Annotated in this window: 60 protein-coding genes and 4 tRNA genes (1 of these 64 only partly in view); 32 read left to right on the plus strand and 32 right to left on the minus strand. The window is 71.3% G+C overall.

What is annotated here, in order from left to right; genetic code table 11:
- Nucleotides 1–38 precede the first annotated feature (38 nt).
- Both ABD286_RS13135 and ABD286_RS13140 read right to left on the minus strand, forming a co-directional pair.
- Entirely contained in the window at nt 39–686 is a 648-nt protein-coding gene (locus ABD286_RS13135) for a hypothetical protein (protein ID WP_344194176.1), read from the minus strand.
- Nucleotides 687–780: 94 nt separating this feature from the next.
- Nucleotides 781–1167 (minus strand): TFIIB-type zinc ribbon-containing protein, encoded by a 387-nt coding sequence (locus ABD286_RS13140; RefSeq protein WP_344194178.1) that lies wholly within the window; start codon nt 1165–1167, stop codon nt 781–783.
- Nucleotides 1168–1287: 120 nt separating this feature from the next.
- Here ABD286_RS13140 and ABD286_RS13145 point away from each other — a divergent pair, with 120 nt between their 5' ends.
- The gene (locus ABD286_RS13145; RefSeq protein ID WP_344194180.1) at nt 1288–1701 is read left to right on the plus strand and encodes a hypothetical protein; all 414 of its coding nucleotides are present in this window, start codon (nt 1288–1290) and stop codon (nt 1699–1701) included.
- 45 nt (nt 1702–1746) lie between these two features.
- Here ABD286_RS13145 and ABD286_RS13150 read toward each other — a convergent pair whose 3' ends face one another.
- Nucleotides 1747–2418 carry a TetR/AcrR family transcriptional regulator gene (locus ABD286_RS13150; protein WP_344194182.1) on the minus strand — a complete coding sequence of 224 codons (672 nt, stop codon included), beginning with the start codon at nt 2416–2418 and terminating at the stop codon, nt 1747–1749.
- A 48-nt stretch (nt 2419–2466) separates the two neighbouring features.
- On the opposite strand from ABD286_RS13150, the gene ABD286_RS13155 reads away from it, so the two are divergent.
- From ABD286_RS13155 to ABD286_RS13170, 4 genes are all read left to right on the plus strand, one after another.
- Nucleotides 2467–3417 (plus strand): AurF N-oxygenase family protein, encoded by a 951-nt coding sequence (locus ABD286_RS13155; RefSeq protein ID WP_344194184.1) that lies wholly within the window; start codon nt 2467–2469, stop codon nt 3415–3417.
- Nucleotides 3418–3614: 197 nt separating this feature from the next.
- Nucleotides 3615–3998, plus strand: coding sequence for a response regulator transcription factor (locus tag ABD286_RS13160; RefSeq protein WP_344194186.1), 384 nt, complete (start codon nt 3615–3617; stop codon nt 3996–3998).
- A gap of 94 nt (nt 3999–4092) precedes the next feature.
- A complete protein-coding gene (locus tag ABD286_RS13165) occupies nt 4093–5412 on the plus strand; it encodes a fibronectin type III domain-containing protein (protein ID WP_344194188.1) in 1320 nt (439 codons plus the stop codon).
- Nucleotides 5413–5468: 56 nt separating this feature from the next.
- Nucleotides 5469–5541: transfer RNA gene (locus ABD286_RS13170), tRNA-Lys, on the plus strand.
- A 65-nt stretch (nt 5542–5606) separates the two neighbouring features.
- On the opposite strand, the gene ABD286_RS13175 is transcribed toward ABD286_RS13170, so the two are convergent.
- Together ABD286_RS13175 and ABD286_RS13180 are read right to left on the minus strand one after the other, a co-directional pair.
- Nucleotides 5607–5993, minus strand: a complete 387-nt coding sequence (locus ABD286_RS13175; protein WP_344194190.1) for a hypothetical protein — start codon at nt 5991–5993, stop codon at nt 5607–5609.
- A 95-nt stretch (nt 5994–6088) separates the two neighbouring features.
- Entirely contained in the window at nt 6089–6424 is a 336-nt protein-coding gene (locus ABD286_RS13180) for a YnfA family protein (RefSeq protein WP_344194192.1), read from the minus strand.
- Nucleotides 6425–6499: 75 nt separating this feature from the next.
- Here ABD286_RS13180 and ABD286_RS13185 point away from each other — a divergent pair, with 75 nt between their 5' ends.
- On the plus strand, nt 6500–7066 hold the full coding sequence (locus tag ABD286_RS13185) for an AAA family ATPase (protein WP_344194194.1): 567 nt from the start codon (nt 6500–6502) through the stop codon (nt 7064–7066).
- Nucleotides 7067–7118: 52 nt separating this feature from the next.
- Here ABD286_RS13185 and ABD286_RS13190 read toward each other — a convergent pair whose 3' ends face one another.
- Together ABD286_RS13190 and ABD286_RS13195 are read right to left on the minus strand one after the other, a co-directional pair.
- Nucleotides 7119–7862, minus strand: coding sequence for a class F sortase (locus ABD286_RS13190; RefSeq protein WP_344194196.1), 744 nt, complete (start codon nt 7860–7862; stop codon nt 7119–7121).
- Nucleotides 7863–7870: 8 nt separating this feature from the next.
- Entirely contained in the window at nt 7871–8668 is a 798-nt protein-coding gene (locus tag ABD286_RS13195; RefSeq protein ID WP_344194198.1) for a hypothetical protein, read from the minus strand.
- 228 nt (nt 8669–8896) lie between these two features.
- Between ABD286_RS13195 and ABD286_RS13200 the strand changes: the two genes are divergently transcribed.
- Both ABD286_RS13200 and ABD286_RS13205 read left to right on the plus strand, forming a co-directional pair.
- A complete protein-coding gene (locus tag ABD286_RS13200) occupies nt 8897–9340 on the plus strand; it encodes a YciI family protein (RefSeq protein ID WP_344194200.1) in 444 nt (147 codons plus the stop codon).
- Between the two features lie 11 nt (nt 9341–9351).
- Nucleotides 9352–10575, plus strand: coding sequence for an RNA polymerase sigma factor (locus ABD286_RS13205; RefSeq protein WP_344194202.1), 1224 nt, complete (start codon nt 9352–9354; stop codon nt 10573–10575).
- Nucleotides 10576–10577: 2 nt separating this feature from the next.
- Here the strand turns inward: ABD286_RS13205 and ABD286_RS13210 are convergent, their stop codons facing one another.
- Entirely contained in the window at nt 10578–11375 is a 798-nt protein-coding gene (locus ABD286_RS13210) for an alpha/beta hydrolase (protein ID WP_344194204.1), read from the minus strand.
- A 57-nt stretch (nt 11376–11432) separates the two neighbouring features.
- On the opposite strand from ABD286_RS13210, the gene ABD286_RS13215 reads away from it, so the two are divergent.
- The 9 genes from ABD286_RS13215 (at nt 11433) to ABD286_RS13255 (ending at nt 17882) form a co-directional block, all read left to right on the plus strand.
- Nucleotides 11433–12422 (plus strand): pirin family protein, encoded by a 990-nt coding sequence (locus tag ABD286_RS13215; RefSeq protein ID WP_344194206.1) that lies wholly within the window; start codon nt 11433–11435, stop codon nt 12420–12422.
- A 41-nt stretch (nt 12423–12463) separates the two neighbouring features.
- Nucleotides 12464–13507 (plus strand): hypothetical protein, encoded by a 1044-nt coding sequence (locus tag ABD286_RS13220; RefSeq protein ID WP_344194208.1) that lies wholly within the window; start codon nt 12464–12466, stop codon nt 13505–13507.
- Between the two features lie 34 nt (nt 13508–13541).
- Complete coding sequence (locus ABD286_RS13225) at nt 13542–13772, plus strand: hypothetical protein (protein ID WP_344194210.1); 231 nt, start codon at nt 13542–13544, stop codon at nt 13770–13772.
- Nucleotides 13769–14620: an SDR family NAD(P)-dependent oxidoreductase gene (locus ABD286_RS13230; RefSeq protein ID WP_344194212.1), complete on the plus strand. Its 852-nt coding sequence runs from the start codon at nt 13769–13771 to the stop codon at nt 14618–14620. Before ABD286_RS13225 ends, ABD286_RS13230 begins: the two co-directional genes overlap by 4 nt.
- A gap of 49 nt (nt 14621–14669) precedes the next feature.
- Nucleotides 14670–16112 carry a GuaB1 family IMP dehydrogenase-related protein gene (locus ABD286_RS13235; protein WP_344194214.1) on the plus strand — a complete coding sequence of 481 codons (1443 nt, stop codon included), beginning with the start codon at nt 14670–14672 and terminating at the stop codon, nt 16110–16112.
- 15 nt (nt 16113–16127) lie between these two features.
- The gene (locus tag ABD286_RS13240; RefSeq protein WP_344194216.1) at nt 16128–17180 is read left to right on the plus strand and encodes a PHP domain-containing protein; all 1053 of its coding nucleotides are present in this window, start codon (nt 16128–16130) and stop codon (nt 17178–17180) included.
- Nucleotides 17177–17551, plus strand: a complete 375-nt coding sequence (locus ABD286_RS13245) for a GntR family transcriptional regulator (RefSeq protein WP_344194218.1) — start codon at nt 17177–17179, stop codon at nt 17549–17551. Before ABD286_RS13240 ends, ABD286_RS13245 begins: the two co-directional genes overlap by 4 nt.
- Nucleotides 17552–17715: 164 nt before the next feature.
- A tRNA-Glu gene (locus ABD286_RS13250) sits at nt 17716–17788 on the plus strand.
- A gap of 20 nt (nt 17789–17808) precedes the next feature.
- Nucleotides 17809–17882 (plus strand) — tRNA-Asp (locus ABD286_RS13255).
- A 56-nt stretch (nt 17883–17938) separates the two neighbouring features.
- On the opposite strand, the gene ABD286_RS13260 is transcribed toward ABD286_RS13255, so the two are convergent.
- Entirely contained in the window at nt 17939–18862 is a 924-nt protein-coding gene (locus ABD286_RS13260) for an NADP-dependent oxidoreductase (protein WP_344194220.1), read from the minus strand.
- A gap of 166 nt (nt 18863–19028) precedes the next feature.
- On the opposite strand from ABD286_RS13260, the gene ABD286_RS13265 reads away from it, so the two are divergent.
- A tRNA-Phe gene (locus ABD286_RS13265) sits at nt 19029–19105 on the plus strand.
- 60 nt (nt 19106–19165) lie between these two features.
- Here ABD286_RS13265 and ABD286_RS13270 read toward each other — a convergent pair.
- From ABD286_RS13270 to ABD286_RS13285, 4 genes are all read right to left on the minus strand, one after another.
- A complete protein-coding gene (locus ABD286_RS13270) occupies nt 19166–19447 on the minus strand; it encodes a hypothetical protein (RefSeq protein WP_344194222.1) in 282 nt (93 codons plus the stop codon).
- A 7-nt stretch (nt 19448–19454) separates the two neighbouring features.
- A complete protein-coding gene (locus ABD286_RS13275) occupies nt 19455–19577 on the minus strand; it encodes a hypothetical protein (protein WP_344194224.1) in 123 nt (40 codons plus the stop codon).
- A 148-nt stretch (nt 19578–19725) separates the two neighbouring features.
- Entirely contained in the window at nt 19726–20031 is a 306-nt protein-coding gene (locus ABD286_RS13280) for an Hpt domain-containing protein (protein ID WP_344194226.1), read from the minus strand.
- Nucleotides 20028–20429, minus strand: a complete 402-nt coding sequence (locus ABD286_RS13285; protein ID WP_344194228.1) for a response regulator — start codon at nt 20427–20429, stop codon at nt 20028–20030. Before ABD286_RS13285 ends, ABD286_RS13280 begins: the two co-directional genes overlap by 4 nt.
- Nucleotides 20430–20675: 246 nt before the next feature.
- Between ABD286_RS13285 and ABD286_RS13290 the strand changes: the two genes are divergently transcribed.
- Together ABD286_RS13290 and ABD286_RS13295 are read left to right on the plus strand one after the other, a co-directional pair.
- Nucleotides 20676–23918, plus strand: a complete 3243-nt coding sequence (locus ABD286_RS13290) for a PAS domain S-box protein (RefSeq protein ID WP_344194230.1) — start codon at nt 20676–20678, stop codon at nt 23916–23918.
- 37 nt (nt 23919–23955) lie between these two features.
- Nucleotides 23956–27198 carry a response regulator gene (locus tag ABD286_RS13295; RefSeq protein ID WP_344194232.1) on the plus strand — a complete coding sequence of 1081 codons (3243 nt, stop codon included), beginning with the start codon at nt 23956–23958 and terminating at the stop codon, nt 27196–27198.
- 158 nt (nt 27199–27356) lie between these two features.
- On the opposite strand, the gene ABD286_RS13300 is transcribed toward ABD286_RS13295, so the two are convergent.
- The 3 genes from ABD286_RS13300 to ABD286_RS13310 all read right to left on the minus strand — a co-directional run bounded on the left by ABD286_RS13300 (nt 27357) and on the right by ABD286_RS13310 (nt 29390).
- Complete coding sequence (locus ABD286_RS13300) at nt 27357–27737, minus strand: hypothetical protein (protein ID WP_344194234.1); 381 nt, start codon at nt 27735–27737, stop codon at nt 27357–27359.
- Between the two features lie 120 nt (nt 27738–27857).
- Nucleotides 27858–29012 (minus strand): CaiB/BaiF CoA transferase family protein, encoded by a 1155-nt coding sequence (locus tag ABD286_RS13305; protein WP_344194236.1) that lies wholly within the window; start codon nt 29010–29012, stop codon nt 27858–27860.
- 189 nt (nt 29013–29201) lie between these two features.
- Nucleotides 29202–29390 (minus strand): BldC family transcriptional regulator, encoded by a 189-nt coding sequence (locus ABD286_RS13310; protein WP_056884367.1) that lies wholly within the window; start codon nt 29388–29390, stop codon nt 29202–29204.
- A 200-nt stretch (nt 29391–29590) separates the two neighbouring features.
- Here ABD286_RS13310 and ABD286_RS13315 point away from each other — a divergent pair, with 200 nt between their 5' ends.
- The 4 genes from ABD286_RS13315 to ABD286_RS13330 all read left to right on the plus strand — a co-directional run bounded on the left by ABD286_RS13315 (nt 29591) and on the right by ABD286_RS13330 (nt 33418).
- Nucleotides 29591–30724, plus strand: coding sequence for a Glu/Leu/Phe/Val dehydrogenase dimerization domain-containing protein (locus ABD286_RS13315; protein ID WP_344194241.1), 1134 nt, complete (start codon nt 29591–29593; stop codon nt 30722–30724).
- Nucleotides 30725–30962: 238 nt separating this feature from the next.
- Nucleotides 30963–31160, plus strand: a complete 198-nt coding sequence (locus tag ABD286_RS13320; protein ID WP_344194243.1) for a DUF3073 domain-containing protein — start codon at nt 30963–30965, stop codon at nt 31158–31160.
- 138 nt (nt 31161–31298) lie between these two features.
- Nucleotides 31299–32849 carry a purine-cytosine permease family protein gene (locus ABD286_RS13325; protein ID WP_344194245.1) on the plus strand — a complete coding sequence of 517 codons (1551 nt, stop codon included), beginning with the start codon at nt 31299–31301 and terminating at the stop codon, nt 32847–32849.
- Nucleotides 32846–33418 (plus strand): cysteine hydrolase family protein, encoded by a 573-nt coding sequence (locus tag ABD286_RS13330; protein ID WP_344194246.1) that lies wholly within the window; start codon nt 32846–32848, stop codon nt 33416–33418. The genes ABD286_RS13325 and ABD286_RS13330 overlap by 4 nt, the downstream gene beginning before the upstream one ends.
- Here ABD286_RS13330 and ABD286_RS13335 read toward each other — a convergent pair.
- The 6 genes from ABD286_RS13335 to ABD286_RS13360 all read right to left on the minus strand — a co-directional run bounded on the left by ABD286_RS13335 (nt 33415) and on the right by ABD286_RS13360 (nt 38790).
- Nucleotides 33415–33948 carry a hypothetical protein gene (locus tag ABD286_RS13335; RefSeq protein WP_344194248.1) on the minus strand — a complete coding sequence of 178 codons (534 nt, stop codon included), beginning with the start codon at nt 33946–33948 and terminating at the stop codon, nt 33415–33417. The genes ABD286_RS13330 and ABD286_RS13335 overlap by 4 nt on opposite strands.
- Before the next feature lie 49 nt (nt 33949–33997).
- Nucleotides 33998–34441, minus strand: a complete 444-nt coding sequence (locus ABD286_RS13340; protein ID WP_344194250.1) for a hypothetical protein — start codon at nt 34439–34441, stop codon at nt 33998–34000.
- Nucleotides 34442–34663: 222 nt separating this feature from the next.
- Nucleotides 34664–35779, minus strand: coding sequence for a phosphoribosylformylglycinamidine cyclo-ligase (gene purM, locus ABD286_RS13345; protein WP_425565378.1), 1116 nt, complete (start codon nt 35777–35779; stop codon nt 34664–34666).
- Between the two features lie 129 nt (nt 35780–35908).
- On the minus strand, nt 35909–36835 hold the full coding sequence (locus tag ABD286_RS13350) for a hypothetical protein (protein WP_344194252.1): 927 nt from the start codon (nt 36833–36835) through the stop codon (nt 35909–35911).
- 158 nt (nt 36836–36993) lie between these two features.
- Nucleotides 36994–38532: an amidophosphoribosyltransferase gene (gene purF / locus ABD286_RS13355; RefSeq protein WP_344194254.1), complete on the minus strand. Its 1539-nt coding sequence runs from the start codon at nt 38530–38532 to the stop codon at nt 36994–36996.
- A gap of 30 nt (nt 38533–38562) precedes the next feature.
- Entirely contained in the window at nt 38563–38790 is a 228-nt protein-coding gene (locus tag ABD286_RS13360) for a hypothetical protein (RefSeq protein ID WP_344194256.1), read from the minus strand.
- A 100-nt stretch (nt 38791–38890) separates the two neighbouring features.
- Here ABD286_RS13360 and ABD286_RS13365 point away from each other — a divergent pair, with 100 nt between their 5' ends.
- The 4 genes from ABD286_RS13365 (at nt 38891) to ABD286_RS13380 (ending at nt 42870) form a co-directional block, all read left to right on the plus strand.
- Complete coding sequence (locus ABD286_RS13365; protein ID WP_344194258.1) at nt 38891–40501, plus strand: molybdopterin-dependent oxidoreductase; 1611 nt, start codon at nt 38891–38893, stop codon at nt 40499–40501.
- Between the two features lie 236 nt (nt 40502–40737).
- Complete coding sequence (locus ABD286_RS13370; protein ID WP_344194260.1) at nt 40738–41376, plus strand: fasciclin domain-containing protein; 639 nt, start codon at nt 40738–40740, stop codon at nt 41374–41376.
- Between the two features lie 73 nt (nt 41377–41449).
- On the plus strand, nt 41450–41998 hold the full coding sequence (gene sigK / locus ABD286_RS13375; protein ID WP_344194262.1) for an ECF RNA polymerase sigma factor SigK: 549 nt from the start codon (nt 41450–41452) through the stop codon (nt 41996–41998).
- A complete protein-coding gene (locus ABD286_RS13380) occupies nt 41995–42870 on the plus strand; it encodes an anti-sigma factor (protein ID WP_344194264.1) in 876 nt (291 codons plus the stop codon). Before sigK ends, ABD286_RS13380 begins: the two co-directional genes overlap by 4 nt.
- A gap of 40 nt (nt 42871–42910) precedes the next feature.
- Here ABD286_RS13380 and ABD286_RS13385 read toward each other — a convergent pair whose 3' ends face one another.
- The gene (locus tag ABD286_RS13385) at nt 42911–43783 is read right to left on the minus strand and encodes an LLM class flavin-dependent oxidoreductase (protein ID WP_344194266.1); all 873 of its coding nucleotides are present in this window, start codon (nt 43781–43783) and stop codon (nt 42911–42913) included.
- A gap of 54 nt (nt 43784–43837) precedes the next feature.
- On the opposite strand from ABD286_RS13385, the gene ABD286_RS13390 reads away from it, so the two are divergent.
- From ABD286_RS13390 to ABD286_RS13400, 3 genes are all read left to right on the plus strand, one after another.
- Nucleotides 43838–44884 (plus strand): zinc-dependent alcohol dehydrogenase family protein, encoded by a 1047-nt coding sequence (locus tag ABD286_RS13390; protein WP_344194268.1) that lies wholly within the window; start codon nt 43838–43840, stop codon nt 44882–44884.
- 2 nt (nt 44885–44886) lie between these two features.
- Nucleotides 44887–45756 carry a spermidine synthase gene (locus ABD286_RS13395; RefSeq protein ID WP_344194270.1) on the plus strand — a complete coding sequence of 290 codons (870 nt, stop codon included), beginning with the start codon at nt 44887–44889 and terminating at the stop codon, nt 45754–45756.
- Nucleotides 45757–45841: 85 nt separating this feature from the next.
- A complete protein-coding gene (locus ABD286_RS13400) occupies nt 45842–46876 on the plus strand; it encodes a Gfo/Idh/MocA family protein (RefSeq protein ID WP_344194272.1) in 1035 nt (344 codons plus the stop codon).
- 9 nt (nt 46877–46885) lie between these two features.
- On the opposite strand, the gene ABD286_RS13405 is transcribed toward ABD286_RS13400, so the two are convergent.
- From ABD286_RS13405 to ABD286_RS13445, 9 genes are all read right to left on the minus strand, one after another.
- The gene (locus ABD286_RS13405) at nt 46886–47248 is read right to left on the minus strand and encodes a sterol carrier family protein (protein ID WP_344194274.1); all 363 of its coding nucleotides are present in this window, start codon (nt 47246–47248) and stop codon (nt 46886–46888) included.
- A gap of 199 nt (nt 47249–47447) precedes the next feature.
- The gene (locus tag ABD286_RS13410) at nt 47448–48200 is read right to left on the minus strand and encodes a histidine kinase dimerization/phospho-acceptor domain-containing protein (RefSeq protein WP_344194276.1); all 753 of its coding nucleotides are present in this window, start codon (nt 48198–48200) and stop codon (nt 47448–47450) included.
- Nucleotides 48201–48214: 14 nt separating this feature from the next.
- On the minus strand, nt 48215–49390 hold the full coding sequence (locus tag ABD286_RS13415; protein WP_344194736.1) for a sensor histidine kinase: 1176 nt from the start codon (nt 49388–49390) through the stop codon (nt 48215–48217).
- A 63-nt stretch (nt 49391–49453) separates the two neighbouring features.
- Nucleotides 49454–51754 (minus strand): phosphoribosylformylglycinamidine synthase subunit PurL, encoded by a 2301-nt coding sequence (purL, locus tag ABD286_RS13420; RefSeq protein ID WP_344194278.1) that lies wholly within the window; start codon nt 51752–51754, stop codon nt 49454–49456.
- Nucleotides 51751–52422 carry a phosphoribosylformylglycinamidine synthase subunit PurQ gene (gene purQ / locus ABD286_RS13425; RefSeq protein ID WP_344194280.1) on the minus strand — a complete coding sequence of 224 codons (672 nt, stop codon included), beginning with the start codon at nt 52420–52422 and terminating at the stop codon, nt 51751–51753. Before purQ ends, purL begins: the two co-directional genes overlap by 4 nt.
- Nucleotides 52419–52700, minus strand: coding sequence for a phosphoribosylformylglycinamidine synthase subunit PurS (gene purS / locus ABD286_RS13430; protein WP_344194282.1), 282 nt, complete (start codon nt 52698–52700; stop codon nt 52419–52421). The genes purQ and purS overlap by 4 nt, the downstream gene beginning before the upstream one ends.
- A gap of 87 nt (nt 52701–52787) precedes the next feature.
- Nucleotides 52788–53045, minus strand: a complete 258-nt coding sequence (locus ABD286_RS13435; RefSeq protein ID WP_344194284.1) for a hypothetical protein — start codon at nt 53043–53045, stop codon at nt 52788–52790.
- A 194-nt stretch (nt 53046–53239) separates the two neighbouring features.
- A complete protein-coding gene (locus tag ABD286_RS13440) occupies nt 53240–54631 on the minus strand; it encodes a pyridoxal phosphate-dependent decarboxylase family protein (RefSeq protein ID WP_344194286.1) in 1392 nt (463 codons plus the stop codon).
- Nucleotides 54632–54658: 27 nt separating this feature from the next.
- The gene (locus ABD286_RS13445) at nt 54659–55564 is read right to left on the minus strand and encodes a phosphoribosylaminoimidazolesuccinocarboxamide synthase (RefSeq protein ID WP_425565381.1); all 906 of its coding nucleotides are present in this window, start codon (nt 55562–55564) and stop codon (nt 54659–54661) included.
- 96 nt (nt 55565–55660) lie between these two features.
- Here ABD286_RS13445 and ABD286_RS13450 point away from each other — a divergent pair, with 96 nt between their 5' ends.
- Nucleotides 55661–55899: the beginning of an MFS transporter gene (locus ABD286_RS13450; protein ID WP_344194290.1), read on the plus strand. 1162 nt of this gene lie beyond the right edge of the window; 239 of the gene's 1401 nt are visible here — the first part of the coding sequence; the start codon lies at nt 55661–55663; its stop codon lies beyond the right edge, outside the window.

The raw sequence follows: 55899 nt of genomic DNA on the forward strand, positions 1-55899 counted from the left end.
GTATGCAGCGTGCGCCGCACGGTGCCGCGCGGAACCTCTCAGCGCAGCTCGCCGGCCCGCCACAGGCGGGCGCACGCCTCGAGGTCGCCGGCGGTCGAGAGCATCGACGCCGCCCGCTGGGTCTGCACCCCGGCAGCCTCGCGGTCCTGCGCGTCGGTGGTGTGGGCACGATCGGCACGGCCGGCGGCGACGACCCGGCAGAATGCCGCTGCCCGTTGCAGCGCAACGGCAAAGTCGCCTTCGAACACTCCGCGCAGGATGGCATCGGTGAGCTCTCGCAGCTCTGTCGGACCGGGCGGCTCGGCCACTCCGGCGACCACGTGGTTGACGTCCGTGAACCGGATCCCGGCGGCGTAGTCGGACGCGGCGTCCTCAGGGCTCCGACGCACCCACTCGCGCAACGCGTAGAGCCGCCACAGCGCGCCGGGCAGGCTGCGCGGCGGGCGGTCGGCCCACAGCTCGGCGACCGTCGAGAGGCCAAGGTCGTCGACGAGCGCGACGAGGCGCGCGGTCACGGCCGGGTCGTCCGATGCCCGGCCGGTCCCGACGAGGACGGCCGCGGTCTCGTGGGCGACCTCGGTCACCTGCGCGGGGTCGGGGACGGTGCCGCCCTGCGACTCCATGGCCGCAGGGCTGAAGAAGGCGGGACGACGGGGGCCGGGACGACCGCTGGGCTCGTTGTTCATCGACACCAGTGTCCCAGCAGCCCCCGACGTGCGCTCAGTTCGCGCTCAGTTCGTGCACCCAGACCCCCACGGCCCAGCGGTCGGGGCGGACCGCTCAGCCGAAGAGGTCGTCGAGGAACGACTTCTTGCGCTTGCCGTGCCCGTACCCCTGGTTGTGCCCGCCGTAGCCGTACCCCGGCACCTTCGAGGTCTGGCGGTAGGGAGCCTGCTGGCTGTGCACCGGCGGCTGCTGCCACCCGCCCTGCTGCGGCGGCTGCTGCGCGTACTGCTGGCCCTGGGCCGGCGCCTGTCCGGGCGGGCCAGCGGGCGGGCCTTGGGGCGGACCGGGCTGATGCCAGGCGTTCTCCGCGGCAACGAGCGCCTCGAGCTCGCCCCGGTCGAGGAACAGACCACCACAACCGGTGCACTGGTCGACGTGGACACGGTTGCGCTCGTAGGAACGCATGTCGGAGCCGCACTTGGGGCAGGTCAGGGTGCTCATGACGAGCCAACGGACCGCCCGGCGACGGGGTTCCGCGCGAGCCGTCGACAAGCGGCTTGAGTGGCGCCGACGGGCCCACGCTCCCCCGCCCACCGCGCGGCATACGCCATGGTGGGAACCATGACCGACGTGCAGCCGAGCCCGTCCACCCCACCGTCACCGGAGCCCCATCGCGGGCGACGCGTCGCTGTCACCGTCGTCTCCGCGGTCGTCGTGGTGCTGGGGGTGGCCGGGTTCGCGTTCTTCGGGTTCCTCGCGTGGCTCGGGCTGTGCGGGGTGTCCGGGTGCTCGGGCGGCGGGTTCGGGCTGTCGACCGATCCGGGAGGGACCCAGCTGATGCTGGCCCTCGCCGGAGCCTGCCTGCTGGTGGGCCTGATGGTGCGAGCAGCGTTGCGCCGCAACGTTCGCAGCGCCGCGTATGGAGTGCTGCTGGCCCTCGTGGCCACCGTCACCCTGGGCGCCGCCATCGGTGCGGACTGGCGCGGATGCCCGCGCTCGATCTCCCACGCGACGTGCATGGCGGAGAGCCGCTGACTCGGCGCGGCCGGCGCCGACGCACGCCGGCGACGCCGGTCACCGTCAGGCCCGGGTGCCCGTGACGCGAGGGGACAGACCCATCCAGGCGAGGTCGGTGAGCGTGGCGACGAAGGCCTCCTCGCTCACCGTCGGGCGGTCGAGCCAACGGTTCGTCGCGAGCTGGACCATGCCGACGATGGCGTAGGCGACGGTCTCCGCGTCGTCGCTCTGCTCCTCCTGACGGGTCGCGACGAGGACGCCTACTGCGCCGGCGATGGCCGCCTCGACACTGCCGACGAAGTCGCCACCCTCGCCGAGGTCGTTGTGGGCCATGGCGTACCGGTAGAGGTCGCGCTCCTCCCGGACCAGCGCGACATACGCCCCGATCGCGGCGCGCAACAGGTCGCGGTCGTCACCATGCACGCGGGCGAGCTCGGTGGTGATGCGCGGGATGAGGAGGTCGGCTGCCACCTGCTCGAGCACCGCGCGGTGCAGGTCGTCCTTGTCGCGGAAGTGGCGGTAGAGGACGGGCTTGGTGACCTTCGCCTGGCGGCAGACGTCGTCGAGGCTGATGTGGGGGCCGACCTGACGGATGGCGGCGATGGCGGCGTCGACGAACTCGCGTCGACGCTCTTCGCGGTGCGCCTTCCACCGCTCGCGGCGCCCGTCGGGGCGGTTCGCCTCATCGGCCCCACCGTCGTCGACCGACGACCCCTTGACTTCTCCAGACTTCATGCTAAGCATGGTAACTGTTACTGACGGTTACACCTCTGGAGTCACCCCATGACCACCGTGAACACCGCACCCCCCAGCTCTCACCCGGACGCCGCCGAGCGGCTGGCGCGCATCCAGCCCCGGCACGACCGCGACACCACCGCCCGCCGCCTGCTCGCCTCGGCCGCGAAGCACTCGTACGACCCGCAGGTCGACATCGACTGGTCCGAGCCGCTCGAGGCGGGGCTGTACGGCCTGAGTCCTGAGTGGTCCCCGCTCTACGGGACGCCGCTGTGGGACTCGCTCGACCAGGAGCACCGCATCCGGCTCACGGAGCACGAGTTCTGCTCCGTGTCGGGAGTGGGGATCTGGTTCGAGATAATCCTCATGCAGATGATCCTGCGCGACGTCTACGACCAGGACCCGGCCACTCCGCACGTGCAGTTCGCGCTCACCGAGATCGCTGACGAGTGCCGCCACTCGGTGATGTTCGCCAAGACGGCGGAGAAGTACGGGGCCCCTTCCTACCGACCCACCCACGTCTCCCACCAGCTCGGCCGGCTCTTCAAGACGTTGGCCCACGGCCCGAACCTGTTCGCCTCGATCCTCGTCGCGGAGGAGGTGCTCGACATCTTCCAGCGCGAGCTCATCGCGGACGAGCGGGTGCAGCCACTGACCCGTGCCGTGAGCCGGATCCACGTCATCGAGGAGGCGCGGCACATGCGGTTCGCCCGCGAGGAGATCGCGCGGCGGGCGGCGGAGATGTCGCGGGCCCAGCGCGGCCAGCAGCGGGTGGTCCTCGGCATCGTCGCCAACATCATCATCGACAACCTCGTCCACAAGGACGTGTATGCCGCCGCCGGTCTCGACCCCGACGCAGCCGCTGCGGCTGCGCGGGCCAACGACCACTACGCCGACAAGCTGCGGACGAGCGCGGAGAATCTGACGACGTTCCTCGCCGATGCCGGCCTGATCGGCGGCCCGTCGCAGCGGCTCTGGAGGCGCGCCCGCCTGGTGTGACCGCCGGTCGGGCGGCTGGGTAGGTTCTCCCGGAAAGCCGGCCGGGCTGCATACTTTTTGCCTTGTTTTGTCCTCGTCCGAACAGGTCGTTCTCCCCGCTAACTCCTCAGCGGGCGCGCCGGGTCGGCCGATGTGGCGACAACGTTGTCACCATGGCATGAGCCAGCCCGGCACCGGACCATCACGAGAGGCAGGTCATGGCGGTAGCTCTGGTCGTCGAGCACGACGACGACATCAGGACCCTGGTGTCCCTGTCCGCGGCGAAGGCCGGCCTCGAGCCGGTGGCGGCGGACTGCGGCGAAGCGGCCATGACCCTCATCGCCGACGGGCTCAAGCCCGATGTCGTCGTGCTGGACGTGCGTATGCCGGGGCTGAGCGGGCTCGACGTCGTGCGCGCCATGCGGGCGCACACGTACCTCGAGACCACTCCCGTGGTCATGCTCAGTGCCATGGCGCGCCCCGAGGACCGGCAGGACGGCCTGGAGGCGGGGGCGGACGAGTACGTGCTGAAGCCGTTCAGCCCCCGCGCCCTCGCCACGGTGCTGCGCGACCTCGTGGCTCGCACCCGCCCCTCGACGTGATCGGCGGCGGGACCACTCCCCGCCGCCTCCACCGAACGGTCCGGATTCGGGCATTTCGCACCAACCCGGCCTGACCGGCCGATACCTTCCGGGCATGCGCGCGCGACGACGGCTCCCCTTTCCCCTGGTTGCGGGAATCACCCTGCTCGCCTCGGCCGCGGCCCTGAGCGCCGGCGCCGCCTCGGCTGCTCCGCTGGTGATCGGCGACACCACCCCGCCCAAGGTCTACACGCAGAACTTCGGTCCGCGCGGCGTCGACCTGGCCGCCGGCACCAAGGACGTCGTCATCACCCTGACGACCACGGACGAGACCGGTGCCAGGACGCCGACGGCTGGGTTCAGGGCCGTCAACACGGACGAGAGCTTCGGCTTCGGTCCGATGACCCGCGTGTCGGGGACGGCGCAGCAGACGAACTGGCAGCGCCGGATCACCGTCCCGACCTCGGCCCTGCGCACCTGGTACGTCGTGGTCAACCCGCTCGTCGACACCCTCGGCAACGCCGAGACGCAGTCGCACCCCGACTTCTCAACCATGACCGGCTACAACAGCTCGATCCCGTCGGCGCCCACAGCCCCGTCCGCGCTGTCCGGCTTCCCCGGGAACACGATGGCCAACATCTACTGCATGGGCGGGCCGGAGTGGAACGGCGGTTCGCCCATCACGGGTTATCGGGTCACTGCCACCCCCGGCGGCATGACGATGACTGGCACGTCGTGCAACTTCCTCATGAAGGGGCTGACGAACGGGGTCACGTACACGTTCACCGTGGCTGCGATCAATGCCCGTGGCGCCAGCGAGGAGTCCCGTCCCACTGCGCCCATGACCGCGCGGCCGGCCTTCCGCAGGACCCCTCCCCCTGTCGTCACCGGCGTCGCCAAGGTCGCCTACACCCTCACCGCTGCGCCCGGCACGTGGGAGCCCACCCCGGATCAGCTCACGTATCGCTGGGGCCACCTCAAGGACGACGGGTCTGGCACGGCCACGCCCATCGCGGGCGCGACCTCCCTGACCTACAAGGTGAAGGAGTCCGACCGCGGACACCGGCTCGCGTTCGAGGTGACGGCGTCGAAGGTCGGCGGATACCCCACGGTGACCCGCGCCTTCTGGACCACGCGGGTGCCGCTGGGACTCACGGTCAAGCCCACGCCGGTCGTGACCGGGACCGCGAAGGTCGGATCCACCCTGACCGCGACGGCGGGGACCTGGGAGCCGGCGCCGGTCACCCTCACCTACCGCTGGTACCGCGTCGCCTCGACGGGCAGCACCTCACCGATCTCCGGGGCGACTGCTCGGACCTACACCCCCGTCGCGACCGACGGCGGCTACCGGCTGCAGGTCGTGGTCACGGGGTCGAAGGCGGAGTACCAGACGGTCCTGCGGCCCTCGGCCGTGACGGCGGCCGTCGCCCGATAGCCTGTCGCCCGCCGGTATGGCGCGCGGCCGCTTGCAGGGGGACGCGTCCGGACCGAGGGCCTCTAGCTCAATTGGCAGAGCTGCGGACTTTTAATCCGTAGGTTGTGGGTTCGAGCCCCACGGGGCCCACTCATCTCGCTACGACTTCGCCTGATGCGCGACACCTGCTTCGGCTGAAGGGCAACGCGCACGCGCTACGCGCAGCCGGGTGGTTCCGCGTCGCCAGCCGTGCGAAGGAAGACCACTTCGTCGCCTTCGGCTTCGAAGACCGCCCGCTGCTCCGAGTCGAGCGTGAGGCGACCTTCTTGGTAGGGGTTATCCCACCCGGGCGGAGCCGACCCTCCGCCGTCACTCGCCAACGGTTTCTCGGCCCGCCACCAGTGGTCGCCGATCCGGGCGTACTCGACACCGCAGTGGGTGAGGACGAAGAACGTGACCGCTTCACCCTGGGGCGGCATGACCTGCGTGTAGGCCGTGAGCTCCTCGCGACTGGGCTGCCGATCGCTGCACCCCGAAACCAGCACAGCGAGCCCGACTGCAACCGCCACCCGCGACCCGGCAACTCTGCGCATCAGCGTCACCCCCTGCCGTCAGGATCGCAGCAGGGCGTGCCGAAGAGGTGCCGAGCAGCGCGAACCGAGCACGAATCGTGATGCCCGACGAAGCACCTCAACCATCAGGCGCTGCGTGGCGCGTACATGATCACGGCGACGCCGACCAGGCACACCAGGGCACCGACGACGTCATACCGGTCCGGCCGGAACCCGTCCACGACCATGCCCCAGAGCAGCGACCCGGCGACGAACACCCCTCCGTATGCCGCGAGGATGCGGCCGAACTGTGCGTCTGGTTGGAGGGTGGCGACGAACCCGTACAGCCCCAGGGCAATCACCCCGGATCCGATCCAGAGCCACCCGCGGTGCTCACGAACTCCCTGCCACACCAGCCAGGCTCCACCGATCTCCGCCACGGCGGCGAGCACGAACAGCAGGACCGATCGGAGCATCGTCATCCCGCGATCCTCGCAGTCCCCCCAGCTGTCCACGAGCATGGACCCATGGGCGCAGACACCGGGCAGCCACATTCCATGACACGCAAGGACCAGACATCGCGGGCGCTGTTCGTCACGGGAGCAGTGGGTTCGGGCAAGAGCACGGTGCTCGACCACCTCGGCGACCTGCTCGAGGAGGCAGGCGCGCCGTTCACCCTCGTCGACCTCGACTGGCTCCACCGGACGTGGCCGCCTCCCCCGGACGACCCCCAGCAGTCACGGCTGGAGCTGGCCAACCTCCAAAGTCTCGTGACGAATGTGCTTGCTGCACAGGGCGACCGGCCTGCACCCAGCGGCTCGGAGCACAGCTTCGTGCTGGCTGGCGTGCTGGTGGACGACGACCAACGGGCAGCCGTCACCCACGCCTTGGCGCGCCCGATGACCGTCGTGCGGCTCGAGGTGGAGCCTGACCAGCTCGAGCGGCAGCTTCGCACGCGGTACACCGACCCCGATCGTCGCCGCCACCTCGGGTGGCACCTCGGCGTGGCCGCGGCGATGGAGGAGCGGCTGCGCGCGTCCTCCGTGGCAGACCACGTCGTGCCGGTGGCCGGCCGGTCACCCCGGCAGGTGGCGAGCGCAGTACTCGCCACCGCCGGCTGGTGAGCGACCCCACGACGGCGAGGCCGCGACATACGAGGTCAGCGGCATTGAGTGGTTACTTCGTGCCGACGAGGTCGGCGTAGACCACGACGTTGTCGACGTGGTGGCCGGTCTCGCCGTTGAACACACCACCGCAGGTAATGAGTCGCAACGCAGCCCGGTCGACGGTGCCGTAGACCTTGTCGGTCGGAAAGTCCTTCTTCGGGTACTGGCCGACATCGGTGACCTTGAAGACGGCGGTCGTCCCGTCCTTGCGGTCGACCTCGATCTGCTGCCCCTTCTTCAGGGCACCGAGCTCGAAGAACACGGCCGGCTTCTTCTGCCACGTCACGTGGGCCGCGATGACCGACGGACCGAGCTCACCCGGGGTGGGGCTGCCGTCGTACCACCCGGCGGAGGTCCCGTCCTGGGGCACCTCCATGGTGTTGTCCTTCTGCAGCCCCAACGTGATCATCGAGGCAGACACACCGAGGCCGAGGATGCGGACCTTCGTCGGCGTCGACCGGTCGAGGATCGTCCCCTTCGGCTCGGCGTATGCAGCGCCGCCGGCGGCCTTGGGCTTCGCGGTCGCCGTGGTCGACGGGGTCGGGTTCAACGCCTCCACGGGCGGCTGCTCCCACTGCTCACCACCACCGTGGTCGTGCGTGCCGCTCGCGAGCGCCGGTGAGGGCGGCGTGCGTGACTCCTGCTGGGAGAGCCCGAACCCGAGCAGCCCGATGCCCGCGACGGCCAGGGCCACGACCGCAGCCGGCGCGGTGAGGCGCCGTCCGCGGCCGTGATCGTCCTGTGCTGTCTGCACGAGTTCGGTCAGCCCTCGACGTTCACGGTCGAACGGCGACGGAAGGCCAGCAGTCCACCCGCACCAGCAAGGGCCAGCGCACCCAGGCCCAGCGAGCCCTTGGCCTCGATGCCCTCGGACGAGCCACCACCGGTCTCGACACCACCGGTCGGAGCAGCACCGGCGGAGGCGCCGGAGATCGTGCCGCAGGTGGCCGGGTTGGTGGCCTCCTCCGGGATCCCGTTGACGCCCAAGGACTTGGCGAACGTCGACTCGCCCAGCGCGTCCATGTCGTACTTGTCGTTGCCGTTGGCGTCCAGGCCGTGCTGCACGACGTGCAGGTTCCTCAGCTTCGCTCCGGCACCCTCGGGCAGCTCGATGGTGCGGCTGTAGGACAGGTTGCCGTCGGCGTCGGCGACCGGCATGCGGTCGACGGCCAGACCACTCTTGGGGCTGGTGTCGCCCTTGGTGGTCAGCGAGATCATGACGTCGCCGTACATGGGCAGCCCCTCCTCGACGTTGACCTGGCCGTCGCCGTCCGCGTCAGCGGCCGAGGTCGGGCAGGTGAAGTCCTTGTCGTCGCTGAAGGACCCGTGGAAGTGCTGGGCATGCGGCGAGTTCGGCGTGAAGCCGGTGCCGTTGATCTTGATCGTCATGCTGTCCCCGTTGAGGGTGACCTGGGCGGTGGACTTCGAGCCGCTGTTGTTGCCCATGGTGTCGACCAGCGACATCGTGTAGGCCTCGTCAGCGCTCGCGCCGGTGGCCCCCGCAAAGATCAGGGCGCAGGTGGCGGGCGCGGCAAGCGCAAGCTTCGTCGTTGAACGCATTCGCTGTGCTCCTTCAGTTCAGTTCCGCGAGACCCGGTCTCTGAGCCCCTCGGGTGGTGCAGTGCCGAGGCGATTCGGTGCATATGTCCGTTTGGATTGGTCACGCGGACACCGCGACATGTCGAGGAAGTCGTCAGAGGATGTCGAGGACGCCGTCCCGGCCTCGTTCTGGGGGTGTCCGTGCACAGCGCGACCCAGCGCACCGCACCACGACCCGAGGAGCACCCCATGACCCGTTACCTGCTGGTGGTCGACTTCCAGTCCGGCCCCGACGACACCCCCATGGACCAGTGGGGGCCGGAGGAGGTGGCCGCCCACCTCGACTACTACCGCGCCCTCAACGCCGAGCTCGAGGCCAGCGGCGAGCTGCTCGAGACCACGATCCTCACCGGCCCCGACCTGGCCAAGGTCGTGCGCTCCGACGGCAGCACCTCGGTCGTCACCGACGGCCCCTTCCAGGAGATCAAGGAGTGGGTGGCGGGGTACCAGGTCGTCGACGTCGACTCCGAGGCCCGCGCGCTCGAGATCGCCGCCCGCGTCTCCGCCGTCCCCGGTCGCGGGGGCGTGCCCACCCAGCAGCCGATCCAGGTCCGCCGCGTCATGGACGACGGCCCCGGCGACGCAGCGGCGATGGACGACTTCCTCGCGACCGTCACCCACCACGACGGCTGAAGCAGCGCCCGGTGACCGACGAGCGCGAGGTCGAGGACCTGCTGCGCACCCTGGCGCCGCAGGTCCTCGGCGCGCTCGCCCGCCGCACCGGTGACTTCGACGCGTCCGAGGACGCGGTCCAGGAGGCCTTGCTCGTCGCCTCGCAGCGGTGGCCGCGCGACGGCATACCCGAACGCCCGCGGGGGTGGCTCCTGCAGACCGCCCAGCGCAAGCTCGTGGACCTGTGGCGCAGCGACGACGCGCGGCGACGTCGCGAGCGCCTGACCGCCACCCACGACGGCGGCGAGCAGCCGGGCGTCGTGCACCACGACGACACGTTGACGGTGCTCCTGCTCTGCTGCCACCCCTCGCTCACGCCGGCCTCGGCGATCGCGCTGACCCTGCGGGCGGTCGGGGGCCTCACGACGGCTCAGGTGGCCAGCGCCTTCCTCGTGCCGGAGGCGACGATGGCCCAGCGGATCAGCCGCGCCAAGGCGACGATCCGCGCGTCCGGCACCGCCTTCGGACCGCCGTCGCCCGAGGAGCTGCCGCAACGTCTCGGGTCGGTCCTGCACGTCCTCTACCTCGTGTTCAACGAGGGGTATGCAGCCAGTGCCGGGTCGAGCGTGCACCGCACCGACCTCACCGGCGAGGCGGTCCGGCTGACGAGGATGGCGCACCGGCTGCTGCCCGACGACCCGGAGGTGACGAGCCTGCTCGCCCTCATGCTGCTCACCGACGCGCGTCGACCTGCTCGCACCACTTCATCTGGGGACCTGGTGCCGTTGGCCGAGCAGGATCGCAGTCGCTGGGACGCGGCGATGATCAGGGAGGGCACGGCACTGCTCGACAGCACCCTCGGCTCAGGCCGTGGCCGGATCGGCGCCTACCAGCTGCAGGCCGCGATCGCCGCCGTGCACGACCGCGCAGCCACGGCGTCGGAGACGGACTGGGCCCAGATCCGCGCCCTCCAGGAGATGTTGGAGCGGCTCACCGGCAACCCGTTGGTCACCCTGTCGCGGGCCGTCTCCACCGCCAGGGTGGACGGGCCGCTGGCGGGTCTGGCGGTCCTCGACGAGCTCGGCGACCGGCTGGGGGACCACCACCGTGTCGAGGCGGTGCGGGGCCACCTCCTCGAGCTGGCCGGACGACTCGACGAGGCCGCGGCGGCATACCGGCTGGCCGCGGACCGGGCCACCAACCTCCAGGAGCAGCGGCACCTCGCAGCCGAGGCCACCCGCCTGCGCGGGCACTGACCTCACCCGAGGCGACTGGCTGCCCTCACGAGCTCGGCGACCTCGTCGGGGTGGGGGAAGACGTTGTTGTGCGAGCCCACGAGCACCTGGGACCTGCCTCCAGCGCCGGCCTTGGCGGCCAGCTGCTCCAACCACTCCGACGGCGCGAACGAGTCCGCCTCGCCGGCCGTCGTCGTCAGGGGCACCCGCAGCCGCGTGACGCGTTCCTCGGGTCGGTGCCGCAGCCCCGACAGGACCATGCGCACCACGTCGGTGCGCACGCGCGCGAGGTTCTTGAGGACGACGAGCTCGGTCGGCGGATCCTTGCGCCACGCGGTCAAACCCGCCGGCACGAGGTGGAGCAACCCCCGTTGCTTCGGCGTGAAGGTCGGCCCGGCCATGACGAGGCAGTCGATGCGACCGGTGTGCTGCAGGCCGAGCGCCACCTCGAGCGCCACCTGGGCCCCGGTCGAGTGGCCGAAGACGACCAACGGACCGTGCGGGGCGAGGCTGGTCCTGGCCAGCTCGGCGACCCACTGCTGGCCAGCAGTGGCAAGGCCCCGGATCGTGGGGCGCACACGCCGCCTGCGGCCGCGGAAGGCCAGGGCGTCGAAGACGACGACCTCCACCCCGCTCCCGGCCAGAGTGCGGGCCAGCGGCAGGAGGTAGCGCGGCAGCCCGAGCCCGGGGAAGACGACGACGCTGCCGGTCACCTCGACACCGTCGGGCGGCGAGAACCACAGGGACCGGACCGGGCCGGCGGCGAGCTCGTGCCAGCGCACGCCCTCGTCGACGGCGGACTCCGCCTCACGTGCAGTCACCGCTCCACCCCTCTCTCGGGTCACCCTTCCACAGGGGTCGCGGTGCAGACTGTGCGGGTGAGCAACGTCGAGAGCGCACCAGAGGAGACCGTCTGCGCCGACGGTCCACCGACGACGGACGTGGAGGTCCTCGAGCCCCGCGACGTCCCCCTCGGAGGGCCCCGCGCGATGACCGTGCGGCGCACCCTCCCCCAGCGCCAACGCTCCCTCATCGGCGCGTGGTGCTTCGCCGACCACTACGGCCCTGACGACGTCGCCGCGTCCGGCGGCATGGACGTCCCGCCCCACCCGCACACCGGCCTGCAGACCGTCAGCTGGCTGTTCGCGGGCGAGGTCGAGCACCGTGACAGCCTCGGCACCCACGCCGTGGTGCGCCCCGGCGAGCTCAACCTCATGACGGGCGGCCACGGCATCGCACACTCCGAGGTCTCCACCCCCGGCACGAAGGTCCTGCACGGTGCCCAGCTCTGGGTCGCCCTGCCGGACGCAGATCGCCACTCCCCCAAGGACTTCCAGCACTTCGTCCCCACCCCGGCCCGTATCGACGGGGCCACCGTCTCCGTCTTCCTCGGGTCGCTCGCCGGCCAGACCTCCCCCGTCGAGACGTTCACGCCGCTGCTCGGCGCCGAGGTGGTCCTCGACGCGGGGGCCACGGTCGAGCTCGGTCTCGACGCGGCATACGAGCACGGGGTGCTGGCGGACACCGACGGGTTCACCGTCGATGGCACGGACCTGGCACGCAGCGCCCTGGCCTACCTCCGTACGGGCCAGACGGTGCTGACGCTCACGAACCGCAGCGACGACCCGGCTCGGGCGCTGCTGCTGGGCGGGCCGCCGTTCGAGGAGGAGATCCTCATGTGGTGGAACTTCGTGGGCCGCAGCCACGAGGACATCGTCGCGGCCCGGGAGGAGTGGATGGCCCACGCCGAGCGGTTCGGCGAGGTGCAGGGGTATGCCGGCGAGGTCCAGCACCTGCCGGCGCCGACGCTGCCCGCAGTGCGGATCCGCCCACGCCGCAACGCCTCTCGCGCCCCCCAGGACTCGTGAGGCTGCCGACCCGCGGTCGTCCTGCACGCCCCAGGCTGGTCGTGGCCGCCGGTGTTGCGGCAGTCCTGGTGGTGGCTGTGACGGGCGCCTACGTCGCGAGCCCACGGACCGAGGGCCTGGCAGGAGAGTGGTCGGCACCGTCGAGCGACGGCAAGGTCGTGGCCGGGCGGGCGCTCGTCAGCGGTGGCAACGCCGCCCTCGACCTCCGGACCGGGAAGTCCGTCCGCCTCGGCTCCGTGGCGGGTGGTGCCGCCACCTACGCGGACGACCGGCTGATCGTGAGCAAGGACGGGCGCGTGGACTCCGTGCGCCTCGACGCCTCGGTGCGGTGGACCTGGCGTGCTCCCGCCGGCCACGTCGCCATCCCGCTGGCAGCCGCCGCAGGAAGCACGCTGGTCGCGGACTGTCCCGCCGGGGCCGGGAAGACGTGCCGGCTGGTCGGCCTCGACAGCGCCGGGAAGCCGGGCTGGGAGTCCACCGATGCGGGCCGACCCGTCGACCAGCCCGAGCCCTCCCTGCCGCGGATCCACGCCGAGTCGGTCGAGGGTGGCGGCGTGCTGCTCACCGACCCGGTGAGCGGACGGTCCACCCTCCAGCCGGGGACGTCGTTCACGGCTGTCCCCGACGGCCCGGTCGTCGTGCCCGTGCAGCAGGGCGGGCAGTGCGTCGTGTCGCTCTTCGCCTCGCCGGACCCGCTGTGGACCCAGGTCCTCGGCCCCTGCCCCGGCGGAAAGGTCCCCGAGGTCTCTGTGTCCGAGGGCGCCGTCCTGCTCTCCTGGCCGGGGCGCACCGAGCGCCTCGCGACCGACACGGGCGCCACCCTGCCTCGACCCACCACCACGCCGGTCCCCGAGGCCGTGGCGAGCAGCGACGGGCTCGTGGCCACGCGCCATACCGCTGCGTCGCTGCTCGACCCGCGCCGGTGGGGAGAGGACGACCACATCCTCGAGCTCCGGGACACCCGCTCCCGTGAGGTGCGGGCGCGACTGGTGACCGAGTCCCCGGTCACCGTGCTCCTGCTCGACCGCGATTCCCTCGTGGTCCGCGAAGAAGGACGAGTCGTGAGGTACACGCTCGAGGACTGACCGGGCACCACACCCGATCGGTCACACTGGTGTCATGAGCCCCGCGCCCGGCGACCGCACCGCCAACCGTCGACCGTTCCTCGTCCCGTTCCTGCTCGGCCTGTGCAGCCTCATCCTGGTCCGCGAGGGCCTGGACCGGTTCGCCCCCGACCTCAGCTACTGGATCGTCTTCATCGCCGGCCTGGCCGTGGGCTGGACGGTCTTCACCGTCGCCGAGCGCGTCATCGCCAAGCGCAACGCCACCAAGCAGGACGGCCTGCGGTGAGCGGCTCCACCCACAGCGCCCCGACCGGCCCGGTCCTCGTCACCGGCTGCTCCTCGGGGATCGGCGCCGCGACCGCCGACTTCCTCGTCAAGGCCGGCCACACGGTCTACGCCACCGCCCGCCGCCCCGAGACGCTCCGGTCGCTCGAGCTCGCCGGCGCCCGCACGCTCGCGCTCGACGTGACCTCCGAGGACTCGATGGCCGAGGCCGTCCGCGCGGTCGAGGACGAGCACGGCCGGGTCGGGGTCCTCGTCAACAACGCCGGGTACGGCGAGTACGGCACGATCGAGGAGGTCGAGCTCGACCGGGTGCGCACGATGTTCGAGACCAACGTCTTCGGGCTCTCCCGGATGACCCAGTTCGTGCTGCCCGGGATGCGCGAGGCCAAGGCCGGGCGGATCGTCAACATCGGCTCCATGGGTGGCCGCTTCACCTGGCCGGTCGGCGGGTACTACCACGCGACCAAGTACGCCGTGGAGGCCATCACCGACGCCCTGCGCAACGAGGTCCGCCCCTTCGGCATCCACGTCAGCCTCATCGAGCCCGGCCTGATCCGGACCCGCTTCGAGGAGACTGCCCTCACCTCCGACGCCGCGACCGTCGACGACTCCTCCCCGTATTCAGCGCTGCTGGCTGCCAGCGCGCAGGCCACCGCGGGCGGTTACTCGAACCCGCGCCTGGCTGCCGGCCCGGAGTCCGTGGCCCGTGCGGTGCTCAAGGCGATCGAGTCGAGCAACCCGAGGTCGCGCTACGTCATCACGCCCGCGGCCCGCGCCATGATCGCGGCACGCACGCTCGGTGGCGACCGGGTCTGGGACGGCATCGTGAAGCAGCAGTTCAAGGCCTGACCCGCAGACGAACCGGGACCACGCCCGGGGACGCGCCTAGACTTCCGGCGTGCAGTTCCTCAACGGTCTCCAGCCCCAGTTCGACCTGACGTACGACGACGTCTTCATGGTCCCGAGCCGCTCGGACGTCACGAGCCGCCTCGACGTGGACCTGTCGACCGCCGACGGCAGCGGGACGACGATCCCGCTCGTGGTCGCCAACATGACGGCGATCGCCGGCCGACGGATGGCCGAGACGGTCGCTCGTCGCGGCGGCATCACGGTCATCCCCCAGGACATCCCGGTCGACGTCGTCACCGAGGTGACCTCGTGGATCAAGAGCCGCCACCTGGTCCACGACACCCCGATCACGCTCTCGGCCCACGAGACGGCCGGCGCGGCGCTGGGCCTGCTGCCCAAACGCGCCCACGGCGCGGCCGTCGTCGTCGACGAGTCCGGCAAGCGACCGATCGGTGTCGTCACCGAGGCCGACCTCACCGGGGTCGACCGATTCACCCAGGTCGGCGAGGTGATGTCGGCGAACCCCGTGCTCGTCACCGACGGCACCGACCCCGAGGAGGCGTTCAACCTCCTCGCGACGACGCACCACCACGTCGCCCCGGTCGTCGACGACGCCGGCAACCTCGCCGGCATCATCACCCGCGCCGGCGCCCTGCGTGCCCGCCTCTACTCCCCCAACACCGACAGCCAGGGCCGCCTGCGCATCGCCGCCGCTGTCGGCATCAACGGTGACGTCGCCGCCAAGGCCACCGCGCTCCTCGACGCCGGCGTCGACCTGCTCGTCATGGACACCGCGCACGGCCACCAGGAGAAGATGCTCGACGCCCTCAAGGCCGTCCGGGCGCTCGACCCGCAGGTGCCCATCGCTGCGGGCAACGTCGTCTCCGCCGCCGGGGCCCGTGACCTCATCGAGGCCGGTGCCGACATCATCAAGGTCGGCGTCGGACCCGGCGCCATGTGCACGACCCGCATGATGACCGCGGTCGGTCGGCCTCAGTTCTCCGCCGTCCTCGAGTGCGCCGCCGAGGCCCGCAACCACGGCAAGCACGTCTGGGCCGACGGCGGGGTCCGCCACCCGCGCGACGTCGCCCTCGCGCTGGCCGCCGGCGCCTCGAACGTCATGGTCGGCTCGTGGTTCGCCGGCACGCTCGAGAGCCCCGGCGATCTCTACACCGACGAGCGCGGGCGCCGCTACAAGGAGTCCTTCGGGATGGCCTCGAGCCGCGCGGTCCGCAACCGGACGGCGACGGACACGGCATACGAACGAGCTCGCAAGGCCCTCTTCGAGGAAGGCATCTCCTCCGCGCGGATGTTCATCGACCCTGCCCGCCCCAGCGTCGAGGACGTCATCGACCAGATCGTGGCGGGGGTGCGTTCGAGCTTCACGTATGCCGGCGCCCGCACCATCGAGGAGTACGCCGAGCGCGCGATCGTCGGACTCCAGAGCACCGCGGGGTTCGCCGAGGGCCGACCGCTTCACACGTCCTGGTGAGCAAGGGATCCACCCGTGGTTGCCACAGTCACCCCGCTCTCGGCCCCTGTCGCGCCCGACGAGGCGCTGCGACGCATCGCGTTCCTGCTGGAGCGGGAGCGGGCGGGCTCCTACCGTGTCGAGGCGTTCCGCAAGGCCGTCGTCACGGTGCGCGAGACGCCTGAGGACGAGCTCGCCTCGCGTGCCGAGGAAGGCACCTTGCAGGACCTCGCCGGCATCGGGAAGTCGACCGCCGGCGTCATCGCGGAGGCAGTCGCCGGTGAGCTGCCCGCCTACCTGGACACGTTGCAGGACAAGGCGAAACCACTCGTCACCGGTGGCGAGCAGCTGTTCGCTTCCCTGCGCGGCGACTGCCACTCGCACTCGAGCTGGTCTGACGGTGGCAGCCCCATCGAGGAGATGGTCCTCACCGCCGTCGAGCTCGGCCACGAGTGGCTCGTCCTGACCGACCACTCGCCGCAGCTGCGCGTCGCGAACGGCCTGACCGCCGAGCGGCTGACCAAGCAGCTCAAGGTGGTCGACGCCGTGAACTCCTCACTGGGGGAAGGGTTCCGGCTCCTCAAGGGCATCGAGGTCGACATCCTCGACGACGGCGGGCTCGACCAGACCGACACGATGCTCGGTCAGCTCGACCTCGTCACGGCCAGCGTCCACTCCAAGCTCAAGATGAACGCTGCGCCCATGACGAAGCGGATGGTTGCCGCCGTCTCCAACCCCCGGGTCAACGTCCTCGGCCACTGCACCGGCCGCCTCGTCGAGGGCAGCCGCGGGACCCGGCCCCAGTCCGAGTTCGACGCCCGCGCCGTCTTCGAGGCCTGCGCCGAGCACGGGACCGCCGTCGAGATCAACAGCCGCCCCGAACGCCAGGACCCTCCTGACGACCTGCTCCTGATGGCCTTGGAGATCGGGTGCCTGTTCGCCGTCGACTCCGACGCGCACGCTCCGGGCCAGCTCGAGATGAAGGCCTACGGCTGCGAGCGCGCAGAGCGCCTCGGCGTCCCGGCCGACCGGATCGTCACGACGTGGGACGTCGACCGGCTGCTTGCGTGGACCCGAGGAGAGGCGTGAGCAGCCCCCGCATCACGGTCGACGAGTCGATGGGTGTCGCGCCCTACGAGCAGGTCCGTGACCAGTTCGCCGACCTCATCGCCTCCGGCGAGCTCGCCGAGGGCGACAAGCTCCCCACGGTGCGCGGCCTGGCCGCCGACCTCGTCCTCGCTCCGGGCACCGTCGCCCGCGCCTACAAGGAGCTCGAGGCCCAGGGCCTGGTCGTCTCGCGCAGCCGGGCCGGCACGGTCGTGGCACCGCGCGCCCAGTCGGTGGAGATCGCCCTGCGGCACCTCGCCGACTCGTTGGTGCAGCGGGCGGTCGAAGCAGGCGTGGACGACGCAGCGGTGCTGTCGATCGTCCGCGCGGCGCTCGGCGACGTGCGCCGCTGACCGGGCCGAACGCCATACCGACGAACGGTCCGGACGTCCGCCCTGAGCACGATTCCGGCCCGCGGTGACCCCGTTTTGGAGTTCACGGCATTCAACCCCTATGCTTTCCGAGTCCTCGACGGATCCGAGCTGCTGCTCGCTAGCGGCGAGGGACCGTTCGTACGGTCCCCATCGTCTAGCGGCCCAGGACCCCGCCCTTTCACGGCGGTAGCACGGGTTCGAATCCCGTTGGGGATACGCACCACCAGCATCATCAAGGCCCCGTAGCGCAGTTGGTTAGCGCGCCGCCCTGTCACGGCGGAGGTCGCCGGTTCGAGCCCGGTCGGGGTCGCTCGAGAAACAAGAAGGCCCACACGAGAGTGTGGGCCTTCTTGCGTTGCTCGTCCGTCAGCTGCTGACGGAGATGATGACCTTGCCGCGCACGTGGCCACCGGCGCTCGTGGTGAACGCATCGGCGGTCTGCTCGAGCGGGAAGACGTCGGCGACGGGGACCGTCAGCTTGCCGGCGTCAGCGAGGTCGGCCAGAGCCGCGAGGTCGTCCGGGTTGGGGCGCACCCACAGGTACAGCCCACCGTCCTCCTGGACCTCCGCCTCGACGATGGAGCCGTGGCGGCCGCCGTCCGCGAGGACCGCCTTCGTCGTGTCGCGCACGCCACCGACGAAGTCCGCGACGACGTCGACACCCTCGGGCGCGAGCTCCCGCACGCGCTCGGCCAGCCCGTCGCCATACGTCACCGGCTCGGCACCCAGCTCGCGCAGGAAGTCGTGGTTCTTCTCGCTCGCCGTGCCGATCACGCGCGCCCCGAAGGACTTCGCGATCTGGACCGCGAGGATGCCGACGCCACCGGCTGCAGCGTGGACGAGGACCGTGTCCCCGGACTTCGTGCCGAGCCGCGTGAGTAGCTGGTATGCCGTGAGACCGGCGAGCGGGAGGCCAGCGGCCTGGTGCCAGTCAAGGGCCTTCGGCTTCTTCGCGACGGTGCGCGCAGGGGCGGTGACGAGCTCGGCGTAGGTGCCGCCCTTGACCCAGTCCTTGCGGGCGTAGGCGATGACCTCGTCGCCGACCTCGAACTCGGGGGTGTCGAAGCCGACGGCCTCGACGACGCCGGAGACGTCCCAGCCGGGGATGGCGGGGAGCTCGACGTTCATCATCGGGTCGAGGTAGCCCGCCACGATCTTCCAGTCGACGGGGTTGACCGACGCGCTCTTCACGCGGATCAGGACCTCTCCCGGGCCGACCTTGGGCTCAGGGACGTCGGAGAGGGTGAGGACGCTGGGGTCGCCGTACTCGGCGTAGGTGATGGCCTTCATGCACTCGTCAACGGGCCTCCACGGGCCGCCATTCCGCGCGGACACCTCGATGTGAGGAGCATCGCCCTGATCGGCTATCATCGTGCCGTCGCGACGGTCCGCCACGGGCTCAGGCCCACAAGGATCGCCGCGAACTGCATGTCCAGCCCCACCCCAGCACCACCCAGGCCAGGTAGCTCAGTTGGTACGAGCGTCCGACTGAAAATCGGAAGGTCGGCGGTTCGACCCCGCCCCTGGCCACCACAGAAGCCGCTGTCACCCTCCAGGGTGACGGCGGCTTCGTCGTTCGTGCGGCAGGGGACGTCAGGAGTCGCGGCCGCAGCCGACGTTCCGGCCCTCCCACCACGTCCCGGCGACGAGCACGAACAACCGCGTCGACGACGAGATGTCGCACCCCGCCGGAGGGGGGCCGCCGTCGAAGGCGATCAGCGGCACGAAGTCGTGCCCGTCGACCGGCGAGGTCCGGACGGTCGTCACGCCGAAGGTCCGTGAGCCGTCGGACGCCTCACGCATCTCGCAGAGGGTGACGGCCGCGTCCCTCAGCCCCTCGGCGTCCTTGCGCAGGATCCTGCTGGCACCCGCCACCGTCGCGTCATCGCAGGGTGCCGGTGGTGCGGTCGCTGCACCACCAGCGCCGGAGGTCGGCGTAGGCGTCACCGCCGCCGTCGTCGCCGTCGTCGCCGCCGCCGTCGTGTCGACGCCACTGCAGCCGCACAGCAGGGCAACCAAGCCACCCACCCAGAACCCTGAGGACGTTGTCGCTCGCATGGTCACCCCCGGATCACCTGTCCTGCCGATCCGAGCGTGACACATCCAGACGCCGCAGGGCCCGCGGCAGTCGCGACAGCGGCAGCCGGGGACGCTCAGGCGGGGTCGGGCTGCAGCTCGGCACGCAGGGCGGCGAGGTCGTCCCTCAAGGCGACGGGCGGGGGCGAGCCGGCGGCAATGGCGTCGTCGAGCGCCAGCTCGATCTGACGTGCCAGGCGGGACGCCTCCGCATACCCGAACGTCCCCGCAGCACCGGCCACGGCGTGGGCGACGGCCCGTCCGCTCTCGACGTCCTCGGGAGAGGCACCGTCCGCGAGCGCCGGCTCGATCTGGTCGGTCCGCGCCAGGTTCGTCGTGCGGGCGCGCTCACGCATCCGCGCGAACATCTCTTCCTCGGTCATGCGGTCCACCCCAGCAAGGTGCTCAGCTGCGCAGGCAGGGTCATCGGGTCGAACGGCTTGGCCAGCACGCCCACGACCGGCAGCCCCGACTTCTGGGCGTCCTCGGCGGCCTGGGCCTTGGCCGTCAGCAGCACGACGGGGATGTGGCTGATCGCGGGGTCCTGCGACATCAGGATCGCGGCGGTCGAGCCGTCCATGCCCGGCATCATCACGTCCATCACCACAGCGTCCGGGAGCTCGCGGGCGCAGCGGTCGAGGGCCTCCTGGCCGCCGGTGGCGGTGGTGACCTCCCAGCCCCCGACCATCGAGAGGCTCATCTCGGCCACCTCGAGGATGAGCTCGTCGTCGTCGACCACCAGGACCCGTCGCGGGCCACCGGGAGACGGCGCGGGACTCATGAGAGCGGAGGGAGAGATCCCCCGGGTCGGCGCGGCATGACGACATAGTGCATCAACCCGAGGCCGACCGGGGCAACTGCACGCAACATCCTGTCCGTAGGGCCGATCGACGGCTCGCCTCTACGGGCTGACCCGCTACCCGGAGTCCCCGCAAACAGGACATACGCGACTGCGGGGTCGATAGCCTCACCCTCGTTGGTCACAGTCACGGATGACAGACCACGCACCCATAGGAGCGACATGTCGGTGGCAGGGGAAGGACCCTTCACCCAGTGGTCCGAGCGCCCCGTCCTCGTCCAACCCGAGGGCGAGGCCCTGGCCCACCGTCTCGGCGTGGCCGTCTACGTGGCCGAGCCGGGCATCGACGGCCGATGGCTCTACGTCAGCCCGGCCGTCACCGCCATGACCGGTCTCACCCCCGAGGAGTTGATCGCGCAGCCGGAGCTCTGGTGGGCCAACGTCCACCCCGACGACCGGGACGAGGCCGTCGCCAAGGAGCTGCAGCTGCACCTCGAGGGTCGCGTCCGCTTCGAGTACCGCATGATCCGCCCCGACGGACGCATCGTCTGGCTCGTCGACGACTCGGCCATGGCCCGCACCACCGAGGGCCTCATCCTCCAGGACGGCTTCGTCGTCGACATCACCGAGCAGAAGCGCGCCGAGCTCATGCTGGCGACGCAGGCCGAGCTCGTCGAGGCGGTGGCCGGCCCCGCGGACCTCGTCGACGTGCTCGCCGGGCTGGCGAGCGGGGTGATGGGTATGGCGTCCGCGGTGCGCTGCACGATCACCGTCCACGGCCTGCCGCCGATCGTCCACCCCATGCACGTCGTCGACGATCCCGGTGCCCAGGACGGCGAGGCCGGTCCTCAGGGCGCCGGCTCGAAAAGCCCCACCACCGTCACCGCCCCGGTCATCGCCCCCGACGGCACCCACCTCGGCTGCCTCTCCGTGCACTACGCACCGCACACCCACCCGCCGGAGTCGGACCTCGGCCTTCCCGACTGGGCGGCCCACCTCGCCGCGCTCGCCGTCACCCGGACCCGCGAGCGCGAGCGCGCCGCCACGTCGCACGCCCTCCTCGCAGCGACCCTGGAGTCGACGGTCGACGGCATCCTCGTCGTCGACCGCGACGGGCACATCGTCGGGCACAACGCCCGGTTCCTCTCCATGTGGCGCATCGATCCCGAGGTGATGGCTGCCGGCGACGACAGCCAGGTCATCGCGTTCGTGCTCGAGCAGCTGGTAGACCCCGACGGCTTCGTCAACGGCGTGCGTGACCTCTACGACCACCCCGAGCAGACCAGCTTCGACGAGCTCGTCTTCCACGACGGCCGCATCTACGAGCGCTACTCCCAGCCCCAGCGGGTCGACGGCAGGACGATGGGACGGGTCTGGAGCTTCCGGGACGTCAGCGACGAGCGCCGTCTCCAGGCCGACCTGCGGCACAGCGAAGCGAACCTCGACATGCTCGTCGGCCAGGTCCGCGACTACGCCATCCTCAACCTCGACGCGCACGGCCACGTCATCACCTGGACCGAGGGCGCGGTACGCATCCACGGCTTCACCGAGTCCCAGATCCTCGGACGCTCGCACGCTGCCTTCTACCCACCCGAGGACCTCGAGGCGGGACGCCCGTGGCAGCTGCTCGAGCAGGCCCGCGCCGAGGGCCGGGCCACGGACGAGGGCTGGCGCGTGCGCCAGGACGGCTCCCGCTTCTGGGCCAGCGTCGTGCTCACCGCCCTGCGCGACGAGACCGGAGCCCTGCGCGGCTTCGGCAAGGTCACCCAGGACATCACCGAACGCCACGAGGCCGAGCTCGCCCTGGCGCGCCAGGCCCGCACACTCGAGCTGCTCGGCACCGTGGCGACCGCCTCCAACGGCGCCTCCGGCGTCGAGGACGCCCTCATGGCGGCGCTGGAGGCCTTCTGCGGGTACGGCGGCTGGCAGCTCGCGCACGCCTACCTCGCCGACCACGACACCGGGGTCCTCCAGCACTCCGAGTGGTACGCCACCGGGACCTGCTGCCCCGACTTCCGGGCCAGGACCGAGGCCTTGCCCGTGTCCGAGCTGGGGCTGCCCCGCACCGTGTTCGAGCAGGCCAAGCCGCAGTGGATCGACCGCCTGGACGAGCGGGCCCAGAAGGGGCGCGCCGTCGAGGGCACCAAGGCCGGGCTCGTGTCGGGGTGCGCGTTCCCGCTGATGATCCGCGAGGAGCCCGTCGGCGTCCTGGAGTTCTTCAGCACCGAGATGCGCGAGCTGGACAGCGCAACCATCCAGATCATGCGCCACCTCGGCACCCAGCTCGGCCGCGTCGTCGAGCGAGCCCGCGCGGAACACCACCTCGGTCGGCACGCCCGCGAGCTGCGTCGCCTCTCCAAGCGCCTCGAGACGGTGCTCAACTCCGCCGGTGAAGGCATCTACGGCGTCGACGACGACGACCACGTGACCTTCATCAACGAGGCCGGCGCCGCCCTGGTGGGTCGTCGCCGCGACGAGATCATCGGACAGCTCGTCGACGCCGTGCTCCCGGCCGAGGTGGACACCACGCCACGGCGCCTCCCGGCTGGGACCCAGCCCGGCGCCATACGTCCGGTCCCGACCACACCCACGCAGCCGCCGGACGGCGCGCCCGTGCCCCAGGCCACGCGGGTGGTGGGTCGGCACACGCGCGCCGACGGCACGTCGTTCGACTCCGAGTGGATCTCCGCCCCCATCGTCACCGAAGGGGTGGAGAGCGGCGCCGTCGTCGTGTTCCGCGACGTGAGCGAGCAGCGCGCCGTCGAGCGCATGAAGGACCAGTTCCTCGCGGTGGTGAGCCACGAGCTGCGTACGCCGCTCACCTCCATCCGGGGCGCCCTCGGGCTGCTCGGTGGCGGGGCCGCCGGCGAGCTGCCCGTCGCGGCCGGGCGGATGGTGGACCTGGCCACGGTGAGCACCAACCGGCTGATCCGCCTCGTCACCGACATCCTCGACATCGAGCGCCTCGCCGCGGGCCAGATGACGCTCTACCCGCAGCACGTGGACACGGGGACGGTCGTGACGGCCTGCGTCCAGGACACCGCAGCCGTCGTGGCCGAGCGACGGGTGAGGGTCGTCGTCGACGGCGAGCCGGCCCAGGTGGTGGCCGACCCGGACCGGGCCATCCAGGTGCTCACCAACCTCATCACCAACGCCGTGAAGTTCTCCGAGCCCGGCTCCGTCGTCGAGGTCAGCACCAGGACGTCCGGTCGCCACGTCACCTTCGCGGTGCGCGACCACGGACCCGGTGTGCCCGGCGACCAGCTCCAGGTCATCTTCGAGCCGTTCCGGCAGGCCGACGCCTCCGACACCCGTCGCCACGGCGGCACCGGGCTGGGGCTCGCGATCTGCCGCGGGCTGGTGGAGCAGCACGGAGGCCAGATCTGGGGCGAGAACCACCCCGAGGGCGGCGCACTGTTCTCGTTCACCCTCCCCCTGGCACCAACCGAAGAGATGATTTCCAGCGTTTGAGCCCGCTTGACCACCATTGATGCATGAAGATCGTCGTGTGCAGCACGAAGCCCTCGCCGACCTGGACGCCAGTGACCTGAGTCGCTGGCTGGTGCAGGCCTCCCCGGACGGCCTGTGGGTCTTCGACGAGCGCGGCACCACGATCTTCGCGAACGGCCGGCTCGGCCAGCTCCTGGGGCGGACGCCGGAACAGATGCGAGGGCTGTCGGTCTTCGACTGCATCGACGAGCAGGGCAAGGAGGACTTCGCCCGGCACCTCCAGGTGCTCGCGACCTCACGCACACCCGGGAGCAACCTCGAGTGCCGCCTCCTCCGCGGCGACGGCAGCGACATCTGGGCCCTGGTGAGCCACACGCCGATCAAGGACGACGAGGGCGACCACGTCGGCTGGCTGCACCGCGTCACCGAGTACAGCGAGCAGCGTCGGCTCATCGACACCCTCCAGCACCGTGAGCAGCAGCTCGCCGAGGCGCAACGCATCGCCAAGATCGGCAGCTGGGACTGGGACCTGGTCACCGACGAGGTGACCTGGTCCGACGAGCTCTACCGCATCTACGGGGTCGACCCCGCCGAGGTGCCGGTGCCCAGCGTCGAGGCCTTCTTCGCCATCCTGCACCCCGACGACCGCGAGACCGTGGGGGGCATCGTCGACGCGGCGATCGCCCGGGACGAACCGCTGGAGTTCGACTGCCGGATCGTCCAGCGCGACGGCTCGTTCCTGTGGATCCGCGGACGGGGTCAAGTCAGCCGGGACCGGCACGGGGGGGCGGTGCGCCTCGGCGGCACCTCCCAGGACGTGACGGCCACCAAGGACGCCGAGCAGGCTCTCGCGCTGCTCTCGGCCATGGCCACGACGGCCAACCAGGCCAACAGGCTGGTCGACGTCGTCCCCACGATCATCGCCGACGTCGCCACCCACACGGGCTGGCGACCCGTCGCCGGCTGGATGGTCGACGTCGACGGCACCCTCCAGGCGGTCGAGGGCGAGGTCCGACCGGTCGACGACCACGACCGCGACGAGTCGCTGCGCCTCGCGCTCCAGGCCGTGCAGACCCGTGTCCCCGCCGTCGGGAGGACCAGCGAGGGCACCACCCTGGTTGCGGCCCCGATCGTGGCCGAGGAGCGGGCCGCCTGCGTCATCGTCATGGACAGCCGGGTCTCCACCCCGCCCACCGACAGCGACGCGGTCACGATCGGCCAGGCGACGGCGCTGTTCGCCCGCGTCGCCGAGCGCGAGTGGACCCGGGAGCGGCTCGCGGCCGCCCGCGACGACGCCATGGCAGCCTCGGTGGCCAAGTCGCAGTTCCTCGCGACGATGAGCCACGAGATCCGCACGCCGCTCAACGGCGTCATCGGCCTGTCCGAGCTGCTCAACCGCACCGAGCTCACCGAGCGCCAGCGCCGGTTGACCGACGGCATCGACAACGCCGGCCGCCAGCTGCTGGCCCTCGTCAACGACATCCTCGACCTGTCCAAGATCGAGGCCGGCCGCCTCGAGCTGGAGCAGGTCGACTTCGACCCGCGGACGGTCATCGAGCAGAGCAGCACGGTCGTCGCCGAGCAAGCGCGACGAAAGTCGCTCGAGCTCGTCGTGTCGTGCCAGCCGGACCTGCCGATGGCCGTGTGCGGCGACCCCGTCCGCTTCGGCCAGGTCATCGCCAACCTCACCTCCAACGCCGTGAAGTTCACCGCCAACGGTGAGGTCGTCGTCCGGGCGTCGCTCGAGCAGGACGCCCCCGACGGCTCGGTGGTCCTGCGCGTGGAGGTGACCGACACCGGGTACGGCATGACGCCCGAGGTCCAGGACCGCTTGTTCACGGCCTTCTCCCAGGGCGATGCGTCGACCACCCGCGAGTACGGCGGCACGGGTCTCGGGCTCGCCATCTGCAAACAGATCGTCGCCGCCATGGGTGGCGAGATCGGGGTCAGCAGCGCCCGCGGACGGGGCAGCACGTTCTGGTTCACCGCCCCGTTCTCCCCTGCGACGAACCTGCCGGTCCCCGCCTCGATCGGGACGGCGATCGTGTCGGGTCTGCGGGTCCTGGTCATCGACGACAACGAGACCAACCGCTTCATCCTCGAGGAGCAGCTCGGCGCCTGGAAGGTCGACACCTCCTTGGCCGCTTCGGGCGTCGAGGGACTCAGCGCCCTCGACGAGGCCAAGCGCAACGGTGCTCCGTTCGACGTGGTGCTGCTCGACTACCTCATGCCAGGCGTGAACGGCGAGCAGTTCGCCCGCATGGTGCGTGGCGACGGCCGCTTCGCCGACACCCGCATCATCCTGCTCACCTCCTCGATGGACCTGAACTCGACGACGCTCAACGACGCCGGCATCGACCTGGCCCTCACCAAGCCCGTGTTCGCCTCCAGCCTCTTCGACAGCCTGGCGACGGTGGCCGCCTCGGCACCTTCCTCGGGGTCGGCCAACGCCGTGCGCGCCGCGCCGAACGTGCCCTCGCCGACCGGCCCGTCCGGACGGCTCGGCCGCGTCCTCGTGGTGGAGGACAACCCCGTGAACCAGATGGTCGCCGTGGGCATTCTCGAGAGCCTCGGGTATGCAGCCTCCGTCGCCGAGAACGGCGTGGTCGGGGTCGCGTGTTTCATGGCCGAGCCCGACGGGTTCGACGCCATCCTCATGGACTGCCAGATGCCCCAGATGGACGGCTACGAGGCCACCCGGGCGATCCGGGCCCAGGAAGTCCCCGGCTCTCGCATCCCGATCGTCGCGATGACCGCCGCCGCGATCGCCGGCGAGCGCGAGCGCTGCCTGTTGGCGGGGATGGACGACTTCCTGACCAAGCCGGTCGACGTCGCCCTGCTGCGCTCCACCCTGGCCACCTGGGTCCCGGCGCGTGCGGACTCCAGGGACGAGCCGGACTCCGCGGGTGTCCTCACCCTCCCCGAGCTCATCGACGACCACGCCGAGGTGCTCGACCGCGACCGCCTCGAGGAGCTGCTCGACCTCGAACCGGGTGACCCGTCGATGCTGCTGCGCTTCATCGACCGGTTCGGCACCGGCTCCGAGCAGACGATGCAGGCCCTGCGGCAGGCCCGCGACACCGGTGAGGCCGAGCAGATGGGTCGAGCGGCCCACAGCCTCAAGGGGAGCTCGGCCAACCTCGGCGCCACGGCGCTGGCGGCCCTGTGCAAGGAGGTCGAGGACCTCGGCGACGAGGGCCGGCTCGTCGACGACCAGGTGCTCGACTGCCTGGCCAGGGAGCGCGACCGCGCCGTGTCCGCCCTCGAGGGCCTCGCCGCAGCCCTGCGCTCCCACGACTGACCGACAGCCCCCTGAACGCCGCAGCCCTCCACCACGGGCCTGAGGACACGCAGGCGGGTGGTGGAGGGCGGGCAGTACGTGGGTCCGGGGTCGACCGCGGGAGGTGATGGTCCTCGGGAGCGGGTCAGGGAGTGGACCCGCAGAGCGTTGGCGCTCGGTCAGACGGCTTCGACGTCCCAGCGCTGGGCCGGGGCGGCGAGGTAGCCACCGGTGCGGGCACCGAGGGCCAGGCGGCGACGCAGCTCGCTCATGAGCTCGTCGTTCGACGCGAGGAGCAGCGTCTCGGTGGGGTTCATCGGCGCCATGACGTGCAGGCCGCAGCCCTCGGCTGCGCGCAGGACGATCTCGCGCACCGGCATGGAGAAGGCCCGGGCGAGGGCGAGGATGTCGTCGGTGTCGGGCGAGCCTGCCAGGACGTGGGAGTCCAGGATCGTGGCGATGGTCCACTCGTCGATCCCGGTGCGCTCGGCGAGCACGGCACGGTTCCAGCCGAGCAGGCTCATCTGGTCCTGGACGAAGACACCGAGGCTGTTGATCACTGCGGACTCCCTAGAAATCACGTGCGTAAGTTATGACCTCATCGAACACGGTGCGGGGATGTCGGGGGTATGCACTTTGCCAATACTTGAACAGGATGTCGTCCGTTCGGCCCAGCACCTCTAGTCCGTCCTCGGAACGGCGTCATCCGAAGCGCCCGCGACGCCTTCGCCCGGCTCGCCCGGCTCGCCCGGCTCGCCCGGCTCGTCCGGCTCGCCCCGGTTTGCCCCGGGAGTGCGCGAGAACCGGGGCACGGATCCCGGCTGGACCGGCTCACCGGGCCGTGCCACATACGTGTGGCGCGCGACGAGGTGTGGGTCGTGGCGGGCCTCCTCGAGGGTGAGCACGGGTGCCACGCAGGCGTCGAGACCCGCGAACACCCCGGTCCACTCGTCCTGGGTCCGGGTCGCGAACCGCTCGGCGAGCACCGCACTGGTGCGGCTCCACCCGGCGGGGTCGAGCTGGGCCCCCAGGAGGTCGGCAGGCTCGAGCCCGAGGCCGGTCAGCAGCCGCGCGTAGAACACCGGCTCGATCGCGCCGACGGCCATCCAGCGGTCGTCGAGGGTGCGGTAGCAGCGGTAGAACGGCGCCCCTCCGTCGAACAGGTTCTCCCCACGAGGCCTCGACCAGCCACCACCGGCCACGAGCGACTGCTGCATGGCCGTCATGGCAGCCACTCCGTCGACGATGGCCGCGTCGACGACCTGCCCCTCCCCCGTGGCACGCGCGTGCAGCACGCCGGCGAGCACCCCGAAGGCCAGCAGCGACCCGCCGCCACCGAAGTCCCCGAGCAGGTTCAGCGGTGGCACCGGCCGTCCGCCCTCGCCCGTGAACGCGTCGAGGACACCGCTGACCGCGAGGTAGGTGATGTCGTGGCCGGCCAGCGCTGCATACGGGCCGTCCTGGCCCCATCCCGTCATCCGCCCGTAGACGAGACGAGGGTTGCGCGCGAGGGCGACGTCCGGCCCGAGCCCGAGCCGCTCGGCGACGCCGGGCCGGAACCCCTCCAGGAGCACGTCGCTGCGCTCGACGAGACCCAGCACCTCGTCCCGGCCGTGCCCGGACTTGAGGTCAAGGACCATCGAACGGCGACCGCGCAGGAGCACCGCGTGGGTGCCACTGAGGTCCTCACCCGGCCGGTCGACGCGCACGACGTCCGCGCCGAGGTCGGCCAGCAGCATCGCCGCGAAGGGCACGGGACCGATCCCTCCGACCTCGACCACGGACACGTCCGTGAGCGGTCCACGACGGGCACCGGCGAGATCCTGGTCAGGCATGACCGCAACGTACCGTCGCGGACGCGCCTGGAGGTCGCGACCGGGGTGGTGCCGGTCCGGGTCCGTTCGACGGACCCGGACCACACCGGCCTTCCCGAGCCGGTGCTGACCTCACCCGGAGGTGAGCGGTGATGGAGAGCGGCTGTCTTTCCGGCGCCCGGGCCCTGCCCCCGGACGGCGGCCAGCGGCTCAGATCACGTCAGAGAGAAGAGCGCGAACCTCGGCCTCCCGGTAGCGGCGGTGACCGCCGAGCGTGCGGATCGAGTTCAGCTTTCCGGCCTTGGCCCAACGGGTGACCGTCTTGGGGTCGACGCGGAACAGCGACGCGACTTCAGCGGGGGTGAGCAGCTTCTCAACCTCGGTGGTGCGAGTAACCATGATTTCTCCTCGTGCAGGGGACGTCTCTCCATAATCGGACAACCCGCCCCCTTTGGGAACATTCCATACGGGTCATCCCCCATGGCCCGTTGGGACTAGTCACCCGACCAGCAGGTGGTCGGGAATACGCTGGGGTGGGCGCGAGACCCGCGCCGCCCCCGTCCCGTCCCGCGCCCCACCGAGCTCCAGGAGTCACCACCGTGACCACGTCCTCGTCGCCCTCGCCCTCCACCCCGCTGCCTGCCACGACCCCGGCCACCTCGGCCGCCTCGATGGCCGAGCACGAGCAGGTCGTGTTCTGCCACGACCGCGCCACCGGGCTGCGCGCCATCATCGGCATCTACAGCACCGCCCTCGGCCCGGCCCTCGGCGGGACGCGCTTCTACCCGTACGCCAGCGAGGAGGCCGCCCTCGCCGACGTCCTGCGCCTCTCGCGCGGCATGGCCTACAAGAACGCCGTGGCCGGGCTCGACCTCGGCGGCGGCAAGGCCGTCATCATCGGCGACCCGGCGACCGACAAGACCCCCGAGCTGCTGCGGGCCTACGGCCGCTTCGTCGAGAGCCTCGGAGGCCGCTACGTCACGGCCTGCGACGTGGGCACCTACGTCGCCGACATGGACGTCGTGAGCGAGACCACGCGGTTCGCGACCGGCCGGTCCGAGGCCAACGGCGGGGCGGGCGACTCCTCCGTCCTCACCGCGTACGGCGTGTTCCAGGGCATGCGCGCGTGCGCGCAGCACCTGTGGGGCGAGCCGACGCTCAAGGGCCGCACCGTCGGCATCGCCGGCGTCGGCAAGGTCGGCCGCATCCTCACCGGTCACCTGCTCGAGGACGGCGCCCACGTCGTCGTCACCGACGTCAACGAGCAGGCCGTGGCCGCCCTCAAGGCCGCCCACCCCGAGATCGACGTAGTCGCCGAGACCGCCGCCTTGGTCCGCGCGGACCTCGACGTCTACGCCCCGTGCGCGCTCGGTGGAGCGCTCGACGAGCAGACCGTCGCGTCCCTGCGCGCGACCGTCGTCTGCGGCGGGGCCAACAACCAGCTGGTCACCGAAGGCCCGGGCGGCACCGCCGACCAGCTCAAGGCCCGCGGCATCACCTACGCCCCCGACTTCCTCGTCAACGCCGGCGGCGTCATCCAGGTCAGTGACGAGCTGCACGGGTTCGACTTCGAGCGCGCCAAGAAGGGCGCGACGGCGATCTTCGACCACACCCTCGAGGTGCTCGAGACGGCGACGGCCCGCGACATCACCCCCGCCGCCGCAGCCGACCACATCGCCGAGGAGCGGATGGCCGCGAAGGCGGCCGGCGGGATCTGGCTTCCGGCCGGCTGAGGACGCAGGTATGGCGCCGCGGTCCCGACCGGCGGCGCCATACCGCTCCTGGGGGGTGCTCGGTGAATGCTTCGGCGTCCGTCCCGCGGGAGTCCTGCCGCCAAACTTGCCACGCTCATGTAGCGTTGGGCCCACGACATATACACGATTCCCGGGACCGCTCCGCGGAGTCGAGCCGTCATCACGATGACTCGACCCGAGCGATGCCGTCCCGGCAGACGCATGAGGGGGTCACGCCATGGGGCGCGGCCGGGCCAAGGCCAAGCAGACGAAGGTCGCTCGGGAGCTGAAGTACTTCTCCCCGAACACCGACTTGAGTGCGCTTGAGCGAGAACTGCACGGGTCTTCCTACGCGGAGCCGGAGCGAACCTCCGACACCTCCGAGGGCGAGGACGAGTACGACGAGTACGGAAAGTGGGCTTCGGGCCAAGGTTGACCCGAGGACCTGACTGACCACACCACCTCATGCGCGGGCCTCGGTTCGTGTGTCATCACCGCCGCACCACGGCACGTCGTCATGGCGTCGTGCCGTGGCGCATGAGTGTTGGCATCCGGATGGGCCTACGCTCGCGGCATGAGCACTGACACGGGCGCGCACACCCAGCCCGACGCGCGCGAGCAGACGCGTCGTCTCGGGGTCGAGACCACCGGCATCGAGATCATCGACGAGGCCGACCGCACCGCAAGGCCCTCGGACCTCTTCTGGCCGTGGTTCGCGGCCAACGTCTCCGTGTTCGGGCTGTCCTACGCGGGGTTCGTCCTCGGGTTCGGCATCTCGTTCTGGCAGGCGTTCGTCGTCACCGTCGTCGGGGTCGTCGTGTCCTTCGCCCTCTGCGGCGTCATCGCCATCGCCGGCAAGCGCGGGTCCGCCCCGACCATGGTGCTGTCGCGCGCCGCGTTCGGCGTGACCGGCCAGAAGGTGCCGGGCGTCATGTCTTGGCTGACCTCGATCGGCTGGGAGACGTTCCTGGTCATCACGGCCACCCTGGCGACCGCCACGATCTTCACCCAGCTCGGGTGGAGCGGCGGCACCGCGACCAAGATCGTCGCGAGCCTGGTCACCGCGGCCCTCGTCGTCGCGGCCTCGGTCGCCGGCTACCACGTGATCATGCGGCTCCAGTCCTGGCTCACCTGGATCACCGGCGCCGTGAGCATCGTCTACGTCGCCCTCACCGTCGGCGACGTCGACTGGGACACCGTCTCCGCGATCCCCTCCGGGTCCACCCAGCAGGTGGTGGGAGCACTCGTCCTCGTGATGACCGGCTTCGGCCTCGGGTGGATCAACATCGCCGCCGACTGGTCGCGCTACCAGCGTCGCGACGCGTCCGGCGCCTCGATCGTCGGCTGGAACACCTTCGGCGGCGCCCTCGCCCCCATCCTGCTCGTCGTCTTCGGCCTGGCCCTGGCGGGGTCCGACCAGAAGCTCCGTGACGGGATCCAGTCCGACCCCGTCGGGACGCTGGCCACCATCCTGCCCACGTGGTTCCTCGTGCCGTTCCTGCTCGCGGCGATCCTGGCCCTGGTGAGCGGCGCCGTCCTCGGCATCTACTCCTCGGGCCTGACGCTGCTCTCGCTCGGCGTGAAGATCTCCCGCCCCAAGGCCGCCTTCGTGGACGGCGTCATCCTCACCCTCGGCACGATCTACGTCGTCTTCTTCGCCGACAGCTTCATCAACCCGTTCCAGTCGTTCCTCATCACCCTCGGCGTCCCGCTCGCCTCCTGGGCGGGGATCATGATCGCCGACATCGTCCTGCGCAGGCGCGACTACGACGAGCAGGCGCTGTTCGACCCGCGCGGCCGCTACGGAGCCTGGGACTGGGCCTCGATCGGCACGATGGTCGTCGCGTCCGTCGTCGGCTGGGGACTCGTGGTCAACAACTTCGCCGCGGACGCCTCCTGGAACAACTGGCAGGGCTACCTCTTGGAGCCCCTCGGTCTCGGCACCTTCGTCGACGACCCCGCCGGCGCCTACTGGGACGGCAACTGGCCCTACGCCAACCTCGGCGTCCTGCTCGCCCTCGTGCTGTCGTTCGTCGCGACCCTGGTGCTGCGCCGGGGGACGGTCCGCCGCCAAGAGGCTGGCACCGAGTCCGGCACCGAGGCTGGTGCCGGGACCCGCGCGTGAGCGGGGCGCCGTGGTTCGTCGGGATCGACTTCCAGCGCGTGTTCGGCGACCCGTCCAGCCCGTGGTGCGCTCCCCGGTATGCGGCCGCGGCCGGTGCCGCGCGCCGGCTCGCCGACGCCCATCCCGGACGGACGGTGCTGACCCGCTTCGTCGCACCCGCCGAGCCCGCCGGGGCGTGGAGGCCGTACTACGAGGACTTCCCGTGGGCGCTGGTCGGCGACGACGACCCGCTGTACGCGCTGACCGACGATCTGGCCGACCCGTCGGCCGTCCCTTCCACCGGGGGCGTCACCTCGGCTGAGGTCGTCACCGCGTCGACGTTCGGGAAGTGGGACGTCCTGCGACCGGTGGTCGGCGAGCACCCGCACCTGGTCGTGGCCGGTGTCGCGACCGATTGCTGCGTCATCTCGACGGTGCTGGCCGCCGCTGACGCAGGAGCGTCGGTCACCGTGGTGACAGACGCCTGCGCCGGCTCGTCGGACGCCAACCACGCCAAGGCGCTGGACCTCATGGCCCTCTACGCGCCCCTCGTGCGTCTGGCCAGCACCGCCGAGGTGCTGGCGGGCTAGGACCCGCCGCCGCCCGTACCCCAGCTGGTCACGGTGAGCCCGTGACCGTAGGCGAACGCCTTGCCGGCCGCCGCCGGGTCCCCGCGGTCGACGGCATGGGCGCCACCGTGGTCCACGCCCACGTCGGCGGGCTCGGGCTCCGCACCGTCCCACGCCGCATACCCGGTGAAGAGGCCGAACACGGCCTCGCTGTCCACCACCGCCTGCGCCAACCGACGGCGTGCGACAGACGGGCAGGCGGTCAGGAAGGCGCCGGGTGACCGGCGTTCGCCCGCGGTCACCAGCCTGGCCATCGCGCCGGTGTCGGCCGTCGTCAGCCGCTGGCCGGCGACGAGCGCGTCCTGGACGGTGGCGAGGACGGCGGCGCGCACGTCCTCGGGGACTGCTTCCAAGGCCTGCGCGTGGGCTGCCTCGAGCGCGTCGACGGGCGCAGACCGCAGCAGGAAGCGGTACTGCCGCTCGACCGGGTCCTCCGTCCGTGGGTGCGGCGTGGACGGCTGGTCGGCGTGGGTCCCCCCGAACTTCCTCATGGCTGAGGGTAGGACTCTCACCCCGCCTGGTGCCAGCGTCTGGGCTGACTCAGGCGCCCTTGCGCAACGACTCCGGCAGGCGTTCGATGGTCGTCGCGCGGTCGGGCTCCAGACCGTCCCAGGCGTCGTAGTCGTCGAGCAGACCGTTCCTGGCCGCCGGTCGCAGCACCGCCCTGGCCAGCCGTTCGTGGGCGATGTCGACCAGGGCCGAGATCAGCACCCCCGGCGTGCGGACCTCGGCGACCGTGATGAGCCGGGCGAGGTGGCGGGTGTCGTCGACGGTGAGGTCGCGGCCGGTCTGGAGACGTTCCTGCGCGGTGCGCAGGATGATCGCCCGGACCGCCGGGTCGAGGACGGCCAGCGCCTCGCGGTGCAGGTCGTCCAACGCCTCCGGCGAGGCGGTCCGCAGGAGGTAGCGGTACTGGCGGAGCTCGGACCGCTCGACCGGGGGCGCGTCGTCCGGCTGCCTGCGCAGGAAGTGCATGAGGCTCACCGTTCGAGGCTAGGCAGGCACCCGGACCCGAGGCTCGTCCAGAACGCGCGCGAGAGGTGCGCCGGATGGAGGAGATGCTGCGCCGGTATGCCGGGATCATCCCGGGATCGCCCAGAGTCCCTTAGAGCCGCCCAACTCGCGGCTCTGCCGTTCGATGGCTCTGCTGTTCGGTCGCTCTGCTGTTCTGTCGCTCTGCGGCTCGACCGCGCGCGGCGGCTCGACTCAGGCGGAGGGGTGGTCGCCGACCATCTGGACGGAGCCACCGTCGACGCCCTTGGCCCCGTGGACGACCTCGACCCCGTCCTCGACGGGAGCGCCCTCCAGGTCGCTGACGTCCCCGATGGCCCAGGCCTGGATGCCGCGTGCGGCCAGCTCCCGGGTGGCTGTGTCGACCTGGTCGGCCGGCAGCATCGCCACGAAGCCGACCCCCATGTTGAGGGTGCGCTCGAGGTCGGTTCGTGGCACGCCGCCGAGGTCGCCGACCGTGCTGAAGACGGCGGGCGGCGTCCACGTGCTCCGGTCGAGGCGTGCGAAGGCCCCCGTCGGGAGGACCCGGGCGAGGTTGGCGGCCAGGCCGCCACCGGTCACGTGAGACAACGCGTGGACGTCGATGCCGTCGGTGCGGATGAGGTCGAGCAGGTCGGCGGAGTAGACCCGGGTCGGGGTGAGGAGCTCCTCCCCCAACGTGTGGCCGAACTCGTCGACGTGGCGGTCGAGCTGCCACCCTGCGGCACCGATGACCTTGCGCACCAACGAGTACCCGTTGGAGTGCAGACCGCTCGAGCCGAGAGCCAGCACCACGTCACCGGAGGTGACGCGGTCGGGACCCAGCACGTCGGCATACTCGACGACCCCGGTCGCGGCACCGGCCACGTCGTACTCGTCCGCCTCGAGCAGTCCCGGGTGCTCGGCCGTCTCGCCACCGACGAGGGCGACGCGCGCCTGCTCACAGGCAGCAGCGATACCGGACACGATCGCCGCGATCCGCTCGGGCACGACACGGCCGGTGGCGATGTAGTCGGTCATGAACAGCGGCTCGGCGCCGCACACGACGATGTCGTCGACGACCATGCCGACGAGGTCGAAGCCGATCGTGTCGTGCCGGTCCATCGCCTGCGCGATCGCGACCTTGGTGCCGACGCCGTCCGTGCTCGTGGCCAGGACCGGGCGGGTCATCCGCGCGATGGCACTGGCGTCGAACATGCCGGCGAATCCGCCCAGGCCCCCGAGCACCTCGGGACGGGTGGCCCGGCGCACCGAGGCCTTCATCAGCTCGACGGCCTTGTCACCGGCCTCGACGTCGACGCCGGCGGAGGCATAGGTGATCGGTTCGCTCACGGTCCCCAGCCTAGACCGCCGCCACCCCTGCCCCGTTCCGAGTCCACCGCCCCGCCCCTCCCGCCGTCCCGCCGCTCCCCGCCCGGTCGATGTAGACGCGCCGGGGAAACGCGGCGTGTCCACATCGACTCAACTGGCCCGGCGGCGGGACAAGGCCGCATGGGCCGCACAGACCTGGTCCATGAAGCGCTCGGAGTCCAGGCGCAACCCCATCAGCGTCATGCGCAGCACCCGGTCCCCGCTGATGACCAAGGCGTTCTGGCGAAACTGGTCGTCGGTCGGAGCGAGTCCCCACTGGTGCTGCGACCCGTCGATCTCGACGACGAGCCCGATGTCCTCCCAGGCGGCGTCGAGGTACGCCCTGCCCCACCCGAGTCGCCGGACGACCTGCTTGGTCGGTGCCGGCAGACCTCGGGCACGACACATCGTGGCGAAGTCCAGCTCGCCGAGGCTCTGCGCACCGTCGGCGATGTCCCGCGCGACGGTGGGGATGAAGGCGCGTCGCGTCCTTCCCCTGACGGCGCGCGTTGCCGCCATGAGCTGAAGACCGGTGACCAGTCGTTGCTGCACGGGCATCACCAGCAGCAAGGCTGCCTGCCTGTCGCTGACCGCCCAGTGAGCAGCCCGCACCGCGGCCACGGCAGGCACGGTGCGAGGCATGCCACTCACGGCCAGCTCGCGCTCCACCCGGCGAACGACCTTGTGAAGAGTCACGCCCTCGACGGCAGGGACGTGGGCGTTGTGCACCACCGAGACATGGACCCGGTCGTCCTGGTAGCCGGTGAGCCCGGCAACCTGCAGCGCCGTCACGCCGTCGAGCGCCGCAATCCGGCGACCCGTCCCCCAGAGGGCCCGCCACCGCAGGCCCTCGACGCCCAGCGGTGCGGTGTGCAGGGCCACAGTCTGCTGTCCGTGCGCCGCCCAGCGCCCTGCTGCCACCTGACGGGCGACAGCGCCTCGGTCCCAGCCGTACAGCGCGAGCTCGGCCCGCGACAGCACGAGGTCGTGCGCCAGCTGTCGCAGCTCGTCGACGCGCAGACGGCGGTGGGAGGTCATCGACCGATCGTGGCGAAACCGGCACCACCGACCCGTCAGTCATCCACAGCCCGCCCCGCCACCTCGCCGTGTCGATGTAAACGCGCCCTGAATTGGCGGCGCGTTTACATCGAACCGGCAGTGGAGTGGGGGGACCGGCGGAGAGGGAGGCGAGAGGGCTAGGGGCGGGTGAGGGCGTCCTGGGCGCCGCCGCCGACGCCGAGGGTCACGCCGTCGACGTCGAGGGGCAGCGTCTCGAAGAGGTTCTTGCCGAGCCGGCTCGCCTCAGGCAGCTCGAGCGGGTACTTGCCCGAGAAGCACGCGGTGCAGAGCTGGTCGCTCGGCTGCTCGGTGGCCGCGATCATCCCCTCCTCGCTGATGTAGCCGAGGGAGTCGGCGCCGATGGAGGTGCAGACCTCCTCGACCCCGATGCCGGTGGCGATCAGCTCGGCGCGGGTCGCGAAGTCGATGCCGTAGAAGCAGGGCCAGCGCACCGGCGGGCTCGAGATCCGCACGTGCACCTCGGCGGCCCCGGCCTCGCGGAGCATCCGGACCAGCGCGCGCTGGGTGTTCCCGCGGACGATCGAGTCGTCGACGACGACGAGGCGCTTGCCCTTGATGACCTCGCGCAGCGGGTTGAGCTTGAGCCGGATGCCGAGCTGGCGGATCGTCTGCGACGGGGCGATGAAGGTGCGCCCGACGTAGGAGTTCTTGACCAGGCCCTGGCCGTAGGGGATCCCCGATTCCTGGGCGTAGCCGATCGCCGCCGGGGTGCCGGACTCCGGCGTCGGCATGACGAGGTCGGCCTCGACAGGGTGCTCCCGGGCCAACGTCCGGCCCATCTCGACCCGCGACTCGTGGACACCACGGCCGTTGATCGTCGTGTCCGGGCGGGCGAGGTAGACGTACTCGAAGACGCAGCCCTTGCGCGCCGTCTCGGCGAACCGCTGCGAGCGCAGACCCTCCTCGTCGATCGCGATCAGCTCGCCGGGCTCGACCTCACGGATGAGGGAGGCACCGACGATGTCGAGGGCGGCGGTCTCGGAGGCGACCACCCAGCCGCGGTCGAGGCGGCCGAGGACCAGGGGACGGATCCCTTGGGGGTCGCGGGCTGCATACAGGGTGTGCTCGTCCATGAAGACGAAGCAGAACGCGCCCTGCAGCTTGGGCAGGATGTCCATCGCCGCGGCCTCGAGCGACCGGTCGGGGTCGTCGGCGAGCAGGGCGGTGACCAGGGCCGTGTCCGTGGTGTTGCCTCGCACCAGCTCGCCGCCACCGTGGGCGAAGCCCTCCTCGGCGCGGGAGGCGACGAGGTCGCGCAGCTCGGCGGAGTTGATGAGGTTGCCGTTGTGCGCCAGGGCCACGGTCGACTCGGCGTGTCCGCCGAGGGTGGGCTGGGCGTTCTCCCACGTCGAGCCGCCGGTCGTGGAGTAGCGGCAGTGGCCGACGGCGAGGTGCCCGCGCAGCGAGGCGAGCGAACGCTCGTCGAAGACCTGGGACACGAGCCCCATGTCCTTGTAGACGAGGATGCTGCGCCCGTCCGAGGTCGCGATGCCGGCCGACTCCTGCCCACGGTGCTGCAGGGCGTAGAGGCCGTAGTAGGTGAGCTTGGCGACCTCCTCACCGGGAGCCCAGACACCGAACACCCCGCAGGCGTCCTGCGGGCCCTTCTCGCCTGGGAGGAGATCGTGCGTCAGCTGTCCGTCGCCACGTGCCACGTGGGTCAGTCTCCCACAGGGGGAACGGCGTCAGTCGCGGCGTTCCAGAAGCACGGCGAGGACGGCGGCCACGAGGCCGAAGAGGCAGGCCCCGAGGAGGCCGAGGAACATCACCGACGAGGCCACGCCGAAGTTGCGCCCGGTCTGCGTGGTGTTGCCGCCGCCGAAGTAGGCGAAGGCCGAACCGACCACGAACCCGAGGATCACGCCGGTCGAGATGAAGGCGACGAAGTTGGGGTAGCGACGGGTGGGAGGCACGGCTCAACGCTACCTCGCCCCCGCGGCGCGCCCGCAGCCACCGGTGCGACGACCGCCGGTCCGACCCATCCGTCGACCCCCGCGGGTACGAATGGAGGTCATGCACCCCACATCGAAGAGCCAAAGCCTCAGGTATGCCGTGAGCGGGCTGCTCGCGGCCCTCACCGGCATGGCCGTGGGTCACCTCGTCGCGGCCTTCGTGAACCCGGCCGCCTCGCCCGTCCTGTCGGTGGGCTCCACCGTCATCGACGCCACCCCGACCCCCGTGAAGGAGTGGGCGGTCCAGAACTTCGGCAACGCCGACAAGCCCATCCTGCTCGGCAGCGTCGGGCTGGTGACCGCGCTCGCGGCCATGGTGATCGGCCTGGTGGCCCGCAAGCGCCCGAGTGCGGCCGGCGTCCTCGTCGTGCTGCTCGCCGGTCTCGCCGGACTCGCTGCCATGCTGCGCCCGACCGCCGGCCCCGTCGACATCCTCCCGGCCTTCGCCGCAGCCGTCGTCGGCGCCGCGGTGCTGTTCGGGCTGCTGCGCCTGCTGGGCAGCGGCACCACCACCGCGGCCGAGCGCTCCACGGACTCGGGACGCGCCTCCGGGAGCAGCCCGACCCCGGAGTCGCCGCTCGACCACTCGGCCCAGGCCCCCGGCGTCCCCAGCACGACCGGTCGCCGCAACTTCCTCCTCGGCGCCGCAGGTGCCACCGTCGGCGCCGCCGCCGTGGGTGCGCTCGGCCAGAAGCTGGCCGCCGCCCCCACGCTGCCCTCGTCGGTCGCCCTGCCTGCGCCCCAGAACACCGCAGCAGCCCTGCCCGCCGGGCTCGAGACCAAGGTCAAGGGCATCAGCGCCTTCAGCACCCCGATCAAGGAGTTCTACCGGGTCGACACGGCCCTGGTGATCCCGCGCATCGACGTGCAGACCTGGGAGCTCGAGATCACCGGTGACGTCGACAAGCCCTACACGCTCACGTTCGACGAGCTCATCAAGATGCCGATGATCGAGAAGCACATCACCCTCAACTGCGTCAGCAACGAGGTCGGCGGCCCCTACATCTCCTCCACCCTGTGGCAGGGAGTGCTGGTCAAGGACCTGCTCGAGCGCGCCGGCGTGAAGAGTGGCGTGGACCAGATCCTCAGCGAGTCCACCGACGGCATGACCATCTCGACGCCGATCGAGGCTCTGACCGACGACCGTGAGGCGATGATCGCGGTGGCCATGAACGGCGAGCCGCTCCCGGCGCGCCACGGGTTCCCCGCCCGCATGGTCACGCCCGGCCTCTACGGCTTCGTCGGGGCGACGAAGTGGGTGACCAAGCTCACCGCCACGACCTACGCCAAGGACGAGGCCTACTGGACCAAGCGCGACTGGCTGATCGACGGCACCGTGAAGACCCAGGCCCGCATCGACACCCCGCGCGGTCTCGCGACGTACAAGCCCGGGAAGATCGCCATCGGCGGAGTGGCCTGGGCCCAGCGCCGCGGCATCAAGGAGGTCGAGGTCCGCGTGGACGACGGCCCGTGGCAGAAGGCCACCCTGGGCCCGGACGGCGGCACCGACTACTGGCGCCAGTGGTACTGGGAGTGGGATGCCAAGAGCGGTCGCCACGACCTCACCGTCCGCGCCACCGACGGCACCGGCGAGGTTCAGACCGAGAAGAGGGCCGACCCCTTCCCCGGCGGAGCCTCCGGCTACCACTCGATCGTCGTGCTGGTCTCCTGACCGATCTGCTACTGCCACAACGCCACTCACCCGGCGTGCACCCAGCGCCCCTGCGCGGCCCCACGGCCGGCAGGGGCGCTGTCGTTGCGCCACAAGGACATTCGCCCCCCCTGTGGCGAGGCGATTCCGTGCTCGGCAGGAAGAAACCTCGAAAAAGTTTCGCCCGGGCCCAATCCGCTTCCTGCACAGGGCCGAATGCCAGATGTCAGAACGTCACTGAAACAAGGAGCCACATCATGCGACTCGCACGCCGCAGCACCATCGCCGTCCTCGGCCTCGCCCTTCCCCTGAGCCTCGCCGCCTGTGGGAGCTCCGACTCCGACACCGCCGCGTCCCCCTCGGCCTCGATGACGAGCAGCTCGAGCTCCTCCTCCTCGTCGTCCTCCACCACCGACGAGATGGCTTCCAAGCCCTTCGGTGACGGCTGCGCCGCTGTCCCGGCCGACGGCAAGGGTTCCTTCTCCGGCATGGCCACCGACCCGGTCGCCACCGCCGCCAGCAACAACCCGGTCCTGTCCACCCTGGTCACCGCCGTCGGCGAGGCCGGCCTGGGCGAGACCCTGAACTCGGCCAAGGACATCACCGTCTTCGCCCCGAGCAACGACGCGTTCAAGGCCGTCCCGGCCGCCACGATGGACGCCGCGATGAAGGACCCGAAGGGTCTGCTCACCAAGGTCCTCACCAACCACGTCGTCGAGGGTCGCCTGACCCCGGAGACCCTGGCCGGCGAGCACAAGACCCTGGGTGGCGGCACCATCACCGTCGAGGGTTCCGGCGAGTCCTTCAAGGTCGGCACGGCCAACGTGATCTGCGGCAACGTGCAGACCGCGAACGCCACCGTCTACATCATCGACGGCGTCCTGCTCCCCAAGTAACACCGGATCAGCGATGATGGTGTCCATGGCAGCGACTTCCTCAGGTCCCAACCCGACTTGGGGAGGTCCTGCCATGGCACCGGACCTCGGAGAGCTCTTGCGGATGTGTTCCCTCGGGGACGAGTCCGCATTCGCCCGGTTGTACGACGCGGTGTCCTCCCGGATCTACGGGCTGGTCCTCCGAGTCGTGCGTGACCCGGCACAGTCCGAAGAGGTCGCCCAGGAAGCCTTGCTCGACATCTGGCGCACCAGCGCCCGGTTCGACCCCGAGCGTGGGAGCCCGGTGAGCTGGATGCTCACCATCGCCCACCGCAAGGCGGTCGACCGGGTGCGGTCCGCCCAGGCGTCCACGGATCGCGAGGACAGCTACGGTTCACGCAACCAGGAGCGGTCCTTCGACCAGACGGTCGAGGCCGTAGAGCGCAACCTCGACGCCCAGCGCGTGCGCAACGCGATGGACTCCCTTACGGAGACCCAGCGCAAAGCGGTCGAGCTGGCCTACTTCGGTGGTTACACGCACACCGAGGTCGCTTCCCTCCTCGGCGTTCCCCTGGGAACGGCGAAGACCCGAATACGTGACGGATTGATCCGTCTGAGAGACACCCTGGGGGTGCAGCAATGAGTGCCGACGTCCACAGCCTGGTCGGCGCCTATGCCGTCGATGCGATCGACGAGCAGGAGCGCGCTGCGTTCGAGCTCCACCTCCGTGAGTGCCCAGAATGCATGGACGAGGTCTCCAGCCTGCGTGCTGCCGCGTCCAGCCTCTCCCTCGTCAGCGAGGTCGTCCCGCCCGCGTCGATGCGTGACGCGGTGCTGGCCGGCATCCGCACTGTCCGCCCCCTTCCCCCGCTCGAGACGAGCGGAACAGCAGGGCACACTCTTGACTCCTCCTCCGACGAGGGCCCGACCGGTCCGGTCGGCCCCGGTGGATCTGGCGCCTCGAGCTCGGTCCGCACCAATGGCACCGGCACAGACGGCTCCCCTGCCCACACCGGCGCGGTCCAGCAGGACCTGCCGTCCAACGTCGTCCCGATGCGTCGCCGCCGCCCGGTGGCCGAGTGGCTCGTCGGGGCAGCCGCCGCGGTCGCGCTGATCGCCGGCGGGATCGCCTGGAGCCCGTGGTCCTCCGGACCCGACACCCAGCAGATCTCTGCCTCCGAGCGGGTCCTCGAGGCCTCCGACGCCCAACGCGTCGTCCAGAACATCAACGGCGCGAAGGTGACCATCGTCCGCAGCCAGTCCCTCGGCAAGGCGGTCGTCATCGCCGACAACATGCCGGCGGCTCCTGACGGGAAGGACTTCCAGTTCTGGTTCAACCAGCCCAACAAGGGCATGGTCAGCGCCGGGGTCATGCCCCACGGCACCGCACCGACCGTCTCGGTGATGCTCGACGGTGACGCCTCGACCGCCTTGGCGGCCGGCATCACGCTCGAGCCTGCTGGCGGCTCCCCGGAACCGACCAGCGCCCCGCTCGCCCTCTTCGCCTTCAGCTGAGCACCGGCAGGGCCCGGGCGTCCGGGCCCGCCGGACGCCCTCAGCTGGGGCTGCGCAGGTCGTCCAACCGACCCGCCACCTCCTCGAGCACCGCCACCGAGCCCGCGTAGGGCTCGGTGGCCCGCGGCCAGTGGGTCACCACGTCGGTGAACCCCAGCTCTGCGGCCCTGCCCACCATGTCCTCGAACACCCCGATGCTCTCGAGCGAGAACTGGGGCGACCCGTCGAGGGACAGGTAGCGGTCGAGGGGTTCTTCGCGATCGGCAGTCGCCTCGGCCTCGTCGAGCAGCCGGCCGAGCTCGCCGACCCCGGACCACCACTGCTCGAGCGTGTCCCCGCCGCGGCCGTACGTCACCCAGCCCTGTCCCAGCCGGGCCGCGAGCCGCAGCGAGCGCGGGCCGTTCGCAGCCACGAGGAACGGCAGCCTCGGCCGCTGGACGGCTCCCGGCAGGGTCCGTGCGCCGACCGTGGTGAAGTGGTCGCCGTCGTGGTCGACGCGGTCCTCGCGGAACAACCGGTCGAGCAGCTCGACGAACTCGTGGAACCGGTCCACCCGCTCCTTGAGCGGGCGGTCCTCCCCGAGGATCCGTGAGTCGAGGTCGCCGCCGGTGCCCAGGCCGCAGATGAACCGCCCACCCGAGATGTCGTCGACGGCCAGCAGGTCGCGCAGGAACGTGTAGGGGTGGCGGTAGTTCGGCGAGCTGACGAACGTCCCGAGCCGGATCGTCGAGGTGACCGTCGCGGCCGCCGTCAGCGTGGGGAGCGCACCGAACCACGGAGAGTCCTGGAGCCCGCCCCACACGAGGTGGTCGTAGGTCCAGGCGTGGTCGAAGCCGTACTCCTCGGCCCGCCGCCACAGCGGCGCCGCCTCGGTCCACGGGAGCTCGGGCAGGATCGTGATTCCGACGCGCATCCCGTGACTGTATGCCGCCGCGGAGCCACCGCGCGTGCGTGGGAGGCTGTGCCCATGAAGGCCACGATCCTGCACGCGCCCGGCGACATCCGTCTCGACGAGGTCCCGGACCCCGTCCTGGTCGCCCCGACCGATGCCCTCGTCCGCGTCACCGCCTCCTGCGTCTGCGGCAGCGACCTGTGGCCCTACCGCGGGATCAACGACGTCGCCGAGCCCACCCGGATCGGTCACGAGTTCGTCGGGATCGTCGAGGAGGTCGGCGCCGAGGTGCGAAGCCTGCGCCCCGGCGACTTCGTCATCGCTCCCTTCATGTACTCCGACAACACCTGCCCGCACTGCCGGGTCGGCATCCAGTCGCGGTGCTCGCACGGCGGCTTCTGGGGTGGCGAGGACCGCGACGGCGCGATGGTCGACGGCGGTCAGGGCGAGTACGTCCGGGTGCCGCTCGCCGACGGGACGCTGGTCTCCACCCGCGAGGTGCCGGACGACTCGCTCATCCCGTCGCTGCTGAGCCTCTCCGACGTCATGGGCACCGGCTGGCACGCCGGGGTCGCCGCCCGCGTCTCCGAGGGCGACACGGTCGTCGTCGTGGGCGACGGTGCCGTCGGGCTCAGCGGCGTCCTCGCCGCGGCGCGGATGGGCGCCGAGCGCATCATCGCGATGTCACGGCACGCCTCCCGCCAGGCGGTCGCCCGCGACTTCGGCGCCACCGACATCGTCGAGGTGCGTGGCGACGACGCGGTCGCGGCCGTCAAGGAGCTCACCGACGGCGTGGGTGCCGACGCCGTGCTGGAGTGCGTCGGCACCAACGAGTCGATGCACACCGCCATCGCCGCGGCCCGCCCCGGCGCCACGGTCGGCTACGTCGGCGTGCCGCACGGCATCGAGTATCCGGTGCGCGACATGTTCGTCCGCAACGTCGGGATCGCCGGCGGCATCGCCCCAGCCCGCCAGTACCTGCCCCAGCTGCGCGACGAGGTGCTCGCCGGGGCGATCAACCCCGGTGCGGTCTTCGACCTCGAGCTCCCACTCACCGAGGTGGCCGAGGCGTACGCCGCGATGGACGAGCGCCGCGCGATCAAGTCGCTGCTGCGCCCCTGACGATGGCGGCCCGCGACAGGGGGAAGCGGCGGAAGGGCTCTGCGGCCGACGACGCACCTGACGACGACGCCGCGTCGCCCGTCGAGTTCGTCGACGACGGGACCGGTGGGACGGTCGTCATGATCGACGGCCACCCGCAGTCCTACGTCCAGCTCGACGACCCTCGGTTGCTGGTCTTCGAGTACGTCCAGTTCCTCGCCGCCGTCGCCGACGTCCTGCCCGACGGCCCGGTCGCCGCCACGCACGTCGGCGGAGCAGGCCTGACCCTCCCCCGGTATCTCGCCCACACCCGGCCCGGCTCGCCGCAGATCGTCCTCGAACCCGCCGAGGCCGTGACCGCGGCGGTCCGGGAGAGGTTGCCGCTGCCGCGTGGTCACCGGATCAGGGTGCGCCCGGTGGACGGTCGGACCGGACTGGCCACCCTCGCTGACGACAGCGCCGACCTCGTCGTGGTCGATGCGTATGCCGCGGGGCGGGTCCCGGCCGAGCTCACCTCGACGCAGTGGTTCACCGACGTGGCCCGGGTGCTGCGTCCCGACGGCCTGCTGTCGATGAACACCGCCGACGAGCCCCATCGCCGCCACCTCGCCAGGCTGCACGCCACGATCGCGTCGGTCCTGCCGCACACCGCCGCGATCGCCACCTCCGAGGTGCGCAAGGGCCGCCGGTTCGGCAACACCGTGCTCGTCGCGAGCGCCCAGCCGCTGCCGCTGCCCGCCCTGACCCGACGGGTCGCCATGACGGCGTTCTCCGCGACCCTGCTGCACGGGCCGGCCCTGGCCACGGCGCTCGGGTCCGCACAGGTCTTCACCGACGACGACGCCCAACCCTCGCCGGAGCCACCGAAGGTCGAGGGCTGGCGCATTCGCTGACGCGTCGGCACCACGCACCCCTCGGATGACCCGCGCCCTCCGGCGCCACGCGCCATACCGGCCGCCACCGGGCAGGATGGAGGCCATGACCTCCGGCCTGAAGCTGCCCTCCCCGCGCGTCCCCGACCCCCGCTCCGCACCGGTGCTGCGCTGGGGCGTCATCGCCCCCGGCGGCATCGCCCGGACCTTCGGGCGGGCGCTGCGGGCGCGGACCAACCAGGAGCTCAGGGCCGTCGCCTCCCGCAGCCTCGAACGCGCCGAGGCCTACCGCGACGAGTTCGGGGTCGAGGTGGCCTACGGGTCCTACGAGGAGCTCGTCGCCGACCCGCACGTCGACGCCGTGTACGTCGCGTCGCCGCACTCGGAGCACCTCGCCCACGCCCAGCTCGCCCTCGAGGCCGGCAAGCCCGTGCTCGTCGAGAAGGCGTTCACCCGCAACGGTGCCGAGGCGCGGGCGGTCCTGGAGACCGCGGACCGCGCAGGCATGTTCGCGATGGAGGCGATGTGGACGCGCTTCCTGCCGCACATGGACGTGGTTCGTCAGGTGCTGGAGCAGGGCCTGCTCGGCGAGGTGCAGGTGGTCGCGGCCGACCACGGCCAGAAGCTCTACCCCGACGGGCCGCAACGGCTCAGCGACCCGGCGCTGGCCGGAGGCGCGCTGCTCGACCTCTGCGTGTACCCGATCTCGTTCGCGTCCATGGTGCTCGGGGAGTTCGACTCGCTGCACGCGACGGGCCTGCTGACGGACGAAGGCGTCGACGCGCAGGAGGCCGTCACGGTCCAGAACGCCGCCGGGGCCCTCGGGCTGCTCAGCGCCAGCATGGTGTCGAGCACCCCGACCACGGCGTCGATCTCCGGGACGCGGGCGAGGCTGGAGTTCTCCGGCGCCTTCTACGGGCAGTCGACGCTCACCCTGCTCTCACCCCACGACGAGGTCCTCGACGTCCTCGAGCCCAGCGATCGCGAGCACGGGCTGCACCACGAGATCGTCGAGGTCGCTGCGTGCGTCGACGCGCGGCTGCTCGAGTCGCCGCTGATGCCCTGGGCCGAGACCCTGCGCGTGATGGACGCCATGGACGCGGTGCGCGAGCAGATCGGGTTCCGCCTGCCGGGCGAGTGACCGCGGGGTTCAGACCAGCGGGAGGTATGCCGCGAGGTCGGCACGGTGGCCGCTGACCCGCAGGCTCCCGGCCTCCCAGGCCCCGTCCCAGCTGAGCGCGCCGGTGGCCACCTGGAGCCAGGTCTGCGCGTCGGTCTCGACGACGTTCGGCGGTGTGCCCCGGGTGTGGGTCGTTCCCGACACGCACTGCACGGCCCCGAACGGCGGCACCCGGACCTCGACACTTCGTCCCGGCGCGACGGTCGCCAGCTCCTCGAGCGCGTACCGCACCGCGGTCGCGAGGTCGTCGCGGGCCAGCTCGGTCCCGGTGTCGCGCCACCGCTGCACCGCGGCCCGGCCGGCGACGACAGGGACTCGGCGACGCGGCGGCATACCTCCATCGTAGGCAGGCGTCCGACGCGGGCCACCGGCCGGGACCGGGCTGTTCGACGACCGGCGAATGGGTAGTTCTACCCATCGACGGTTGTCGGTGACCGGGCCTAGTGTTCGTTGCGGGGACACCACAGGGGACGAACGGCCCGGCCACGCAGGGGGATGCGTGACCGGGCCGCTCGCTGTCCGGGGTGTCAGGTCAGGAGCGCTCGTCGCCCGGTGACTTCGTCACCGTCGCTCCGCTGCCGGCTCGGACGACGTCCAGCAGCTCACCGATCATCGCGCCCATGCCGGCTGCCGAGGACTCGGCGCGGGCCAACAGCTGGCGCGCCTGCACCGAGCCTGCCAGCGCGGGACTGCCCGCGGCGAGCTCGATGAACCACGTGAGGGCCATGAGCGGGTTGCGCAGGTCGTGGCACACCTGGCCGGCGAACTTCATCAGGTGCTCGTTGGACCTGGCCAGCTCACGGGACACCAGGCGCAGCTCGAGGACGTCGACGATCTGGCCCGCCAGGGCTCCGAGGGCCCGGCCACCGGCCACGGACAGCCTCCGCGGGACGTCGTCGAAGACGCAGAGCGTCCCGATCGGGACGCCGGCCGGGGTCACGAGCGGGCTCGAGGCGTAGAAGCGGACGGTGGCGATCTCACCCGTGACGAACGGGTTGTCCTTGAAGCGGTCGTCGACGCGGGCGTCGGGCACGGCCACCTGCATCGGGTCGGTGAGCACCCTGGCGCACATGGACTCCTCACGAGAGCAGACCGCGGCGGGCAGGCCCACGGCGGCGATCTGGTGCTGGTTGCGGTCGTCGATGATGTTGATGACCGCGGTCGGGACGTCGCACATGGCCGCGGCCAGCTCCACGAGGCGTTCGAGCTCCGGGTCGGTCGGTGCGCCGATGACGTCGTACTCGTCGATCGCGTCCCGGCGGGCGAGACCCTGGACCGTGCTCACCGCAGTCGTCCCGCTCAGTCGGTGGGTCGGTCCGGGAACGACACCCACACCGAGGCGCCGCCGAGGTCGGAGTCGGCGATGCCGATGCGACCACCGTGCGACTGGACGATGCGACGACAGGTGCTCAGACCGATGCCCAGGCCCTCGACGCCCTGCTTGTCGTCACCACGGGCGAGGAGCTCGAAGACGCGGTCGCGGTCCGGCTCGGGGACCCCCGGGCCGTTGTCGTCGACCGTGACGCGCCACCCACCGGTGATGTGCTCGGCCGCCACCCGCACCACCGGCCGGGTGGATCCGGCGACCGCGCTGAACTTCACGGCGTTGGCGACGAGGTTCTGCAGCAGGGCGCGCAGGAGGGTGGCGTCGCCGGCGACCTTGGGCAGCCCGGCGACCTGCACGTCCGCGTCGGCCGAGGCGATCTGGGCCGACAGGTCCTCCAGGACCGCCTCGGCCTCGTCCTGCAGGTCGACCATCACGGTCCGCCCGCCACCGCCGATACGGGCGAAGTCGAGGAGGTCGCCGATCATCGCCGTCATCCGGGCGGCCGACGACTCCGCGCGGGCGAGCAGCTCGGCAGCGTCGGGGGCGTGGGCGAGCTCGGGGCTGTCGGCGGCGAGCTCGAGGAACCCCGTCAGCGCCGCCAAGGGGTTGCGCAGGTCGTGGCTCACCTGTCCGGCGAACTGGGTCAGCTGCTCGTTGGACCGCTCGAGCTCTCGGGTCAGGCGGCGCAATTCCAGCACATCCACCACCTGCTCGGCGAGCACCCCGAGCGCCTTGCTCGCAGCGACCGACAGACGCCGAGGGACGTCGTCGAAGACGCAGAGCGTGCCGATGGGCACCCCGCTCGGCGTGATGAGGGGGCTGGAGGCGTAGAAGCGGACGTTGGCGATGGCCCCCGTGACGAACGGGTTGGCGGCGAAGCGCTCGTCGAGGCGCGCGTCCGGGACGGTCACGAGCTGGGGGTTGTCGATGACCCGGGCGCACATGGAGTCCTCGCGCGAGCACACGCTCGCCGAGAGGCCGATCGCCGCGATCTGGTGCTGCTGACGGTCGTCGATGATGTTGATGACGGCCGTCGGGACGTCGCACACCGCAGCGGCCAGCTCCACGAGCCGTTGGATGTCCGGCTCAGCCGGGCGACCGACGACCTCGTAGTCCTCGATCGCCTCGCGCCGGGCGAGGTCCTGCATCGAGCTCACGAGACTCCTTCAGGGGCGGGCCGACCACGATGTCGACTCGGCGGGACAGGACGGTCAGCCGGCGAACACCTCACGAAGGGTACGCGTGTGGGCGTCGGTCATGTCGGACAAACCCACCGAGAAGTGGCCCTGGACGTCGAGCCCGTCGGTCTCGTCGTCGACCACGCCGATCCGGGCGTGGACCTGTCCGCGCGCGGTGCACATGTCGGTGAAGCGGACCTCCTCCGAGCGCGGGACGCTGACGACGACGCGGGCTGTCGACTCGCTGAACAACGCCGTGAAGGCGTCGATCCCGTCGCGCTCGCACACCTCGTCCAGCCAGATCCGCGCCCCGACGCCATACCTCATCGTCGCCTCGGCGAGGGCGATCGCGAGGCCACCGTCGGAGAGGTCGTGGGCGGCGTCGACGAGTCCGTCGCGGCTGGCGTTGACGAGGATGTCGCCGAGCAGCTGCTCCGCGCCGAGGTCGACCTTCGGCGGCAGGCCGCCGAGGTGGCCGTGGACGACGTGCGCCCACTCGCCACCGTCGAGCTCGTTGCGGGTGGCGCCGAGCAGGTAGATGACCTGGCCGGCAGTCTTCCAGCCGGACGGCGTGCGCCGGGCGACGTCGTCCATGACCCCGAGGACACCGATGACGGGCGTGGGATGGATCGCGGTGTCACCGGTCTGGTTGTAGAAGCTGACGTTGCCGCCGGTCACGGGGATGCCGAGGGTCTTGCAGCCCTCGGCGATGCCCTTGACCGACTCGCGGAACTGCCACATGACACCCGGATCCTCGGGCGAGCCGAAGTTGAGGCAGTCGGTGACCGCGAGCGGGACGGCCCCGGCCGTGGCGACGTTGCGGTAGGACTCGGCGAGCGCGAGCTGGGCCCCGGTGTAGGGGTCGAGCTTGGCGAACCGGCTGTTGCAGTCGGTGGAGATGGCCACGCCGCGACCGGTCTCCTCGTCGACCCGGACCACCCCGGCGTCGTCGGGCATCGCGAGCGCGGTGTTGCCGAGGACGTAGCGGTCGTACTGGTCGGTGATCCACGACTTGTCGCAGAGGTTGGGCGAGGCGAGCAGCGTGAGCAGGTCGGACCGCAGGCCGTCGCCGTCGACGGGCTTGGCCAGGGTCGCGGCGCCACCGGCCTGCAGCAGGTCGAGGTAGTCGGGACGGGCGAGGGGGCGGTGGTAGGTCGGGCCCTCGTGGGCGACCGAGCGCGGCGGCACGTCGACGATGACCTCGCCGTGCCAGGTGATGACGAGGTGGTCACCGTCGGTGACCTCGCCGAGGACCGTGGCCTCGACGTCCCAGCGGTCGGTGATCGCCATGAACTCGTCGAGCTTGCCCGGCTCGACGACCGCCATCATGCGCTCCTGGCTCTCCGACATGAGGATCTCCTCAGGTCGCAGGGAGGCGTCGCGCAGGGGCACGCGGTCGAGCTCGATCTGCATGCCGCCGTCACCGTTGGACGCGAGCTCGCTCGTGGCGCAGGACAGGCCCGCACCGCCGAGGTCCTGGATGCCGTCCACGACGTGCGCGGCATACAGGTCCAGGCAGCACTCGATGAGCACCTTCTCGGCGAACGGGTCGCCGACCTGCACCGCGGGGCGCTTGGTCGGGCCGCCCTCGTCGAAGGTCTCCGACGCGAGCACGGAGACACCGCCGATGCCGTCGCCGCCCGTCTTGGCGCCGAACAGGATCACCTTGTTGCCGACGCCGGAGGCCTTGGCGAGGTGGATGTCCTCGACCCGCATGGCGCCGACGCACAAGGCGTTGACGAGCGGGTTCCCTTGGTAGCAGTCGTCGAACACGACCTCGCCACCGATGTTGGGCAGGCCGATGCAGTTGCCGTAGCCGCCCACGCCCGCGACGACACCGGGCAGCACGCGCTGGGTGTCGGGGTGGTGCAGGTTGCCGAACCGCAGCGGGTCCATCACCGCGATCGGGCGCGCGCCCATCGACATGATGTCGCGGATGATGCCGCCGACACCGGTGGCCGCACCCTGGTAGGGCTCGACGTAGGACGGGTGGTTGTGCGACTCGACCTTGAAGGTGACCGCCCAGCCGTCGCCGATGTCGACGACGCCGGCGTTCTCACCGATGCCGACAAGGAGCTTCTCGCGCATCTCGTCGGTGGTGTTCTCGCCCCAGAGGGAGAAGTGCACCTTGGACGACTTGTAGGAGCAGTGCTCGCTCCACATGACCGAGTACATCGCGAGCTCGGCGCTGGTGGGGCGGCGGCCGACGATCTCGCGGATGCTCGCGTACTCGTCCTCCTTGAGCCCGAGCTCGCTCCACGGCTGCTCGGAGTCGGGCGTCGTGGCCGCGTGCGAGACCGTGTCGAGGGTCGGACGGTCGACCTGGGCCGTCATGCTGAAACCACCTGTCGCAGAACAGAAGTGAAGAACGGGAGCCCGTCGGTCGAGGGGCCGTAGCCCTCCTCGACGCAGTGCTCGGGGTGGGGCATGAGGCCCACGATGTTGCCGCGCTCGTTGGTGATGCCCGCGATCCCGCGGTACGAGCCGTTGGGGTTGTCGCCGGCATACCGGAAGGCCACGCGGCCCTCGCCCTCGAGCTCGTCCAAGGTGCGCTCGTCGGCGACGAACCCACCCTCGCCGTTCTTGAGGACGATCGTGATCTCCTGGCCGGCCTCGAAGTCGGAAGTCCAGGCGGTGGAGGCGTTCTCGACGAGGAGCCGCTGGTCGACGCAGTTGAACTTGCGGTGGTCGTTGCGGATCAACGCACCGGGCAGCAGGTGGCTCTCGCAGAGCACCTGGAACCCGTTGCAGATGCCGAGCACCGGCAGGCCGCCCCGGGCCGCCGGGATGAGCGCATCCATGACCGGGGCGAAGCGGGCGATGGCACCGCAGCGCAGGTAGTCCCCGTACGAGAACCCACCGGGCAGGACCACCGCGTCGACGCCCTTGAGGTCGGCGTCGCCGTGCCAGAGGCTGACCGCCTCGGCACCGACGGCGCGCACCGCACGGGCGGCGTCACGGTCGTCGAGGGAGCCCGGAAACGTGACGACCCCGACCTTCACTGGCCGGGGTCCTGGTCGTCGTCCACGTCGGCGGCGGCGGCACGCACGCTCACGACGTCCTCGATGACGGGGTTGGACAGCAGCTTCTCGGCTGCCTCCCGCGCCGCCGCGAGCACCTCGTCGGTGACCTCTCCGTCCACGGTGAGGACGAAGCGCTTGCCCTGCCTCACATCCGTGAACTGCTCGAAGCCGAGCCGGGGAAGCGCCCCGTTCACGGCCTGACCCTGGGGGTCGAGGATCTCTGGCTTCAGCATGACGTCAATGACGACGTGGCCCATTCGGGTGTCTCCTGGGTTCAGCACGGAACTGCGGGGGTGGGAAGCGTCGGCAGTCTATCCGGGCGACGGAGCAGGTATGCCGCGTGGTCACCTCCCGGACGCCGGGCCCCCGCCCGGGGTTCCTCGCCTGGTCCGGTCGCGCAGGACGTCCCTGACGAGGAACCCGAGCGCGAAGGCGCAGGCTGCCAGGATGATCGCCGCGCCGATGCTGGCACCCTCCCGGTCGATCCGCTGCACGAGCAGCACCACGCGCCACAGCAGGAAGAGGAGGACGGCGAACTCGACGACGTTGAGCCGCCAGCCCAGCGCCCGCCCCTTCTCCCGCACCGACCCCAGCCACGACACCCGGCCAGTGTGTCGCAACCGCCTGCCGGGCGTGGCGGGTTTGCGCGGTTGACCCGTCGCGGTCGCCGGAGGAGCGTCCGGGGGAAGAGCCCGGCAGGCACCATGACCACCGCCAGGCAGGCCGTCATGCGCGTCGGCAGCACCGTGGCCGTCGATGCCTTCGAGGTGTCCGGTGGCGAGCTGACCGGCGCGCGTCAGCTGCGGGCCGCGGCGAGGGCGGACAGGATCGCGGCCACCGAACGCTCGACGTCCTCGGCGGTGGTCAACCAGCCCGACACCGAGAGGCGCATGACGGCCGCCCCCTGCCAGCTGCTGCCACCGAGCCACGCCTCCCCGCCGGCCTGGACCCCGGCGATCACGGCCCGCGTGACGTCGTCGGAGTCGTCGAAGCGGACGAGGACCTGGTTGAGGACGACGTCGTTGAGCACGGTGACCCCCGGGTCGGCGTCGGCGAGACTCGTGGCGAACCTGCGCGCATGGCCGCACGACCGGTCGACGAGGTCGGCGACCCCGTCCCGGCCGAGCTGCGACAGGGCCGCCCAGAGCGCGAAACCTCTCGCCCGACGAGACGCCTCAGGCACGTAGCGGTACGGGTCGCGGCCGGCTCCGGGCACGACGTAGGGCGCCTCCCAGGACATCGCTGCGACATGCGCGACGGGGTCGCGGGTCGCCACGAAGGCCGAGTCGTAGGGGACGTTGAGCCACTTGTGGCAGTCGGTCGCCCAGGAGTCGGCACGCTCGACTCCCGCGACCAGGGACCGCAGCCGGTCGCTCGCCCCTGCCCAGAGGCCGAAGGCGCCGTCCACGTGCAGCCAGGCACCGGTCTGCGCGCAGAGGTCGGCGAGGTCGGCGAACGGGTCGAACGCGCCGGTGTTCACGTTGCCGGCCTGCGCGCAGACGATGACCGGCCCCCCGTCGCTGCGGAGCACCTGCTCGAGGGCGGCAGGGCGCATCCGTCCCTGCTCGTCGCTCTCGGCGACGTCGGGGCGGCTGCCCAGCCCAGCGAGGCGCAGCGCCTGGGGCACAGTCGCGTGGACCTGGCCGCCGACGACGACCTGGATGCGCGGCGCACCCTGCAGGCCGTCGGCCTCGACGTCCCACCCTGCCCGGTCCAGGACGGCGTGCCGAGCCGTCGCAAGGGCCGTGAAGTTGGCCATCTGAGCCCCGGTCGGGAACCCGAACGAGGCGTCCGCCGGCAGACCGAGCAGGTCGAGCACCCAGCCCCCGGCGACCTCCTCCACCGCCGCGGCCGCAGGGGACATCACCTCGAGCCCGGCGACCTGGTCCCAGGCCACGGCGAGCCAGTCGGCCGCCATGGCCGCCTCCAGCGTGCCGCCGACGACGTAGCCGAAGTAGCGCGGACCGCTGGAGGCCACGAGTCCCGGTGCCGCTGCGGCCACGAGGCGTTCGACGACCTCGGCGGGCTCGCTGCCGTGCACCGGCACGGGGCCGCCCAGCGCGGTCCGGAGGGTCTCGCTCGTGACGTCGGGGGACGCCCCGACGCGGCGCTCACGCAGGCCGTCGAGGTGGGCGCGGGCGGCGGCACTCGCCGCCGCAAGGGCAGGGTGGCCCTCCAGGTCCTCCACGTCGGCAGGCTACGCCCGCAGGGTCCGTCAGGAGAAGGTGCGGCCGGTCAGGCGTTCGTAGGCCTCGACGTACTTCGCACGCGTCTGGGCGATGACGTCCTCGGGCAGGTCTGGAGGCGCCTCGCCCGAGGCCTTGTCCCAGCCGCTGGCCGACGACGTGAGCCACTCACGGACGAACTGCTTGTCGTACGACGGCTGCGGGTGGCCCGGCTCCCAGAGGTCGGCCGGCCAGAACCGCGAGGAGTCCGGGGTCAGCACCTCGTCCGCGAGGACGACGTCGTCACCGTCGAGGCCGAACTCGACCTTGGTGTCGGCGATGAGGATGCCACGCTCTGCGGCGATCTCGTTGCCCCGTGCGAGGATCGCCGTGGTCAGGTCACGCACGCGCGACGCGAGGGGCGCGCCGATCTCGGCCTCCACGGCGGCATAGGGCATGGGCTGGTCGTGCTCCCCCATCGGCGCCTTGGTGGACGGGGTGAAGACGGGCTCCGGCAGACGAGAGCCGTCGACGAGTCCCTCGGGGAGCGCGATGCCGGAGACGTGCCCGTCGGCGAGGTACTCGTTCAGGCCGCCGCCGGTGAGGTAGGCGCGGGCCACGCACTCGACCGGCAGCATCGCGAGCCGCTTGACGAGCACGGCGCGCCCGGCGACGACATCGGGCACGTCGGTCGACACCACGTGGTTGGGCACGAGGTCCTCGAGGCGTTCGAACCACCACAGCGACAGCTGGGTGAGGACCGCACCCTTGTCCGGGATCGGGGTGTCGAGGACGAAGTCGTAGGCCGACAACCGGTCGCTGGCGACGAGGAGCAGCTGGTCGTTCCGCGGAGTACCCGAGTCGTCGAGCGGTGCGTAGAGATCACGCACCTTGCCCGAGTAGACGTGGGCGTAGCCGGGCACCGTGAGCGGCTGGGAGGACGTCATGGCCGACATCCTCCCAGCCACGACAGCCTCGGTGCGTGGTGGTCCCGCGAGCCGACCTCGTCTCGGCTTGACTTGAAGTCCACTTCATCTTTGAGGATGGCGACCATGTCCACCGCCACGACCCGCAGCCGTCACGACGACCGGCCGCCCAGCCTGTTCACCCGGGAGCACCTCCCGTTCGCCGTGGGGGCGGTCGCGCTCGTGACGCTCGCCGCGTTCGAGAACCGCGCCACCACCACGGTCCTGCCGACCGTGGCGCGCGACCTCGACGGGCTGTGGCTCTTCGGTGCCGCGAGCGCTGCACCGCTCGTGTCGTTCGTGCTGGCCACGGTCGTGGCCGGCGC

The sequence above is a fragment of the Pedococcus aerophilus genome (assembly GCF_039532215.1).
GTDB classification, from domain to species: domain Bacteria; phylum Actinomycetota; class Actinomycetes; order Actinomycetales; family Dermatophilaceae; genus Pedococcus; species Pedococcus aerophilus.

Bases quoted from the DNA above. Each gene is read 5' to 3' on its own strand.
- ABD286_RS13135 (WP_344194176.1), bottom strand. From the start codon at position 686: ATGAACAACGAGCCCAGCGGTCGTCCCGGCCCCCGTCGTCCCGCCTTC.
- ABD286_RS13140 (WP_344194178.1), bottom strand. From the start codon at position 1,167: ATGAGCACCCTGACCTGCCCCAAGTGCGGCTCCGACATGCGTTCCTAC.
- ABD286_RS13145 (WP_344194180.1), top strand. From the start codon at position 1,288: ATGACCGACGTGCAGCCGAGCCCGTCCACCCCACCGTCACCGGAGCCC.
- ABD286_RS13150 (WP_344194182.1), bottom strand. From the start codon at position 2,418: ATGAAGTCTGGAGAAGTCAAGGGGTCGTCGGTCGACGACGGTGGGGCC.
- ABD286_RS13155 (WP_344194184.1), top strand. From the start codon at position 2,467: ATGACCACCGTGAACACCGCACCCCCCAGCTCTCACCCGGACGCCGCC.
- ABD286_RS13160 (WP_344194186.1), top strand. From the start codon at position 3,615: ATGGCGGTAGCTCTGGTCGTCGAGCACGACGACGACATCAGGACCCTG.
- ABD286_RS13165 (WP_344194188.1), top strand. From the start codon at position 4,093: ATGCGCGCGCGACGACGGCTCCCCTTTCCCCTGGTTGCGGGAATCACC.
- ABD286_RS13180 (WP_344194192.1), bottom strand. From the start codon at position 6,424: ATGACGATGCTCCGATCGGTCCTGCTGTTCGTGCTCGCCGCCGTGGCG.
- ABD286_RS13185 (WP_344194194.1), top strand. From the start codon at position 6,500: ATGACACGCAAGGACCAGACATCGCGGGCGCTGTTCGTCACGGGAGCA.
- ABD286_RS13195 (WP_344194198.1), bottom strand. From the start codon at position 8,668: ATGCGTTCAACGACGAAGCTTGCGCTTGCCGCGCCCGCCACCTGCGCC.
- ABD286_RS13200 (WP_344194200.1), top strand. From the start codon at position 8,897: ATGACCCGTTACCTGCTGGTGGTCGACTTCCAGTCCGGCCCCGACGAC.
- ABD286_RS13225 (WP_344194210.1), top strand. From the start codon at position 13,542: ATGAGCCCCGCGCCCGGCGACCGCACCGCCAACCGTCGACCGTTCCTC.
- ABD286_RS13260 (WP_344194220.1), bottom strand. From the start codon at position 18,862: ATGAAGGCCATCACCTACGCCGAGTACGGCGACCCCAGCGTCCTCACC.
- ABD286_RS13280 (WP_344194226.1), bottom strand. From the start codon at position 20,031: ATGACCGAGGAAGAGATGTTCGCGCGGATGCGTGAGCGCGCCCGCACG.
- ABD286_RS13285 (WP_344194228.1), bottom strand. From the start codon at position 20,429: ATGAGTCCCGCGCCGTCTCCCGGTGGCCCGCGACGGGTCCTGGTGGTC.
- ABD286_RS13305 (WP_344194236.1), bottom strand. From the start codon at position 29,012: ATGCCTGACCAGGATCTCGCCGGTGCCCGTCGTGGACCGCTCACGGAC.
- ABD286_RS13310 (WP_056884367.1), bottom strand. From the start codon at position 29,390: ATGGTTACTCGCACCACCGAGGTTGAGAAGCTGCTCACCCCCGCTGAA.
- ABD286_RS13320 (WP_344194243.1), top strand. From the start codon at position 30,963: ATGGGGCGCGGCCGGGCCAAGGCCAAGCAGACGAAGGTCGCTCGGGAG.
- ABD286_RS13325 (WP_344194245.1), top strand. From the start codon at position 31,299: ATGAGCACTGACACGGGCGCGCACACCCAGCCCGACGCGCGCGAGCAG.
- ABD286_RS13335 (WP_344194248.1), bottom strand. From the start codon at position 33,948: ATGAGGAAGTTCGGGGGGACCCACGCCGACCAGCCGTCCACGCCGCAC.
- ABD286_RS13350 (WP_344194252.1), bottom strand. From the start codon at position 36,835: ATGACCTCCCACCGCCGTCTGCGCGTCGACGAGCTGCGACAGCTGGCG.
- ABD286_RS13365 (WP_344194258.1), top strand. From the start codon at position 38,891: ATGCACCCCACATCGAAGAGCCAAAGCCTCAGGTATGCCGTGAGCGGG.
- ABD286_RS13370 (WP_344194260.1), top strand. From the start codon at position 40,738: ATGCGACTCGCACGCCGCAGCACCATCGCCGTCCTCGGCCTCGCCCTT.
- sigK (WP_344194262.1), top strand. From the start codon at position 41,450: ATGGCACCGGACCTCGGAGAGCTCTTGCGGATGTGTTCCCTCGGGGAC.
- ABD286_RS13380 (WP_344194264.1), top strand. From the start codon at position 41,995: ATGAGTGCCGACGTCCACAGCCTGGTCGGCGCCTATGCCGTCGATGCG.
- ABD286_RS13385 (WP_344194266.1), bottom strand. From the start codon at position 43,783: ATGCGCGTCGGAATCACGATCCTGCCCGAGCTCCCGTGGACCGAGGCG.
- ABD286_RS13390 (WP_344194268.1), top strand. From the start codon at position 43,838: ATGAAGGCCACGATCCTGCACGCGCCCGGCGACATCCGTCTCGACGAG.
- ABD286_RS13395 (WP_344194270.1), top strand. From the start codon at position 44,887: ATGGCGGCCCGCGACAGGGGGAAGCGGCGGAAGGGCTCTGCGGCCGAC.
- ABD286_RS13400 (WP_344194272.1), top strand. From the start codon at position 45,842: ATGACCTCCGGCCTGAAGCTGCCCTCCCCGCGCGTCCCCGACCCCCGC.
- ABD286_RS13405 (WP_344194274.1), bottom strand. From the start codon at position 47,248: ATGCCGCCGCGTCGCCGAGTCCCTGTCGTCGCCGGCCGGGCCGCGGTG.
- ABD286_RS13415 (WP_344194736.1), bottom strand. From the start codon at position 49,390: ATGCAGGACCTCGCCCGGCGCGAGGCGATCGAGGACTACGAGGTCGTC.
- purL (WP_344194278.1), bottom strand. From the start codon at position 51,754: ATGACGGCCCAGGTCGACCGTCCGACCCTCGACACGGTCTCGCACGCG.
- purS (WP_344194282.1), bottom strand. From the start codon at position 52,700: ATGGGCCACGTCGTCATTGACGTCATGCTGAAGCCAGAGATCCTCGAC.
- ABD286_RS13445 (WP_425565381.1), bottom strand. From the start codon at position 55,564: ATGTCGGCCATGACGTCCTCCCAGCCGCTCACGGTGCCCGGCTACGCC.